Raw genomic sequence first — 43,208 nt, 5'->3', positions numbered from 1 at the left:
TCTTCGGGCTTTTTGTAGTCCGCCAGCAGCGCATCAATCAGGTCGCTGGGTAAGGGTTTCATTTCTACGGTCATCATTGCTCCATGCAAGACAGCAGTTTCCTGCCAAAAGACCGTTTACACAAAACTTCTTACACCCTCTCATCCAAGGTTACTACCGTTGGCGGTTTCGTCGATAAAGTCTTGAAGTTGCAGAGCGATGGCAAAGAGATCTTCTACCGCGGACACTCGAACAAGCGGCGGTACAAGCTTGAACCGTCCCTGTTCAGAAAGGACGAGCATGGAAACTACCTGTATCTACACAATGAACATGTGCTCTATCGAGAATTGCTCGTTTCCAACTCTGCGGACTTTACGAGTGACAGCTATACCTTGGACCGACTGGTTCGAATGCAGCACTATTCACTGCCAACTCGCCTCCTCGACATTACATCGAACCCGCTCATCGCGCTTTACTTTGCCTGCAAATCGAGCATTGGCAAACTAGAAGATGGAAGACATGTCGGAGAGGAAGAGGGTGAAGTCATCGTCTTCACTCTTGAACAGGCACAGATCAAGTATTTTGACTCCGACACAGCTAGCTGTGTAGCAAATTTGGCTCGACTTCCAAAATCGGAGAAAGATCAAATTGATCAGAGCATAAATGCTGTCACAGTATTCAATGAACAGCCAGCGATCAAGCGCCTTATTCACTTCGTTCGTGAAGAAAAGTCATTCTTCGAGCCCCGTGTTCAACCTGAACATCTGCGCACGATCGTTTGCGTAAAGGGCAAGCGAAGTAATAACCGAATTTCTTCCCAGTCCGGTGCCTTCTTATTATTTGGGCTGGATGCTGTGTTGGATGAAAAAGGTACGCCAGAGATTGGGTTGAGCAGAATATCGGTTACTAGCAAAGCGACCATTCTCGAGCAACTGGATTTGTTAAATATTAACGAGAGTACGGTCTTTCCGTATATTGAAAATTCGGCAAAGTACGTTGCAAATAAGTATTCGTTTAAGGGATAAACGAGGGGAAGAATTTCTTGACAGAGAAGCCTTCGTTTCGCGAACAGGTTGTCCAAGAATAACGCTCGCAACCCCATTACAGTAGAAATCTGGTCTCAGGCTATTCGATAGGAAAAATCTTAGCTTCTCCTACTTACCGGTCATCGGCGTAGCTCTAAAATTAGAACAAATCACTGGGGTAAGTTTTGGGTCAAGTCTTTGGGTTTTTGATCGCGGTTGAAAAATACCAAGATGTGGGCATCAATGCTGTCCGCTTCGCGGAGAACGATGCAACCGGCCTGCGGGATGCACTCGAGTTGCATGGTCTGAATATGGCCAACACCGTCCTGCTGCTCAGCGCGCAAGCAACAAAGAATCGCATCGAATCGGAGATTCGGCGAGTCTGCAAGACGGTGCGAGATGGGGACACGTTGTACTTCTTCTACGCGGGTCACGGGTTCTCCAATAACAGCAAGAACTACATCACCTGTCACGACACGGTCCTAAAGGATCTGGCGCCTACTAGCATAGAACTGCAAGGCCTTTTCACGGAGCTCGCGAGGTCAGCGTGCCGGAAGATCATCCTGTTCCTCGACTCCTGCCACAGCGGTCTTGAAATCGACGACAGAATGCGCAGCATCTTGTCGGATTTGAGTGACGATGACTTTCGCAATTTCTGCCAGAGTGCCGAGCATCATCAAGCCTTCTCTGCATGCAAGCCCGACGAGCAGTCTCGCTCTGCCCTCTATCTGAAGCACGGCATTTGGACATACCACTTACTTGAAGCGTTAAACGGTCGCGACAAGGCTGCGCTTGAGCGTGGGAAGTTCCTGACGGCGTCCTCCTTGCAGACATACTTGAGCAGCACGGTGCCAAAAAGTACACATCTTCAGCCAGGTGATGTACAAACGCCAATGGCGTGGGGCAACCAGACACACGAGTTCATTGTTGCCGACTTCACGAAAATCCTCGCCGATCGGGACGCTGCCGCGCGCATTGGGCTGGGACAATTCAAAGGCATTTCGATGCGAGGCAGCGTCATCGAATGGATCAATAAATTATCGGGATTCAATAGACACCACAGAGTCCCCGATGCGGTGAACGACAGAACGCGCGGGTTTGTTCGCTCGGTTGCTTCCGATGAGATTCAGCGGCGCGTGGAGAAACTCGCTGACGTCCTCAAGGCATCCTTTCACTACAAGCGCAAAGACTTGCAGGTCAACACTGACGGCTCAATTGAAACGCCGGACTTCGCAATCGAGGTAGAGGTAGACATTGACCCCGACGACACCGCGAAGTGCATCATCTCCACGTCGGTTTCGGACTTCAAGGACCCAGCGATCGTTGCCTCGGAAGAATTTGCCGCAGTTTTCGACAATGAGTTTGACCGAATCTGCTTCTCGGTGTCCGGAAAAATCGACGTCGAGGCAGTTATCGATATGGTCGAAGACGATCCTCGCGGTCTGGGGATTGACTACCCATCGGCGGCCAACTCATGCACTATCACGGCACCTGGAATGATGCCGGAGATCAAGGTCTCTTCGGAGCAAGTGATCGTTCAGTTTCGTTCCACTCAAGTAGTGCAAGCTCTCTTGAGCGGCGGTCAATCGTTCACTACGCTGGCTTCGCACAACGGCGGCTCACTCGGGATGGCTCTTCGGCTCCTCGACTGAGGAGGCCACGGTCACGTGCAGCGAGGGGATTTGGAGGCTTGAGGCCTCCCGCCCCGTAGCGATCATATGATTCCGGCTCCCGGCATGACGGTCCGCTCCTGGTCGGTTGAGGGTGTAGCGACCATCGGGATCAGCACCACATTGCCGGCCATCGGCTGCTGATGTCTATGTCGGCTTTAGAGAAGACAGTTCGGAAGACTCTATGTCAGGAACCAGTCTCATGCCGTCCTAGGTCACCGCGTAGCCATCGACAGGGCGATCGGCATCATCACCCCGACAACTCCACCGGTACAGCCTCTGCATTCCGCACCGCAAGTTTGAACGCCGGCGCAACGGTCACACTGTGGGCTTTGCCGCGAGAATCTTTATCAAGGTCGCCTGAGATTCAGTGAGCGGCATTTCACCCACCGCTGTGCGCCTCAAAGCCTCGTATGGCTCCACCCCGTGCGCCAGATGATGGGCAAGTTCATCGACCACAAGTCGGGCAAGTTGGCAGTACATGGCCGATGTAACAGCGTCGATTTTGTGTTCCGGCAAGTTAGCTAGTCGGTCGGCTATCCAGCCCAAACCCTCTGAAACCTTCTGCAGTTCGTCCACGTTCATTCTTCAATGCTCCTTTGTGCAGTCTTGACAGTGGGCTGAGTTTTGGCGGGAAGGGTGCCGATATGTTGGACGTATCAAATGTCCCAAGTCGTGCCGCACTGGCCGCAGTGATGCTGAGTAACAACTGCCGTAGTTTCGCTGGTTGTGTCCGTCTTTAAGATGCCGCCAACCTTACCCGTTGACGTAACAACCCTTGTTTCTTGCTTGGCTCTGACTAAACCCTTAGTCTGACAGTGCGGGCAAATTAAGTGCTCATTTACCGCTCCGAAGAAGTAAGTAGCGCGTTCGGCAGGACTCATTGCCTCGATCTTCTCCCGCATATTCGACGCATACATAAGTATGGCCACAACTATTAGGACGAAGATGCCCCCAACAGTCACGATGAAACCCATGCACTCCTCCTTGATTGTTTTTGGGCGACTGTACCTTACTACGGTATAGCCAGCGGTACGCGTCACTATACGAACAAACCGGGTACGCCTTTTTGAATGCAGGCTTCGCACATTCAAAGTGGCCTCTTGGACAACACCGTCAGCACCGCTTCACAGTACCGTACCGCGAGCTTGAACGCTAACGACTCAGCTCCCGATTTCGTCGAATTTTGGCCCCGACGACGAAGCCCCGCCGCGCTCACGTTGCCATAGAACGCCCCACGCTCCCATGTCCGGTTTCGCTGTAACGCCGCACGCACCGCTGCCAGACGTCGCGCCTCGCTATCCGGGTTCTTGAGGCAGGCCATATCATTTGGCTTCTAGCGTCGTCCCTGCCGCAGGGGCTGGTGGTGCCGTTGTCGGGGTGCTGGCGCTGTCCCTCAACACCTTGAGCGCCGACAGTGTGGCCAGCGCCGACCGTTGCGCTTTCAACGCCGCTGTCAGGTAGCGGTCCGCAATCTCACTCGCCCGGGGTTTGTCTGACTTCAGAGCTTCGTGCGCCTCTCTCGAAAATCGGTGCCAAAGGGCCTCCAGTATGACGTAATGCCTCGCCAACTCGTCAGCGGATGCCCGGTCCCCTGCAAGGCCAGCCCCCAACTGTGCCAAAGCCGCAAGTCGTTCGCGCTGTCGGTCAAGCGGTACATTGCTTGCCCTAATATGCTCAGACAAGACGCACGAATATTGGTCAGGTGTCCATGCCTCACGGGATGCCATATCCGCAATGCTGGCGCTGCCGGTTAGGTCTACTGTCGCTGGCTTTTCCAAGTCACTATCTCTCAAAATAATTTCTCCGGTTTGGCAGGACCCCAGGACCCCTAGGACCCCTTTTTCTCATGTAGTTGGCATTTCACACGTGTGTGTGTATTTACCCGTTACCGCGCACACACAAAATAAAAAACCAATAAGACGCACAGTGGGGTCCTAGGGGGTCCTAGGGGGTCCTGCTCAGGCGCAGGCCTTGGCTCGTTCCAGCTTCCAGCGTTCAACCTTTGGTGCAGTCCCCGCGCCCAAGAACCAGAGTTTTTTACCGCCCACCTTGCGGTTGACCAGGCCCGCCGCACGCAGACTGTCCGCAAGCCTGCCCAGGCTTGCCTGATCCCCTTCAACGGTTCGCATATCCCCGACCTGCTTGGCAATCTGCTTTATGGGCATCCCCATGAGCAGCCCCGGGTAGACAAGCCCGTCCGAGATCAGGAAGTCCACGATCTCGTCATGAAATGCGCCGTCCTCTCGTCTGGCCTCGCGCCCGCCGACCCACTGGTGGTAGGCCGCGCCGTCTGACTCTGCGATATACCACTTGCGCCCACCACGGTGCAAACAGACCGCCTCGCCCCACAGTTGCCGCGCCACCGCCGCGAGCGCAGCCTGATCAATCGGGTCTTGTTCAGTGGCCCGGGTTCGCACCGACCAGAACCTGCGAAGCAGGGCCCCGGATGGGTCTGCCAGATACTCGCTCCGGTTGGTGGTCGCCACAAACACGATGCGCCGGGCGTACTCACGCGGGTAGACCTCATAGGCCCGTCTGTGTGTGTCACTCTGTCGGGTGATGGCCGCTTTCAGAGCCTCCACGTCCGCAGCACGTCTTATGCCAGCCAGTTCTGCAATCTCGACTATCCAGCGGCCAACGGTGGCTTCCACAAGCGAAGCGGTGTTGCTTATGTCATGCACGCCATCAGTGAAAAGGTCTGGAGCTACCGCGTCTGCAAGAACCTTAAACATCGTGGATTTGCCTCCGCCGCCGCTGCCCTCAACGGCCAGCACTGTGTCATGCTTACAGCCAGGCGACAGGGCACGCGCCACCGCGCCCACCATGAAGCACACACCCGCCGCGCTCACAAAATCCGCGCACCCGGTCGCGTCCACCCTTGCGTAGGTCGTAAGCCATGAGTGAAGCCGGGGCGTCTTGTCCCACGCCTTCCCCAGTTCCTGTAGCTTTGATGCCAGAGGATCAAAGGCAGCGTCCCGGCCAGCAGCATCTATGCCCCGAGCTACGTCTTTGTGGTCCAGCTTCAAACCGCATGTCTGGGATAGCCACATCTGAAGCCTCGTTAAGTCATCGTCGGTTATGGCGCCAGGCTGATCGCTTGCGCCGGAATCGAAAGTCTTCCAGGACTTGAGCCGTACAGTTTTTTGTGAAAGCTCGTTGAATGCGACCATCCCCGATAACGCCGGGTCATGCCGGAATAAAACCACCACGTTGCCCACCTCAGCACTGAGCTGGCCTGACTTGCTGCGCGTCAGCGTGTCGCTACTGGCCGCGATGGCATCCGCCACAGTTTGCGACAACGCCACCGGCACACGCCCGGCCCCAGTACCCGCGCCCCAAGACTTAGGCGGGTCAGCAAGCACAGCGCGCGCTGCACGCAACACTGTCCCCGACTGATAGTCGCTGCGTCCGAATTTTTCACGATCGCTTGCGGGTGCCCCACTCCAGACTTCAAGGACTGCTTCAGGATTGCCAGCACCACGTCTGATGGCTTCACAGCAAACCGCATAGTCGGCTTGAGACCTGTCACCTTTGCCGTTCCAGGCATCTGCCAGTTTGCTGCGGGGCTGCGATGAAACCTTGCCGGTGATTTCTTCAACGATGACGGCGCTGTCCTTGTCGGGGCTTCCCCGCAATTTCTCCAACTGGTCGAAGACTGCGTCGATACCCTGAACCTTGGCGTTGACAGGGTTTGAACCACCCCCCGCAGCCTTCACCGCCCGGACCATACTCAGAACCCAGTCGATACCGTCCTGCGCGGCCGATACCCGGCAGGCTGAACCCGAAAGCACGGCACCTGTGCATCTCACCCACTTGTGGGGCTGGTGGTGATAGACCTCAAACTTGACCGCCTCGCCATCTGGCCATGCACCGACTTTGACGGGGCCGATGATTTTCACTTCAGGGTCAGCCCAGGGCACTACTCCAAGAGCAAAGATGCGTAACCCGGTCCCCGACGGGGAGACCTCAACATAAGCCCCCTTGAATAACTCGACTGCCTGAGCGCCCAGCCAATGAAATTCACCTGCACGAATCACGTGGTCAAGGTCGAGGCATACGAGATCATGAGGTGCGTCCGAAAGCAGCACCCCGATACCGCCACCCTTAGGAATGTTGCCCAGCGCATCGGCCAGGCTCCCCGCTGTCTTGGGATCATCTACCGCCCCCATGTGCCCTGTACGTGGATTGATAGGCGCCTTGCCTTTGCGACCCACGGGGCCGACTTTGGGGCTCCAGTTAAACCAAAGCGGCACAAGCTGTGCCAAGTGCTCCAGGTTAGTCTGTTGCTCTGGCGTGATCACGCCGGGTACGTTCGGGAAGTCAGTTAGCGCATGCGCACCACCTCCCACGGGATCTACTTTATTCATAAAATACGTCATCCGTTGTTCTTGTTGTTTTGGATGTGGAACCCGTCACGGCTGGCACGCCATGGCGGGTTTTCTTCTTGGAGATGCGCTCAGTTCTAAGCGTATCTCCTTGCAGGGCCTAGGCCCCTGCAACCTCCCGTGATCAAGCCGCCGACAACGCCGTCGCGAGTCTGGAAATCTCGCTCAGAACTCGGCGCATCTGCATGCGGCTATCCACGTCCTGAAGCTGCTCACGCAGGGCTCCAAGTTTCCTCTGGTTCCTTGCGACGCCCCTCATAAGTCGAATGAGTAGTTCGTTCAACAGGAGGTAATCTGCCAGTGTGGCCGGTCTCTTGAGGTCCCCAAAACCAACCCTGCCCGGGTCCAGAAAACCTTCACGCTGATACGGGTCACCGCCCGTATATTTCGCAGGCGCTGGCATGCAAAGATCGTCAAGGATGCGGGCCGCAAGGAACCCCAGTTCCTCGGATTCGTCAAATGAAAATTTGCCCTTCCATGAAAGCGGTTGCCGACTGTTATGCAGGTCTACAAACCGCCGCCAGGCTTCCCAAAGGTCTGCGGTGACGTCGTCTGTGGCTTTGTAGGTCGCGCAGCCCTTTGGCGTTGTTCCTGGTTTCTTGTTCATGCCGAGACCCCCTCAGCGACAACCTTTTCAAGCTGGGCACGGGACCACCGCACTGTGCGCCCAACCTTGATGGCGGGGGGCGGTAGGATACCTTTGCGTACCCAGTCGCGCGCTGTCTGGGGGTGAAGGCCCATGTACAGGGCAACTTCTGGCATAGCAAAGGTCTCAGGACGAATCACCATTGCCAATCGGACAGCCTCCACTAATGCCCGGCCGTCGATTACCTGCGTCGGGTTTTCTGATGTAGACGAAGTTTTCATGTTGTTGTTTTTCTCAAGTCGTCGGCGGAGCCCCCGCCCTAGGTGCCTCTAGAGTTTTTCTAAAGTCAGGCCGCATACTAGGGAGGCGCTCGCTAAAAAGTAAATCCCCGGGTATTAGACTGGACCCAAGCACCCTCCAGACCACCAAAAATGAAGCCCCGTCATGTTTCCATGACGGGGCTTAATGTGGACTCCAAAGGGTAGGGTAAGGCGCCCTGAAACGGCCCATAAGGGCAACAGTGGGGCAAAGCGCCCTGGGGTTTTGCGACGCAGGCCCTACGGGCTGCGCCGTCTTCTTATCTTTGGCCTGCCCGCATAGGCACAACTACGGCCGCATAAGGCTGGCGCACTCGGTCCAGATGCCCTGACCACCACTTCATAAGTTCCCGCCGCTGGTCCATGTAGAGATTTTGGTCGTAAGCCCCGCGCACCTTGTCGGCGTGGACGTGGGCTAGGCTGAATTCGATCGCCTCGGTCCGATTCGCCCCACGGTAGGGCCACAGGTCATGCGCCGCCGTGCTGAACACCTTGCGCAGACCGTGGCCTACCAGTTCCCCATGCCAGCCCGTAGCCTTTAACAAATCGTTGACCGCGTTCTCACTGCAAAGGCGACCCTTGTAGTTGCCCTCCAGCCGAACGAATACAAAGCCGTCCTTCACACCCTGCAGGCCCGTACCGGCCTGACCCTGCCAGCCCTGTATGTCACGCAACAACTTTGCAGCCTGCTTGCTCAGTGGCACTGACCACGCCTTACGCTGTTTCATGCGACCGGCTGGTATGTGAAGCAAGGGTTTATCAGTGTCGAGGCCTTCTACCTCCGACCACTGCAGCTCCCTGATTTCCCGGGTACGCGCCCCGGTCAACGTCAGCATGCGCAGTAAGTGTGCCGTGACAGGATAGGGCAGGGCCGCATCCACACTGTGCAGGACCTTGCTAAATTCCGGTAGCTTGTCAGCCTTGAACGCCCTACGTCCGACCTGTTGGGGCTTGCTCAGTCCCTTGCGCGCGCGCGTCACTACATTGCTGCCCTCAAACCACCCCTGTGAAGCGGCATAGTCAAGGGACTTTTCCAAATCAGCACTACTGCGTCTGAATGTCTCAGCCCTGTCTTTCGCGCCTAACTTGGTGAAGCTGTCGGCGACGTCAGCAACCGTCAAAGATGCGACGGCAATGTCGCCGATATGGTCTAGATATTCCTCCAAGCGGCGCAACCGCTGTGCCGCGTATTTGGGACTAGTCAGCTTGCCTTTGGTGGCTTCGTGCCACTGCTCGACAGCCCCGCGCACAGTGCGCAATCCAAGCGCTTCCAGCGCGGCATCTTCAATGGCCTGTTTCTTCTCAGTGGCGCGCCTAGCCTTGACCGGTTGGACGCCACGGTCAATCTCTGCCAGCTTCACCTTTGCAGACCTGACGGCCTGTGACAGCGTAACGCCCCCCGTGCCACGTTCGCCCTGTGGAAAGTACCTGCCAAGACCCAGCGACTGCTTTTTGCCACCGTGGGTATACCTGATCACCCACGAAGCCCTAGCGGGCTCTGTGCCCGGTCTACGGGCCTCAAGAAACAGCCTATCACCAGCATGTAGGCGACCGGCCTTCTTGCCTGCGGGCACCTCCTTAACGAACTGATCCAACTCGGCGACCGTAATTGCCATGAAGCCTCCTAGGCATCGAAGTGGGTACGTTACCCCTTCATTACCTCCCATGTTACAGGCTCTTAAACGCTAACGTCAACTCATTTAAACGTGCCTAAACACCCAATCTTCCGAAATTCTCCAATGAAAATAAACGAAATAGGATTAAAGATGTAAGTCACTTCACTCTGCCATCATCCACTCTTCGGCGGACACCCTCTCCGCCAAAATAAAGCCCTACTCGCTACATAAAACATAGCGACTAGGGCTTTTTCTTTTACGTCACCATATCAACACGCCCCGCACCCCGCCGGCTGGAGAGTGAGCGCCGCTAACTAGCTGCTGCGCTTGTGCACCGACGCAAATGGGTCCGGTATGTCTGCGTCTTTGCCGGGTATGGCATCCTGCTTCTGCAGACCACTCAATGACGGAGTGGCGGGTGGCAGCTGACTATCCTGAAATGAGACCGATTCTTCCCACAAGTCCCAATCGGAGTTCTCGTTGCCTTCGACGACTTCAGGAGTTGGCAAGGGCCTAGGGACACGTCGCCGCTCACCCAAATGCAAAGATGGTTCTTTGAGTGCTGGCGTTGTCGCCGTTGTAGCGGCTGTGGCGTCAGATCGTTTGAAAAAATTGACCATCGCGGCACCTCGGATTTTTGTTCTGGACAGCCAACAGGATGAGCGCCATTTTGTTCGGACTTCGCGGGCAAGTCTAGCCGCCTAATCGGGATTCACGGGGAATCTCCGCGGCGGCCCTCACTCAAAACGTCCATAAAATCACACAAATCCCGGACATTTTCGGCCCTTCCCGCCCAACTTTTCAAGCGCCATGTCTGTGACGCCATCAGGAGCAACCCTCGGCAGAAGACTCATGGCCTTTTTTGATTTTCCTGCGGCTGGGTCAAGACCTGAAGTGCCTTTTCTGACCACTCGATCCATGAGGATTCAAACATGATGCCGGCCGTCAGCACCAGATGTTGCAGTTGCGCTTCCCGCGACTCGATGGGCGCCGGAAAATCATGCGCCTCCAGTTCGCGGTACAGCGACAGTTTCTGGCGATGGATGGCCAGCCGGCGCTCGATGTCTTCCTTGAGCGCGGTCGGGCCGACCACGGCCTCGGCCCGCAGCTTCAGCATCAGCTCTTCGCGCAAGGGTTTGGGGTCCTGCGGTTCGGCGGTCCAGCGTTTGAGTTCTTTGCGTCCTGCGGGCAGCACTCGGTACACTTTTTTCCGCCCTCGGCCCGTCTCTGGCGGCAGTGACTCCACCCATGCTGCGCTTTCCAGGCGGCCGAGTTCACGGTAGATCTGCTGGTGCGTCGCATGCCAGAAGAAGCCGATGGATCGGTCGAAACGACGCGCCAGTTCAAGCCCGGAACAGGGTTGCTCCAGCAAGGCGGTCAATAGCGCATGGGGCAGCGACATCCTGGCAATTTCCAGTCAACCTGCTTTGCTGCCTTTGAAGGCGGGCAGATGCTGCCCCAGTCGCTTGCCCATCTCCTGACCCAGCGCCTGCAGGCCGTTCAGTGGGCGAATCATGACTTCGAACTCGACAATCTTTCCCTGCTCATCGAAACGAATCAGATCGATGCCCTTGAGCTGCTTGTCACCGACGTTGGCACTGAACTCGAGCACCACGCTGAGCCCATCGCCGCTTGCGAGTTCACGGTGGTAGGCGAAGTTTTCGAACACGCCCAGGACCGTATTCAGAATCAATGCCACCGCCTGTGCCGACTGGTAGGGCGGAAAGGCCATGGGCGAGCGAAACACGGCGTCGGCGTGCAGGATGGTCGGCAGGTCCTTGAGATCGTGCGCGGCGACCATGCGGTGCCATGTCGCCAGTGACTCGGCTGCGGCCGGGTGCAAGTGGGCAAGGGGTGTACTCATGCTGCTTCCTTTCGAATGTCTTAGATGGTCGCTGCCAGGCGAACGCCCTGGTCAATGGCACGCTTGGCATCCAGTTCCGCGGCCACATCGGCACCACCGATCAGGTGCACGGTGCAACCGGCGTTCTGCAGGTCGGCATACAGATCACGCTGCGGCTCCTGCCCGGCGCACAGCACCACGTTGTCCACCGGCATCAATTTTTCCTGCCCGTCGATGGTGACATGCAGACCGGCGTCGTCGATTTTGCGGTAGGTCACACTGGACACCATGTTGACGTGTCGCGCCTTCAGCGAGGTGCGGTGAATCCAGCCCGTCGTCTTGCCCAGGCCGTCGCCCACCTTGCTTTTCTTGCGCTGCAGCAGATGAACCTGACGCGGCGAATCTTCGGCCTGCGCAGGACGCAGGCCACCGGGCGCGCGGTAGCCCGGATCGATGCCCCATTCGGCGTAAAACTTTTCCGGATTCACGCTGGCACTCTCGCCGCTTTGGGTCAGGAACTCGGCCACATCGAAGCCGATACCGCCAGCGCCGATCAGCGCCACAGTCTTGCCAACCGGTCGACCATCACGCAACACATCCAGATAACCCAGCACCTTGGGATGATTGACGCCTTCGATGTCCGGCACCCGCGGCTTGACGCCTGTGGCCAGCACGATCTCGTCAAAGCCGCCCTGCGCCAGCTCCTGCGCGCCGACCCGCGTGTTCAGCCGCAGCTTCACACCACGCAAGTCAATCTGTTTGCGGAAATAGCGCAGGGTCTCATAGAACTCCTCTTTGCCCGGCACTTTTTTCGCGATGTTGAACTGGCCACCGATCTCCGCATCGGCGTCAAACAGCGTCACATCATGACCGCGTTCGGCAGCGGTCACTGCGAAGCTCATCCCGGCCGGGCCGGCGCCAACGACGGCGAGACGCTTCGGTTGTGGGGTGGGCAAGGCGACCAGCTCGGTTTCGTGACAGGCCCGCGGGTTGACCAGGCAGGACGTGATCTTGCCGGCAAACGTATGGTCCAGACAGGCCTGGTTGCAGCCGATGCAAGTGTTGATCTCGTCGGCACGGCCCTCGGCGGCCTTGCGGATGAAGAAGGGATCGGCCAGCAAGGGCCGGGCCATGGACACCATGTCGCAATAACCGTCTGCCAGTAGCTGCTCGGCCACCTCGGGCGTGTTGATGCGGTTGGTGGCCACCAGTGGCACCGTGACATGGCCCTTGAGGCGTTGCGTGACCCAGGCGTAGGCGGCGCGCGGCACCTTGGTGGCGATGGTCGGGATGCGTGCTTCGTGCCAGCCTATCCCGGTGTTGATGATGGTGGCACCTGCGGCCTCAATGGCCTGGGCCAACTGGATGACCTCTTCCAGCGATGAGCCGCCCTCGACCAGATCGAGCATGGACAGGCGATAAATGATGATGAAACGCTCACCCACCCGCTCGCGCGTGCGACGCACGATTTCCACCGGAAAGCGGATGCGCTTGGCGTAGGCACCGCCCCAGGCGTCGTCGCGCTGGTTGGTGCGGCTGGCAATGAATTCGTTGATGAGGTAACCCTCGGACCCCATGATCTCGACCCCGTCATAGCCTGCGAACTGTGCCAGTGCCGCGCAGCGCACGAAGTCGCCGATGGTCTCTTCCACCTCTTGGGTGGACAGCGCTTGCGGCACAAAGGGGTTGATCGGGGCCTTGAGCGCACTTGGCGCCACCAGCTCAGGTTGGTATGAATAGCGCCCAAAGTGCAGGATCTGCATGGCGATCTTGCCGCCCTCGGCGTGGACCGCCCGGGTCACAACCTGATGCTGTGCGGCTTGGGCCTCCGTCATCAGGGTCGCCCCCCCGGTCATGGGACGGCCACGCTCATTGGGTGCAATGCCGCCGGTGACGATCAGGCCGACACCACCCCTTACCCGCTCGGCATAAAAGGCTGCCATGCGTTCGAAGCCGTTTTTGGCTTCTTCCAGACCGACGTGCATGGAGCCCATCAGCACACGATTTGGAAGAGAGGTGAAACCCAGCTCAAGCGGCTTCAACAGATGGGGATAAGGATTCATCGGAAATTTCCCTTTTATGCAATCAGTTGCATAAATATAAATCAGATCCCTTCTTATTGCAACTGGTTGCATCAATACGCACTACCGGGCTTGCCCAAGTACCAACCGGGCCCGACGGTCACTGCCCAAAAAGCCTGACGCGATTGCCGCCGCTTACCTTGGCAAGGTACATGGCGGCATCGGCGCTCTTGGAGAGGGTCAACTCGTCGCTGCCATGTTCTGGATACACAGCCACACCGATGCTGGCTGAAATTACCAGGCTCCCGCCGTCGAGGTCAAAGGGCTGATTCAGCGCGGTGCAGATCTTTCCCGCAACCAGCAGCGCATCCTGATCCCCCTCGACATGGGTCAGTAGCACGACGAACTCATCACCGCCCAAACGGCCTACCGTATCGACGTTTCGCACGCAGGCCTGCATCTGTTTCGCAACAGCACTCAGCAGCAAATCACCCACATGATGACCACAGGTATCGTTGATCGCCTTGAACCCGTCGAGATCGACAAACAGCAAGGCCAGACGCGTCTGATCGCGCCGCGCCTGCGAGACCGCCTGGCGCAGCCGGTCGTCAAACAGGGCGCGGTTGGGCAACCCTGTCAGCGAATCATGCTGCGCCAGATGGGTGAGGGTTTGTCGGCTCTCGTTCAACTCGCGCATATTCGCCACGATGGTGTTCTGCATGTCGTTCAGGCTGCTGGCGAGAAGTCCGATTTCGTCCTTGCGGGCCGATGGCAACTCAATGATCACCTGTTCCTTTGAAAACATACTCATCGCTCCGACCATATTCCGCAAGGAGCCGGTCACTGCGCGCGAAACTAGCCACGCGAGAAGCACGGCCATCACGCTCAGTGCAAGAATCATCTGCACCGTGGTCCAGCCCAATTGACTGGTCTCCCGAACGACATTTTCGAGTGGCTGTGACAGGCCGAGAATCACAAACTTCTTTTCGACTGATCCACCATACGGGAGCCGCACAAAGGCGGCCACGAGGCCGCTGGTGGCCTGTTGCACCCCTTCGATACTTGTCACGACACTGGCGCTTTTTCCATCGATCAAGGCTGCAACGGGCTGAAAAAACTCCTGAATGAAAATTCTGCGTCCCTTGTCAAACCCGAAGGCCTCGGCAGGGTCGGGGTGAATCAGGTAGTCGCCCCAATGGTTGCTCAAGTACAGCTGGTAGGCGTTGGGCAGATCAGATTTCAGGCGGGCAAACAGTCCGTTTAGATCGAGGTTGATCACGACCAGCCCCCGCACTTTGCCGTCGCCGGCAAGCACGGGTGTGGCGACCCGTACCGTCGGCTTGTGCAGCCCGGAATGTGCGCCCTCCTCGTGGTTGAGCGTGATGTCCGACAAATAGACCTGCCCCCGCCCCAACTGCAATGTGTTGAAGACATAGGCGTAATGGGCTTTTTCCTGCAGATCGCCAGCCGGGACGCGTGCCAGTTTGTCGCCATCACGATCGACGCGAACCAGTTCCAGGCCGTGGTCGTCCGCACCAATCAATCGAATCTGAAAATACTGGGGATTCACTGCCATTAACGCCGTGAAGGTATCGGCCAGCAGCTTCTTGTCATTGCCTGCGGCGAGGCTTGCCAGAAGCAAGGTATCACCGGCAACCTCGTCGATACTCGCCTGAAAGTTGCGACCCAGCACCTGTGTAGCCGTCAGCAGATCGCGTTGCGCCGCGGTCAGCAACGCGGCACGGCCGCTGGCGTAGGCGTAGTAACCCACGGTCCCCATCGCCACCAGACTGAAGCTGGCCAGCAAAAGCCCCAATTTGAAGGCGATACCGAAACGCATGCGCTAGAACCGCCCCGGCAAATCGCCGGAGATGATACGACCCCACAATGCCGCCCTGCGCTTGTCATCTTCTACAGGCTCCAGCCAGATGATCTTGTCAGTCTCCCGGGTGGTGGTGTCGGCTTCTATCGTGTTCGACAGGCCCTGGCGCCGGGTCAACTCGCTGCTCACTTTGTTGTCCAGCATGTAGTTGATCCAGCGTTCCGCCAAGTTTTTGTTTTTCGCGCCGCGTGTCACGGCCCAGCAGTCGAGCCAGGCCAGAGCGCCCTCAACCGGAATGGCATAACCAACATCCACACCGGCGTCACGCAGCAGCTTGAGTTGCTGCTTCCCGTAATTGGCAAACATCAATGCGACAGAATGACGGCGAAAGAGTTCGACCGACTCTTCCGGCAATGTATAGAAGGTCAGCACATTGCGGCGTAACGCAATCAGGTGATTCGCAACACGCTTGAAATTCTTGTCCTCAATCCGGAAGGGCTCACCAGCGAGCACCAGCGAGGCAATGGAGAAGTTGTGACTGCTGGTGTCAAAGGCAAGAACGCTTCCCCGGTACTTCGGATCCCACATCGCAGCCAGCGATGTGGGCGCCTCCTTGAACTGCTTGCGATCAAAGATCAGGCCCATTTCCGAATAGGTGTAGGGGACAGCGTAGACGTCGCCCAGGCGAGTGATGCCGGGAATGCTTTCCGAGTTCCGGAATCGGGGCAACTGGTTCGCGGTATTCGGAATGTTGGAGAGCTGCAGCGGCACGACCAGTTTCTGATCGATGTAATGCTGCATTTCCGCCGTGTTGGCGGCGAAAACATCGAAGTCGCCACCCCGGTTTGCGCTGATCTTTTCCCGCAGGACGTCATCAGAACCTACAAAGCTGACGACGACCCGCACATCGAATTTTTTTTCAAACGCCTGAACCAGATCACTGTCCGCGTAGCCGGGCCATGTCAGCACGCGCAGCGTTTCCACCGCCCGGCCTGGCAGACTCAATGTCAGACCGACAATGAACAGCAGCGCTAGACGGAGAATCATGGCAAGCTACATATCCATGTCATTCATGGCGGTGGCACCAATGATTTTTTGCCCGCCCAGGAAGGGTCGCAAGGCCTGCGGGACGGTGACCGACCCATCAGCGTTCTGATAATTCTCCAGCACCGCCACCAGTGTGCGCCCCACCGCCAGACCCGAGCCGTTGAGGGTGTGCACCAGTTCGTTCTTGCCCTGCGCGTTCTTGAAGCGGGCCTGCAGGCGGCGCGCCTGGAACGCCTCGCAGTTGGACACCGAACTGATCTCCCGGAAGGTGTTTTGTGCCGGCAACCAGACTTCCAGGTCGTAGGTCTTGCTGGCGCCAAAACCCATATCACCGGTGCACAAAGACATCACCCGGTAAGGCAGACCCAGCTTTTGCAGAATGGCCTCCGCGTGACCGACCATTTCTTCCAGCGTTTCATAACTCTTGTCGGGATGCACGATTTGCACCATCTCGACCTTGTCGAACTGGTGCTGGCGGATCAGCCCGCGTGTGTCGCGCCCGGCACTGCCGGCCTCGGAGCGGAAACAAGGCGTGTGCGCCGTGAGCATGATGGGCAAGTCCGCCTCCGCCACGACTTCATCGCGCACGAAGTTGGTCAGGGGAACTTCGCTTGTGGGAATCAGATACAGCGCCGCATTGTCCGGTGCCGCTTCCCCTTCTTGCCCACCCTTTTTGGCGGCAAACAGATCGCCCTCGAACTTGGGCAACTGACCGGTGCCGCGAAGGCTGTCGCCGTTCACGATGTAAGGGGTGTAGCACTCGGTGTAGCCGTGCTCTTCGGTCTGTACATCCAGCATGAACTGCGCCAGTGCGCGGTGCAGGCGGGCAATCGGGCCCTTCATCACCGTGAATCGAGCGCCCGTTAATTTGACGCCCATCTCGAAATCCAGCCCCAGCGGCGTACCCAGATCCACATGGTCCCTGACCGGGAAATCAAACGCCTTGGGCGTGCCCCAGCTACGCACCACCACATTGCCATGTTCATCAGCGCCGACCGGAACGCTTTCGTGCGGCAGATTTGGCACGGCCAGCAGCAAAGTCTGCATTTCCAGCTGGATCTGGTCCAGGCGCATCGCAGATGTTTCCAGTTCTGACTTGAGGCCAGCGACTTCAGCCATGACAGCGTCAACTTCGGCGACACCAGCCGGACCTTTGGCCTTGAGCATGCCGATCTGCTTGCTTGCGGTGTTGCGTTTGCTTTGCAGCTCTTCGGTGCGCATCTGAATGGTCTTGCGCTCAGCCTCCAGCGTTCGAAAGGCAGCCACATTGAGGAACGCTTGCGGTGTCTTGCGGGTCTCAAGACGGGCAATGACCGAGTCGAGGTCTTTTCGGAGAAGGGTGATGTCTAGCATGGTGCAATTGTATTTTTTTAGAGTTTCAGTCCCTTGGGCAACGGAAACTTGACCGTTTCCTCGATGCCGTCCATCTTGCGCACCGACACGGCACCCAGCGCCTTGATGCGTTCAATCACCTGGCGCACCAGAATCTCGGGGGCCGATGCCCCAGCCGTCAAACCAACACGCTGGCGGCCCTCAAACCAATGCGCCTGCAACTCGTCGGCGTTGTCCACCATGTAACTCTCGCAGCCCAGCTTGCGCGCCAGCTCGGCCAGACGGTTGCTATTGGAACTGGTCGGACTGCCCACCACGATCATCACGTCCACCTGCGGGCTCATGATTTTCACTGCGTCCTGCCGGTTTTGCGTGGCGTAGCAAATATCCTGTTGCTTGGGTTGCCGCGCATTCGGAAAACGCGCCTTGATGGCGGCCGCAATGTCGGCCGCGTCGTCGACACTGAGCGTGGTCTGTGTCACCACGGCCAGCTTCAAGGTTTGCGCTGGCTGCACACGCGCGACGTCGGCCACCTCTTCCACCAGATGAATGCCCCCGTCCAGCTGGCCCATGGTGCCCTCCACCTCGGGATGCCCCTTGTGGCCGATCATGATGAACTCATAGCCTTCCTTGTGCAGCTTGGCGACTTCCACGTGCACCTTGGTCACGAGCGGGCAAGTGGCGTCAAATATCCGGAACCCGCGGGCCGCGGCCTCCGCCTGCACGGCACGGCTCACGCCATGAGCCGAAAAAATGAGCGTCGCGCCCACCGGCACCTCATCCAGCGATTCAATAAAGATGGCGCCCTTGGCCTTGAGGTCATTCACCACATAGGTGTTGTGCACAATTTCATGCCGCACGTAGATCGGCGCGCCAAACTTGTGCAGCGCCCGCTCCACGATCTCGATGGCCCGATCCACCCCGGCGCAAAATCCGCGTGGCTCAGCCAGAAGGATTTCCTGGGGTGCCGTGGTGATGGAGGCTGCGTTCACAGGATGCCGATCACATGCACTTCGAACGTCACCGGCTGGCCGGCCAGGGGATGGTTGAAATCAAACAGCACAGCCTCCCCCTTCTCGTCACTTCTCAACTGCTGCACCGAGCCGGCAAACTGGCCCTGGCCGTCCGGCGTCGGGAACTGCACCACGTCACCCACCTGGTACTGCTCGCTGGGGTCGCCCATGTCCAGAAGCTCACTGCGCGCCAGCCATTGCAGCATGTCGGGGTTGCGCTGGCCAAAGGCCACACCCGGCGCCAGCTCAAAAGTGGCACGACTGCCCTCCGCCAGGCCGAGCAAGTGGGCTTCAACCGCAGGCGACAGTTCGCCGGTGCCCAGCGTCAGCGTGGCTGGTTTGCTGGCAAAGGTGCTGATCACATCACCGGCGGGCCCGGCCATTCGGTAATGCAGCGTAAGGAATGAACCCGGTTGAACACAGGCAGGGGTGGAGGTCATGAAGATCCCGGATAAGAGATTGGAAAGCCGAAAAAGGACAAGGCGTTTTGGCGAATAAACTGAACCCTATTCTAAAAGACTGCCCCATGCCGCTCAAAGACCTCCCGCCCGACGCCCGCCCCAGGGAAAAGCTGCTGGCGCGCGGCCCTGGCGCCCTGAGCGACGCCGAACTGTTGGCGTTGCTGCTGCGCACCGGCATCAAGGGCAAGGGCGTACTCCAGATGGCCCGGGAGCTGCTGGAGCTGAAGAAGTCCACCGACGACAACAACGATGGGTTTGACGGCATTGCCGGCCTGCTGCACGCCACGTCCGACGACCTCAAACGCATCAAGGGCCTGGGGCCAGCCAAACGCGCCGAGATCGTGGCGGTGCTGGAGCTGTCACGCCGCGCGCTGGCCCAGCAACTGAAAGAACGCACCGTCTTTGCCACCCCCCACGCCGTCAAGCACTACCTGCAACTGCATCTGGCGGCCAAACCGCATGAGGTGTTTGCGGTGCTGTTCCTGGACGTGCAGAACCGTTTGCTGGCGATGGAAGAGCTGTTTCGCGGCACGCTGACGCAAACCAGCGTCTATCCGCGTGAAGTGGTGCTGCGCGCCCTGCACCACCAGGCCAGCGCCGTGGTGCTGGCCCACAACCACCCCAGCGGCACGGTACAGCCCTCGCGGGCCGACGAGACGCTGACTCAGACCTTGAAGACGACGTTGGCGCTGATTGATGTGCGGGTGCTGGACCATGTGATCGTGGCCCCGGGCGAAGCACTGTCCATGGCTGAGCGGGGCTTGCTGTGAGCGGCAAGCCGGTCAAGGTGAGCAGCCTGGCAGACCTGAAACTGGTCAAGCGCGAGATTGAGGCGCAGGCACAGGCCCAGGCGCAACGCGCTGCCGAACTGGCGCGGGCCAAGCAGCAGGCCGCCAGTGAGAAAGATCTGTTTGTGCGGGCCGCCGGCGCGGTCCAGCCCTTGCCGGACAAGCGCCGGGTGCTACTGAAAAAAGCGCCCGCCGCGCCTCGACCGATGCAGTTTGAGCAGGATGAAAAGGCCGTACTGATCGAGGCCATCAGCGACGAGTTTGACGTCGGCACGCTGCTCGACACCGACGATCTCCTGAGTTTTCGGCGTCCCGGCATCGGCCCCGATGTCACCCGCAAACTGCGCCGGGGGGACTGGTCGATCCAGCGTCAGCTCGACCTGCACGGCCTGCGCCGTGACGAAGCGCGCGAACATCTCAGCTTCTTCATCCGCGACGCATTCAAACAGGGCATTCGCTGTGTGCGCGTGGTGCACGGCAAGGGCCTGGGGTCGCCGGGCAAAGCGCCGGTGCTCAAGAGCCGGGTGCACAGCTGGCTGGTACAAAAGCAGGAGGTGCTGGCCTTTGTGCAGGCCAAGCCGGCCGACGGCGGCGCCGGGGCGCTGGTGGTGTTGCTCATGGCGTCGCGGGGCTGAGCCTGTGCGCGGGTCTCACGCCGGCGGGCTCGAATGCTGCTCAACCGGCTTAGGCTCCTGACCAATTTATACGAAATTGACTGCTAGCCCCCGTCCATATTGCCTTAGTAGCTACTAAATATATAGCAGCCTACTGCGCCGCCCGGCGCAATGTCTCCACCACGGGGCGCCGTAACACTTCACGCAGGCCCCACCAGCCCGCGGCCAGCGCCAGCAGCGCGCCGCTCAAAGCGCCGAACACGGGTACCCACAGCGAGACGGTCCACTCGAAGTCAAACACATACTTGGCCAGCGCCCACCCCACCAGCGTGGCGACGATGGAGGCCAGAAAGCCGGCGAGCAGGCCCACGCCCATCAGTTCGGCACGCTGAACCTGACGCAGCAGACTGCTCTGGGCCCCCACCGCCCGCATGATGGCAAACTCCCGGGCCCGCTCTTCACGCGTCGCCGTGACAGCAGCGAACAACACCACCAGCCCCGCCGCCAGCGTGAAGCCAAACAGGAATTCCACCGCGCCAATGACCTGGTCCAGCACGCGCTGAATTTGCGTGATGGTGCTCGTCATGTCCACATTGGTGATATTGGGGAAACTGCGCACCAGCGCATTGTCAAAACCGGGGGTGCCGGGCGCCTTGAACGCGCTCATGTAGGTCGTTGGCACATCGGGCAGGGCATTCACGGGATACATGACAAAGAAATTGGCCCGCATCGAGCCCCAGTCCACCTTGCGCAAGGACGTTATTTTCGACTCGGTCTGCACCCCGCCGATGTCGAAGCTCAAGGTGTCGCCCAGCTTGAGATTGAGCGTTTTGGCAATGCCCTCTTCCACGCTGATGGCGCCCTGCTCTTCCTCGGTCCAGCGGCCCGCCACCACTTCGTTTTGAGCGGGCTGCCGGGCACTGTGCGACAGATTGAACTCCCGGTCGACCAGCCGCTTGGCCCGGTCGTCCACATAGTCATCCGGCGTGACCGTCTTCCCGTTGACCGCCACCAGCCGGCCACGGATCATGGGGTACCAGTCAAACTTGCTCACGCCGCCGTCGCGCAAGGCCTTCACAAACGCATCGCCCTGCTCCGGCATGACGTTGATCACAAAGCGGTTGGGCGCATCCGGCGGCGTGGCTTTGCGCCAGCTGCTGATGAGATCAGTGCGCAGCAGCACCAGCAGGACCAGCGCCAGCAAGCCCACCGCCAGGGCGCTGACCTGCACCACGGCGTAGGCCGGGCGCGCCGAAATCTGCCGGGTCGCCAGCACCAGCCAGCGCGGCGCGGTGCTCTCACTCACGCTCCAGCGCAGCACCCTCACAGCCAGCCAGCTCAGGGCGGCAAACACCACCACGGCAGCCGCAAAGCCGCCAACCGCAATCAGGCCCAGCTTCACATCGCTGCTCGCCGCCAGCAGCAGGGTGGCAAAACCGGCGACGCCCAGCCCCAGCACGCCCAGCGAAGCCGGTTTGAGGTTGCCCACATCGCGGCGTATCACCCGCAGCGGCGGCACCTGGGCCAACTGCAGCACGGGCGGCAGGCCAAAGGCCAGCAGCAGCGTCAGCCCCATCCCCATGCCAAAGATGACCGGCCAGATGCCGGCAGCCGGGAGTGCCGCATCCACCAGACCGGCCAGCAGCAGCACAAAGACATAGTGCACCGCATAGCCTGCGGCCACCCCCAGGCCGCTGGCCAGCAGGCCAATGATGGTGAACTCGAAGGCATAGCTGGAGGCAATGGTGCGCTGGCTCAAACCCAGCACCCGCAACATGGCGCAGTCATCCAGATGGTTGGCGGCAAACCCGCGTGCCGCCAGCGCCACGGCCACGGCACTCAGGAGCGCCGAGAGCAAGGCAATGAGATTGAGAAACTTCTCCGCCCGGTCCAGCGTTTGCCCGAGTTCCGGGCGCCCACCCTGCAGCGACTCCACCCGTACGCCGCGCACCTGCGGGCTCTTCACCTCCTCCAGCGCCCACTTCACAAAGGAGGCGACACCTGCGTCATCACCGGCAACCGCCATGCGGTAAGTCAAGCGGCTGGCCGGCTGAATCAGTCTGGTCGCCTCCACATCCACACGATTGATCATGACGCGTGGCGCAAAATTCATGAACCCGGCGCCGCGATCCGGCTCATTCACAATGATTTTTGCAATGCGCAGGCTGGCATCGCCCAACAGCAAGGTGTCTCCCATCTGAACGCCCAGGGCATCCAGCAAGGGCGCATCGACCCAGGCCTCGCCGGATGCGGGAATAGCGCGGGTCACCGTGTCCGGTCCACCGGGCTGGCTCGTCACCCTCAGGCTGCCACGCAACGGATAACCGGGCTCGACGACCTTCAGGGCCACCAGCTTGGTGCCGGCGCCCTTGGCATCACTGGCACGGCCCATGGTGGGAAAGCCCAGCGTCTCCACCACCTCCAGACCCAGGGCGCGGGCCTTGGCCGCAAACGCGGCCGGTGTCGCGTTGTCACTGGAAATGACGGCGTCGCCCCCGAGCAGTTGCCGCGCATCGCGCTGCAAGCCGCCTTTGAGCCGGTCGGCAAAAAAACCAACCGCCGTCAGGGCGGCCACTGCCAGCGTCACCGCCACGATGAGGAGGCGCAGTTCACCGGAGCGCAGGTCGCGCCACAAAGAGCGCCAGCCGAGGCGCCAAAAAGAGATATTCATGGCGCTACCTTAGCGCACTCGGCGTTTGGGTGCTGCACGCGCCTTGTATTGGCCCACGACCTGGACTTGATAGCGGCCACTGCGGCCGCAGGTCAACGACCGGGCGCTAGGCGGTAGTCTGCAGCCGCGCGCCTGCAAGCTCAGGTTGCAGCCGCAGGCGGTCGGCGCCGCTGAAACAAAGAAAACGCTTGTTGGTGGCCCGCCCAATGGTGCACAAACCCAGGCGCTGCGCCACCTCATGGCCCATCTGGGTGATGCCGCTGCGCGACACCACAATGGGAACGCCCATTTGAGCCGACTTGATCACCATCTCGCTGGTCAGGCGACCCGTGGTGTAGAACACTTTGTCCGCGCCACCCATCGCCTGGGCCTCCTGGAGCCACATCCATCCGGCAATGGTGTCAATGGCATTGTGGCGACCCACATCCTCCACAAACACCAGCATCTCCTCGCCGCGAAACAGGGCGCATCCATGCACGGAGCCAGACGACTTGTAAGTGCTTTCCTGCAGCCGGATGGCATTGACAATGCCGTAGAGTTGCCGCTGGCTCAGTGTCGCGGCTGGCAATACGAGCTTGTCCACTTCAGCCATCAGGTCGCCGAACACGCTGCCCTGTCCACAACCGGTTGTGACCACCCGCCTGGACGTGCGTGCTTCGATATCGGAAATGCCCTCTCGGGTCTTCACCGCCGCCGCGCCAACATCCCAGTCCACTGTGATGGATTCGACTTCCTCCACTGATTGCACCAGACGCTGGTTGCGCAGAAAACCCAGCACCAGCAGTTCAGGATGCGCCCCCAGAGTCATCAGGGTCACCAGTTCGCGCTTGTCGACATAGACCGTCAGCGCCCGCTCGGCAGGAATTGATGTCTCGTGCAGCTCGCCGTACTCGTTGACAGCATCAACTTCGCAGGTCAGCGGTGCATTCGCTTGAGTGAGAAAAGGCAGGGACATGAAAAAGAGACTACAACAAAAAAAGCCGCCACCTCGGGTGCCGGCTTTTCAAAACAACGACCTTGTCAGGGCTTCTTGGCAGGGGCAATGGCCGCGGCCGGCGTTGTGCTGCTGGGTGGGCTGGTCGCGGTCGGCGCTGCCGAATGGGCCCCCGCCGCCTCAAGCGGCTTGGTGGCCACCACTGGCACATAGGAAAAAGCGCCCGGATCGGCACAAGCTGGCATTGCGGTGGCCGGCTTGACATCCTTGTTGGCGGCTTTGGCCGTCTTGTAGTAGTGGGCGGCTGCCCGGTCCTGCGCCTTGCAGCTCAGGTAGGCATCAACCTTGCCGCTCCACGCGGCCTTGGCGGCAGCCTCGGCCGCCTTCGCTTTGGCTTCGTCACTCGGGGGTGGCAGCTTGGCCATCGCCAGTGCCGAGGCAGTAATCAATAGACTCGCAACCATCAGCTTTTTCATACGACTTATCCTCGATTTATACCTGTACGGTCTGGCTGGGCGGCAGCGGCTGGCTGCGCTGGGCAGGAATTTGGCCAGACTTCACGTCGTCATACCAGTATTCATGATGTTCTTTGGCCCAGGTCTCATCCACATAGCCGGTCTTCATGGCTTTGTAGGCCCCATCCATGCCGATGGTACCCATGTAAATGTGGCCTATAAACATGGCCATCATCAGGACAGTAGCCACCGCATGCACCATGTGCGTCACCTGCATGGTGCCGCGCTCGTACACCAGCCCGGGAACCAGCTTGTCCAGCACCAGGCCAGAGCCAACCACAATCAGCCCGAGGAAAAACACGCCGCCCCAGAACACGACTTTTTCACCCGCATTGAAGCGGTGCGAAGCCACTTCCCGGCCAGAGAACAGACCACCACCATGGGCCAGCCAGGTGACGTCTTCCTTGCGCGGCAGGTTGTCCTTGATGAAGGTACCAATCACCACCAGCAAGGACACGGCAAATACGGGCCCAGCGAAATTGTGGGCATTTTTGAGCAGATAGGCCAACCAGCCAAACAGCGTGCTGCCAAAAACGGGATGCAGGAAAAACTTGCCGAATGCCATCACCAGCCCGGAAATGGCAAGGATGCTGAAGGCGATGGCGTTGGCCCAATGCGCCGAACGCTCAAAGGGCGTGAAGCGCTCAATCTGCCGCCCGGTTTCGGCGCCGTGCAGCGGGAGGCTGCCCTTGCGCCAGTAAAACAGGGCAATGGCACCGACCACAATCAGCAACAAGGCGCCGCCGTAAGGAATGATCCAGTTGTTGCGCACTTGACGCCACGCCTCGCCCGCATTGGTCAGGCGAGAGCCGGGGTACTGCACGAAAGGCTGAATCAGGTTGCCTGCCTCGGGTGCTTCACTCTTGGGCAGACTGCTGTAGCCTGTGACGCCTGCGCCGACCTGGCGCCACATCGGTGCGTTGTTGCCCGGCTGCACCCTGGCACGCTCGGCGTTGGTTTGCGTCGCGTAGCCCGGTTCAGCGCTGGCATCCGGTTTCACTTCAAAAATATTCTGACTTTTGATGGCTCCCGCGTCAGCGGGCGCTGGCGCCGAAACCGGCGCCGCGGGGGCCGGCGCCTGGCTTTGCGCCATGGCACCACCGCCAAGCAGGGCCAGCAACAGGGCGGCAGAAAGGGCTTTTTTCATGGGGCCTCCTGTCAGTTCATCCGGCCGTAGTCATTCTGTCCCTGTTGGGTGCGGGCCTTCAGCTGCGACTCCCAGCCGGCCTTGTCGCCCTGCTTCCAGCCGCCCACCGCATAAGCCTTGCCAGTACCCTCATAGGGCGCTGCATCCTGCTTGCCCGCGCCAAGCGTTTGCGGCTTCTCGCCGCAAGCCGACAGTAACGCTGCCAGCGCGATCATCCATAACACGTGCTTCATGACTTCGCTCCTTCGGGGGCGACAACACCCGGCTGCCCGGCCTGCTTGGAACCGTAAGCCGTGCCCCAGCCCCAGACTTCGGCGCCTTTGCCACGCTTGAGCACGCGGTTACGGAAGATGTCTGCAACCACATCGCCGTCGCCGGCGATCAAGGCCTTGGTGGAGCACATTTCCGCACAGACCGGCAGCTTGCCTTCAGCCAGGCGGTTGCGGCCATATTTTTCAAACTCCGCCTGGCTGCCGTTGGCCTCGGGGCCGCCGGCACAGAAGGTGCACTTGTCCATCTTGCCGCGCACACCGAACGTCCCTTGCGACGGAAACTGGGGCGCGCCAAAGGGGCAGGCGTAAGAGCAGTAGCCGCAGCCGATGCACACATCCTTGTCGTGCAACACCACACCCTCGTCGGTGCGGTAAAAGCAGTTGACCGGACAGACCGCCATGCACGGCGCATCGCTGCAATGCATGCAGGCGACTGAAATGGATTTTTCGCCCGGCACACCATCATTCAGGGTAACCACGCGCCGGCGGTTGACACCCCAGGGCACCTCATGTTCGTTCTTGCAGGCCGTGACACAGCCGTTGCACTCAATGCAACGCTCGGCGTCACAGACAAATTTCATACGTGCCATATTCTTATCTCCTGATCATCGGTTGAGCCTGCGCTTACGCTCGCTCGACATTGCAGATGGTGGTCTTGGTCTCTTGCATCATGGTCACGCTGTCGTAGCCATACGTCGTGGCGGTGTTCACAGCTTCGCCGCGCACGATTGGCGCAGCCCCGGACGGGTAGTGGGCCAGCATGTCGGCACCCTGCCAGCGGCCCGAGAAGTGAAAGGGCATCCACACCGTATCGGGTCCCACCCGCTCGGTCACCAGTGCCTGAACATTCAGGCGTGCACCGGTAGGCGTGGACAACCAGGCCCGGTCGCCATTGCGGATACCGCGCTCAGCGGCCAGCTTGGGATTGATCTCGACAAAGGACTCCTGCTGCAACTCCGCCAGCCAGGGGTTGGAGCGCGTCTCCTCGCCACCACCCTCGTACTCGACCAGGCGACCCGAGGACATGATCAGCGGGAACTTCTCATGAACCTTGTCCGCAATATTTTTATCCTGAACTGTCTTGAACAGCGTGGGCAAGCGCCAGAACGCCTTCTTGTCGTCATGAGTCGGGTATTTGGCCACCAACTCGGGGTGGATACCATAAAGCGGTTCCCGATGTTGCGGGATGGCGTCCGGGAAGTTCCACACCACGGCGCGCGCTTTGGCGTTGCCAAACGGATGGCAGCCATGCACCTGCAGCACCACACGCTGGATACCGCCGGACAGATCGGTCTTCCAGTTCTTGCCCTCGGCTGCCGTCTTCTCGACGTCCGTGAGGTCATCCCACCAACCCAGCTTCTTCATCAGCACGTGATCAAACTCGGGGTAGCCGGTCGTGATGTCCGCACCCACGGAATGGGAGCCGTCCTCGGACAGCAGATTCTGACCTTCACGCTCCACCCCGAAATTGGCGCGGAAGTTGCCACCACCCTCCATCACATGTTTGGACGTGTCATACAAATTCGGCGAGCCGGGATGCTTGAGCGAAGGGTTGCCGTAACAGGGCCAAGGCAAGCCGAAGTAGTCACCGGTGAAGTCATACCCGGTTTCCTTGTCCTTGCCGCCCTTGGCCTTGAGTGTCTTCACATCGAACAGATGCATGTTGCGCATGTGGGCCTTCAGGCGCTCCGGGCTCTGGCCGGTATAGCCAATGGTCCAGACCCCGGCGTTGATCTCGCGCAGGATGTCCTCTGGCACGGGCTCATCCATGCCCTTGACCTTTTGCATCTTGTAGTTCTTGGACAGTTCCTTGCCAAAGCCCAATTTGTCGGCAAACTGCTGCATGATCATGTGATCGCTACGGCTTTCCCACAAGGGTTCAATCACTTTTTCACGCCATTGAATGGAGCGGTTGGACGCTGTGACCGAGCCACTCGTTTCAAACTGGGTAGCAGCCGGCAACAAGTACACGGCGCGGTTCGGGTTAAGGTCTTCAGCGCGGCCCGGCATCGCCGCCATGGCCGCCGTCGCCGACGGGTAGGGGTCCACCACGACCAACAGATCAAGCTTGTCCATGGCCCGCTTCATCTCCAGACCACGGGTCTGCGAGTTGGGCGCATGACCCCAGTAAAAGACGCCGCGCAGATTGGAGTCCTGGTCAATCAGTTCGTTCTTCTCCAGTACGCCATCAATCCAGCGCGACACGGTGATGCCGGGCTTGCTCATCATGGCGGGGGACGCGAACTGCTTTTTGATCCACTCAAAATCGACACCCCACACCTTGGCGAAGTGTTTCCAGGAACCTTCCACGATGCCGTAGTAACCGGGCAGCGAATCAGGATTGGGGCCGACGTCGGTGGCACCCTGCACATTGTCGTGTCCACGGAAGATATTGGTGCCGCCGCCGGACTTGCCGACATTGCCCAGCGCCAATTGCACGATGCAGGATGCGCGCACCATGGCGTTGCCAATGCTGTGCTGCGTTTGCCCCATACACCACACCAGGGTGCTGGGCCGGTTGTCGCTCATCATCTTGGCAACCCGGAATACCTGGTCTTCCTTGACGCCACAGGCCTCCTCCACCTTGTCGGGCGTCCACTTGGCCATCACTTCGGCCTTCACTTTTTCCATGCCATAGACGCGGTCGTTGATGTACTGCTTGTCTTCCCATCCGTTCTTGAAGATGTGATACAGCACGCCAAACAGGAAGGGAATGTCCGAGCCCGAGCGGATGCGCACAAACTCATCGGCCTTGGCCGCGGTGCGGGTAAAGCGAGGGTCGACCACGATCATCTTGGTGCCGCTCTCCTTGGCATGCAGCATGTGCAACATGCTCACCGGATGCGCCTCCGCTGCATTGGAGCCGATGTACAACGCGCACTTGCTGTTCTGCATGTCGTTGTACGAATTGGTCATGGCCCCGTAACCCCAGGTGTTGGCTACACCCGCCACCGTGGTGGAGTGACAGATACGGGCCTGGTGATCGCAGTTATTGGTGCCCCAGAAGCTGACGAACTTGCGCAGCAGGTAGGCCTGCTCATTGTTGTGTTTGGAGGATCCCACAAAGTAGACACTGTCCGGGCCGCTGGCCTTCTTCAGCTCCAGCATTCGCGCAGTGATTTCGGTCAGCGCGGTGTCCCAACTGATGCGCTCGTACTTGCCATTCACCAGCTTCATCGGATAGCGCAGACGGAACTCACCATGCCCGTGCTCGCGCAGTGCCGCTCCTTTGGCGCAATGGGCACCAAGGTTGATGGGGGAATCAAACACCGGCTCCTGGCGCACCCACACGCCGTTTTCCACCACAGCGTCCACCGCACAACCGACGGAACAATGGGTACAGACAGTGCGTTTGATCTCGATCTTTCCCTCCCCCACCGCGGCGGCACCTTGTGCCGCGCCGGCCTTCTTGACCAGCGTCAGCTGGGACGCTGCAAGCCCGACGCCAACCCCCAGACCAGAGCGACGCAAAAACGCCCGCCGGTCCATGGTGGGCAACGCCTGGGACAAGCCCCGGCGCAGACTGTGGACGAAAGGTGAACGGGCTGAGTTATCGGATGGACCCGATTTTTTTGTCAACAACATGGAACTCTCCAAAATCGGCGTGAGTCGGTTTGATAGGTAAATCAGACGAGCGTCGTCTTGTAATACTGTTTGACGTGTGCACTCAGGTGGTAGCCACCGCCTTTTTCAGGCGTCGCTTTCGGCGGCTGGTCTGCAACCGTTGCAACACCCTGGACTGACGGCATCAGACTGGCAACGGCGGCGATGGCACCCACCGTACTGGCGCCGGCGAACAGCGTGCGCCGCGACAACTTGCTCGTGGATTGACTCATGGCATGTCTCCTCAAATGTCCCACCTAGGAACTGAACTGCATATCAAAACTCGAGTCAATATACCGATGCCTGACTCTTTCAGCAAGTAGAAAGAAACCCTCGGAACACCTGGACCTGGTGAACCCCACCATTCGCCACTCACCCAACGAACGGCATCGCGCGGGCGTCCGTGCTGTGTGCAGAAAGCATGCCAGACACTACGTCCATGCCATGCGCCATACAAATCAACGAGTTCTCGCTTTGTTGCCCTGCAGCATTGCTTTCTGGCGCGACAACTTGTCAAGCCCTTTGCGACAAGTTGTCGCATTGGAAATCCTGCTGTCTTCGGCGCAGGAACAGGTCCCTGTCGAAGACCCCTGTTGCTGATGCGCTGAAAAACATTTGTCCAAGTCAATCCGCAGGATGTCCCGATAGAATTTGGACTCCCTAGATTGACTACTTTGACTCAAGCCCCCCCTTCCCCAGCGAATGACAAAGCCGCAGAAGGCTGGCCTTTCTGGTCCATCCTGATCGTGGATGACGAGCCAGGGATGCGGAACTTCCTCGTCAAGACACTGGTCCCGCGCTGTCATTCCGTGACGAGCGCCGGCAGCGCGGAAGAAGGCGCCGAAATTCTGCGCGACCACCACGTCGACCTGATCATCCTGGATATCTCGCTGCCCGGCCGCAATGGGGTGAGCTGGCTCAAGGAGCTGCGCGAACAGGGGTTTACGGGCCAGGTCATCCTGATCACCGCCTTTGCCGACCTGGACACCGCCATCGAGGCGCTGCGCGCGGGCGCGTCCGACTTCATTCTGAAACCCTTCCGGGTGCCGCAGATCCTCAATGCCGTCAAACACTGCCATGAGAATTCCCGCCTGGCGCGGGAAAACTATGTGCTCAAACACACCCTGTCCGCAAGGCAGGATACCGGCAGTCGCCTGGTAGGCCACTCGGCTGTCATGCGCCAGCTGTCGCAGTCGCTGGAGCGGGTCGCTGCGGTCAACAGCACCGTGCTGCTGCAGGGCGAATCGGGCACCGGCAAGGAGCTGGTCGCCCACATGCTGCATCACTCAAGTCCGCGCGCCCAGGGGCCGTTTGTGCCAGTCAACTGTGCCTCCATGTCGCCCGAGCTGATCGAAAGCGAGCTCTTCGGTCACGCCAAGGGCGCCTTTACCGGCGCGATCAAGGCGCGCGATGGACTGTTTTATTACGCCCAGGGCGGCACCCTGTTCCTGGACGAAGTGGCTGATCTGCCTCTGCCCTTGCAGGCCACCCTGCTGCGCGCTCTGGAAGACCTCAAGATCCGGCCCGTTGGCAGCGAGAAGCTGCTGCCGGTGAACGTACGCATCATTGCCGCCACCAACCGCTCCCTGGTGGAAGAAGTGGCCGCCGGACGCTTCCGCAAAGACCTGTACTACCGGCTGCAGGTGGTGGAAATCACGCTGCCGCCCCTGCGCGAACACAAGGAAGACATTGCCGACCTGGTGCGCCATTTCATGGCTCAGCTGGCCCCCGTGTTGGGCGTGGCGCCGCTGGACATCACGCCTGCCGAGATGGACTACCTGATGCAATACGACTGGCCCGGCAATGCCAGGGAGCTGCGCAACCTGATCGAGCGTTCCCTGATCCTGGGCACGTTGAATGTATCGGCCCTGTATGCGCAGGGCCACCGGGCGTCACCCACGCCATCCGCTCCCCACCAGGAGCGCAGGACCACCGACCTGCAGACACTGGAGAGACTGCATATCTGCACCATCCTCGACTCGGTCCAGGGCGACAAAACACGGGCCGCCCAACTGCTGGGCATTTCGCGGCGCACGCTGGAGCGGCGCTGCGCCGAATGGGCCGTGACGTGAAGCCAGGGGTTCCGACGCTTGCGACCCTGTTGGCCTTGCTGACGCCACGCTGGATCAGTCACTCCATCCGCAACAAGCTGCTGGCCATGGCACTGCTGCCTTTGCTGGTGGTGCTGCCACTGCTGGTGGGCGCGCTCGTCATCTGGGGCAATGCGGCCTATGACCGGCTGCTGATCACCAAGGTACGCAGCGACCTGGCCGTGGCGCGCGGCTACTTCGGGCAGGTTCTGGGGGAGGTCGGGTCCGGCACACTCGCCGTTTCGGCGTCGCACACGCTGCATCTGGCGCTGGCTCAACAAGACTTGCAGGGCCTGCAAGCCCTGCTGGCCAGGGAACGGAGCCGACTGGGTTTTGACTTCATCAATCTCTACAGCCCGCAAGGCATCCTCCTGACGGCCGACTGGACTCCGCCGAATCAGCCTGCCCCCGCTGCCGACGCGCTCCTGACGGGAGGCGCAGCGGCCAGAGCGAGCGTTGATCAAGCGGCAACCGGGCACGCCAGCCTGGCCCTGCTCAGTGCCGCCGACCTGCTGGGCCTGGCGCCCCACCTTGCGCAGCGCATACACATCCCGCTGATTGCCACGCGCGGCGCAGCGCCGGTCCATCGCAGCGTCGAAGACCGTGCCCTGGTCATGCTCTCGACCACCCCCGTACTGGGCTTGCACGGTGAAACACTGGCACTTGTGCGTGGTGGCGTGCTGCTCAACCAGAACCTGCACCTCATCGACCATATCAACCGCATCGTGTACCCCGACGGCTCACTCCCGTTTGGCAGTCACGGCACGGCCACGCTGTTCATGGATGACGTCCGCATTACCACCAATGTGCGCCTGTTCCAGGACCGGCGCGCCATCGGCACCCGCGTCTCGCAGGCCGTGCGCGATGCGGTGCTCCAGCGCGGCGACACCTGGCTGGATCGGGCCTTTGTGGTGAACGACTGGTATGTATCGGCCTACGAACCCCTGACGGACGCAGCAGGCCGGCGCGTTGGCATGCTCTATGTGGGCTATCTGGAAGAGCCGTTCCGCCTGGTGAAGTACAACATGCTGGGCCTCATCGGTGGCATCTTCCTGTTCGTGATGGTGCTCGCCGCCCTGTTCTCGGTACGCTGGGCGCGCAGCATCTTCAAACCCGTGGAACAGATGAACCGCACCATGCAGCACGTGGAAGAAGGCGACACCGGCGCACGTGTCGGGGCTGTCGAGGCACGCGACGAGATTGGTGTGCTGTCCAACCACCTGGACCAATTGCTCAATGTGATTGACGACAAAACGCAGGCGCTGCAGCGCTGGGCGGGCGAACTCGATGCGAAGGTGATAGAGCGCACCCGCGAACTGGCCCAGAGCACCGCTTCTCTGCAGCAGGCCCAGCAGCAACTCGTCAAGTCCGAAAAGCTCGCGGCCATCGGCCAGTTGACCGCCAGTGTGGCGCATGAGATCAACAACCCGATTGCTGTCATGCAGGGCAATCTGGACCTGATGCGCGAAACGCTGGGCGAACATGCCAGACCGGTGGCCGCCGAACTCCGGCTGATGGACCAGCAGGTGGAGCGGATGCGCCTGATCGTCACCCAGTTGCTGCAGTACGCCAGGCCCACGGAATACGCCGGTTACGTCGAGACCGTGGATGTCAACCGCACCCTCGACGACTCACTGGTGCTGGTGGGACATCTGCTGGCACACACCGGGATCGAGGTGGTGCGCCAGCTGCGGGCCACCACCATGGTGGGCATCAACGCCCAGGAGCTGCAACAGGTCGTGATCAATCTGCTGATCAATGCCATCCAGGCCATGCCCGAAGGCGGCACCCTGCTGCTGCGCACCCGAGACGAGGTCGATGCGCAGGGCTGCCCGGGTGTCGTCATTGAGGTCTGCGACACCGGTGCCGGACTGAGCCCGCAAGTGCATGAACAACTGTTCCGCCCTTTCTTCACCACCAAGAATGATGGCAACGGGCTGGGCCTGTGGATCAGCGTGGGGCTGGTTGAGCGCTATGGCGGCAGCGTCAGTGGCGCCAACCGGCGCGAACGCGGGGAAGACTCGCCGGGCGCAGTCTTCAGCGTCTGGCTGCTGAGCGAACCGCAATCGCCTGAAGATCAGGAAGGCGAAACCGGCGTTTCCACCTGAGTTGGCAAACGCTCCGGCGCCGGTTCAGGCCAGCATGTCAAAACCCTGGGCTTCCACGCCCATGAAGGCCCGGGTGAGCTCGGCGAGCGCGGCATAGAAACGGGCCTTCGGATGCTTCTGCAGGTCATCGCACATCATCATCACCCAGGGCTGCATGTGATTTGCAAAGAACTCGCGCTGACGGGTGAGATTGGCCACGGCCACATCGTCACCCGCAATCAGGTAGCGCATCACTTCGCACAGGTAGGCAAAGTGGTCTTCTGTCTCGGACATGCCCTCATCGCGCGCCAGACCCAGTTGAGCCAGCTCGGTGCGCAGCCTGGCCAGCGGCTTTTCGTTCAGAAAGCCACTCAGGAAATGAGAGCCGTAAAGGTAGACCTCGGGCTTGCCCATGCCGCCAAACAACGTGTTGTATTCGCTTTGAATGGCCTGATCCGTCATCTCGCGGGCGACGCCCACCAGGGCGCGCCAGGGTTCTTCCAGAAAGGCGCCGGCCGCCGGGGCCTCAGTCGCTGCAGCGCGTAGCTGCGCTATCAATTCAGTAGCTGGTGACGCATAGTACAAGAGGGCTAGCAGCCCATAAAGCTCTGAACGGGCGGTTTCTTCGTCAAGGGCGCTGGTCAGCGCGGCGTTGGGCGCAGGCATCATGGTCAGAGGTCCGTAATTTTTGTTTCGTTCTCGGCCGAGTAGATATCGATCACCCGGCAGTCCCCGCACATTTTCAGGCGTTCCAGCGCCGCGCCCTGGAACATGCTGTGACCGCTGAGTTTGCCCAGCATGGCTTCAATGGCCTTGAGCGTGCCAAAGGGCTTGCTGCAGCGCACACAGGCATAAGGCTTCATCTCGTTGATCACGACCGCTTCTCTGCGCTGGGGTGTCAGGTTCAGTTGCGGAACCAGGGTGAGTGCCTTCTCCGGGCAGGTCGTGACGCACAGGCCACACTGCACACAGTTCTTCTCGATGAACTTGAGCTGGGGTGACTCCTGGTTGTCCTGCAGGGCACTGGCGGGACAGGCGTTGATGCAACTCAGGCACAGAGTGCAAGCGTCCTTGTCAAGCTTGAGGGCGCCCAGCGGCGAGCAGTAGGCGGGCAAGGCAATGACCTCCGCTTTGACCGGGGCGTGCTCGATCAGATGGTCCAGCGCCAGTTCCAGCGTGGCCCGCTTGTCGGACTGCACCGCAAAACTGGCGCTGCGGCTGACGCATTGGGCAGGAGCGGCCTGCAGATCGCCATCGAGCGCCGCCAGATCGCGGGCATCCCGGGCATGCAGCACACGGAAATGCTCGCCCTGGTAACCCAGCCCCGCCAGAATGGCTTGCGCCACCGCCATCTGGCTGCGAATCGCCTCATGGTATTGCGGCGCTTCTTCGTCGGTCATCAACACCCAGACCTGCGAGGCGCCATAGGCCACCGCCGTCAGCCAGACCTCCAGGCCGAGCGAAGAGGTATGCCACAGTGCCATGGGCATCACGCGGGCCGGCACGCCATGGGTACCACCCCGGGTGCCACGGTCAAGTTGCGCGGCACGCCCCAGATCACCCAACAGACGCGCGCCACCCTCCTGGCTGTGCAGCAACAGCGCGGCGTTTTTTCCACCGCTGCGGGCATAGGTGCTGAGCAGGGTCTTGATCTTGACGCCCTGCTCACTGGCGCGCGGATAGGCATAGGTCAGGGCACCGCTGGGGCAGACCGTGGTGCAGGTGCCGCACCCCACACACAGATTGGGATTGACCTTGATTTGCTGACGATCGCGCTCGCTGCTGATGGCGGATGCCGAACAGACGTCGATACAGGCATGGCAACCGGTTTTGTCATTGCGGCTGTGGGCGCAGAGCTTTTGTTTGTAGACAAAGAACTTGGGCTTTTCAAACTCGCCGACCAAGGCACGCAAATGCATCAGGGGCTTGGCGTCATGGCCGTCCCAGCGCAGGTAGCCCTGGGGCAAGGCGTGCTGACTGAACGCCGGTGTGGCCCGCAAGTCAAGGACCAGATCAAACGTCTCACTTGACGTCTCGGGCTGGCGCCTGAAATCAATGGCGCCCGCGACTTTGCACACGGTGACACACGCCCGGTGCGATTTGCACAGATCGGCGTCAATCTGATAATCAAATCCAATGGCATCTTCCGGGCAGGCCGCGAGACAGGCGTTGCAGCGCGTGCACAGGTCCAGATCGATCGGGTTGTTGCGCAGCCACTTGAGCTCGAAGGCACCTAGCCAGCCCGCCAGCGACTGAATCTGGCCGCCCAGCACCGGATGACGCCGCTCCTGCATGGCACCGAGATCGCCCGCACCTTGCGTGAACAGCGTGATGTCGAGGTCATCACCCAACAGGTCGGCGGCACGCTCGGCAGCGCCCAATGGCCCAATGATCAGCAAGCGCCCTGCACTCTTGTAAGTGACCGTGGCGACTGGCTCGGGTTCGGGCAGATGGGCTGCCGCCAGCAGCGCCGCGATTTTGGGGCTGGCAAGGGCCGCACCTTTGCTCCAGCCCCCGGTCTCACGGATATTCACAAACCGGATGGGAGAGACCGCGCCGGCGGACTGTTCGGCCAATTCGGCGAACAAGCGCTTTTCCTGGGTGCAAGCCACCACCACGTCCTCGCCCGACTGGAGGGCCTTGATGAAGGCGCCCGCCTCGCGGCGGCACAAGGTGGAGTGAAGCGTCAGGTTTTCATTCAGTGCCGCGCCCAGGCTCTTGGGGTCCAGCGGCATGGTTTGGTTGCAGTCGCAAATCAGTGTGGTCATGTGCTATGCCCCGCGCTTGGGGCGTGTTGTCTGTAAGGTGATCGGTGCCAGTTGGTGGCGGCTGCATGGACTGTGCCACGGAATGATCAACAGGGGTATTGGCATCATCCCGTACCAGGTCTTCTGTCTCGTTTTTCGCCTCTTCGTCAAACAGCTTGAGAAACTTGGCGCTTGCCATTTGACGCAGCATCGATGCGGGCAAGGGGTCTGGTTTGGAATAGTCGTCAATGTAGATGTCCAGGCGATCCATCACGTTGTAGTGAGGATCGGTAAACAGCTTCTTCATCGCGGCGTTGCGCACCTCCGGCGCAACATCACGCGCCACAAAGGGAGCGAAATTGGACTGGGGCGTGAGTTCTTTCACGTCCTCCATGGTCGGTGGTGGTGCGGCAGGTGCCTGCGCTGCCAGCGCGGCTTCAGTCTCTTCTGCTGTCGCCACCTGCGGTGGCGCCACCGCAGGCGCAGGCTTGGCGACCGGTTCAGGTTCGTCCAGCGCCTTGCCCTCACGCACCGCCTGCTTGCGCTGCGACCAGCGGCCCAGAAAACTGTCAGCCATGGCCGCCCCCTGACTTCTTTTCGGTCGTGATGGACACCGGATTGCCAAAGCGGTCGGTCAGGGAGCGAAAGCTCTCCGGCCGCTTGCGCCGTTTCGGTTCGATCACATGGTGCTCATCCACAAAAGCCTGCAGCCATGCGACGACCGGCGCCGGCGCCGGGACCTGCTCCACGGTTTCCTGCGCATCCAGCCAGCGGCCTGCATCGTGGTAGCTCAGGCTCACCATCACGGGATTGGGCTTGGGCTCATCGGCAGTGGCGGACTCTTCTTCCATGCGCCACAACACAAACCAGCAAGGCGCCTGGGTCGTGACATTGAGGTAGTAACCTTCCCCATCGTCTTTGAACAATTCGACCGGGTAGCCCGGATACAGCCAGCGCTCTTCGCTATCATTTTTGTAGAGAAGACGCGGTGCGGTGCCAAAACCGTCCTCGTGCGCCACCACGTCCGCCAGCATCCAGCGCCAGGGTTGCCAGCGGCTCGCCGGGCCGGTGACGCGTTCGCGCCGCATCACCACGGCCACTTCAATCGTCGGGCGTTGAGTCATATCGTTGGGTTTCCGGTTTGGCGGATGGGCTCAATGCACACCGCGCAGTATTTGAATTCGGGTATTTTGCCGATGGGGTCGAGTGCCGGGTTGGTCAGCAGATTGGCCGCCGCCTCACGGTAGGCAAACGGCATGAACACCGTGCCGTCAGGCGTGCCGTCATCGCGGCGCAAACACACCTTCACCGCGCCCCGGCGCGAGCGCAGAGCAACCAGGTCCCCGGCCTGGATGCCGAGGCGCTCCAGCTCGCGCCCGTTAACCGAGGCCGTGGCCACCGGCTCCAGCGCGTCCAGCACCTTTGATCGCCGCGTCATGCTGCCGGTGTGCCAGTGCTCCAGCTGGCGACCCGTGATCAGCACCAGTGGGTAAGCCTCGTCCGGCTTTTCGTCGGCCAGCCTCAATGTCGTGGGTACCAGATGCGCACGGCCGTCGCTGGTGGGGAAATGGTCGGTGAACACGGTGGGCTGACCCGGGTCATCGGCACTCAGACAGGGGTAGGTCACACTGCCCTGCACCTGCAGACGCTCCCAGGTGATGCCGCCAATGGCCGCGTGCATGGCCTGCCGCATTTCTTCGTAGACCGCCGCCACACCGTCATGTTCACCTGCGTAATTCCAGTCCAGGCCCATTCGTTTGGCGATCTGCTGGATGATCCAGAGATCGGGCCGGGCGTCCCCCGGCGGGTCAATCGCCTGGCGGCCCAGCTGCACCATGCGGTCGGTGTTGCTCACCGAACCGGTTTTCTCCGGCCAGGCGGTGGCGGGCAGCACCACATCCGCCAGCCACGCGGTCTCGGTCATGAAGATATCCTGCACCACCAGGTGCGAGAGCGACGACAAGGCGCGGCGCGTATGGTTCAGGTCGGGGTCGCTCATGGCCGGGTTCTCACCCATGATGTACATGCCGCGCACCTTGTGCGGATCACTCTCGGGGGCCAGCACCTTGCGCATGATTTCCACCACGGTGTAACCCGGCTGGTCGTCGAGCTTCGTATTCCAGAAATCCTCAAACCATTGATGGGCCGCCGGATCGGTCACGCGCTGGTAGTTGGGAAACATCATGGGGATCAGACCCGCATCGCTGGCACCCTGCACATTGTTCTGTCCGCGCAAAGGATGCAGGCCGGAGCCCGGTTTGCCGATCTGGCCCGCCACCATGCACAGGGCAATCAGGCTGCGCACGTTGTCGGTACCGTGCACATGCTGGCTGATGCCCATGCCCCAGAAGATCATGGCGGCCTTGGCCGTGGCATAGGCGCGCGCCACTTCGCGGATGGTGGCCGCCGGTACGCCACACACCGGCGCCATCGCCTCGGGGCTGAACCCCTGCACACCGTCGCGCACCGCCTCAAAATTGGAAACCCGGGTCGCGATGAACGCGGGGTCGGTCAGACCCTCTTCAATGATGGTGTGGATCATGGCGTTGATCAGCGCCACGTCGGTGTCGGCCTTGAATTGCAGGCTGCGCCATGCATGCTTGCCCAGGTCGGTGCCGCGCGGGTCCGCCGTCACGATCTTCAAGCCGCGTTTGACCGCATTTTTTATCCAGGTAGCGGCCACCGGATGGTTGCCTGATGGGTTGCAGCCGATCACCAAGACCAGCTCGGCGTGGTCCACATCATTCACCTGGTTGCTCACCGAGCCAGAGCCGACGCCTTCGAGCAGCGCGGCCACGCTGGAGGCGTGACACAGGCGCGTGCAGTGGTCCACATTGTTGGAGCCGAAGCCGGTGCGCACCAGTTTCTGGAACAGGTAGGCTTCTTCGTTGCTGCCTTTGGCCGAACCAAAGCCGGCCAGGGATTTCACGCCAAACCTGTCGCGCAGCTGTTTGAGCTGGCCACCGGCCAGGTCCAGCGCCTCGTCCCAGCTGGCTTCCCGGAACACGCTGGCCCAATCCGCCGGGTCGCGCGACACCATGGTGTCCTTGGGAACATCGGCACGCCGAATCAGGGGTTTCGTGAGCCGGTGCGGGTGGTGCGCATAGTCAAAACCAAACCGGCCCTTGACGCACAGCCGGCTCTGGTTGGCCGGGCCATCGCGCCCGTCGACGCCGACAATTCTGTTGTCCCTGACCTTGTAGCTCACCAGACAGCCGACGCCGCAGAACGGGCACACCGAGTCCACGGTTTTGTCGACACGCTGCGATCCGATCAGGGTCTTGGGCATCAAGGCGCCCGTGGGACAGGCCTGCACACACTCGCCACAGGCCACGCAGGTGCTGTCACCCATCGCATCGTTCAGGTCAAACACGATCTCGCTGTGCGCGCCGCGCCGCGCATAGCCAATCACGTCATTCACCTGCACCTCACGGCAGGCGCGCACGCAGCGGGTGCATTGAATGCAGGCATCCAGGTTGACCACCATCGCAGGATGCGATTCGTCATGCCAGCCCGGATGCGACACGGCGGTCTTGGGCTGGGCACGACGCAGTGCTTTGAGTTCGGGTCGCACCGTGACGTTCAGGCGTGCCGACCAGTCACTCAGTTTACCGTGCTGGCCGACAGACTCGGGCCGCACGGCGCTGCCGGCCCCGGCGTCATCTTTGTCGTTGTCGTTCCACTTGTAGCCGGTATCAGGCATGTCCGACAGCAGCATCTCCAGCACCATCTTTTGGCTCTTGAGGGCGCGCTCGCTTTGGCTCCGCACGTCCATGCCGCTCGTGACGTTGCGGCAGCAGCTGGGCGCCAGGGTGCGCTCGCCTTCGATTTCCACGACACAGACGCGGCAGTTGCCGTCGGCACGCAGACCGTCCTTGAAACACAGGTGCGGGATGTCGACGCCGTGACGCTGCGCGGCTTTCAGAATGCTTTCGCCTTCTCTCGCCTGAACGGAGGCGCCATTGAGCTTGAAATCAACCAGGCTCATTGCGCCCCCCAATCTCATGCGCAAAATACTGCTGCACGCAGCGCACCGGATTCGGCGCCGCCTGCCCCAGGCCGCAAATGGAGGCATCCGCCATGACGGTGTTCAGGTCTTCCAGCGTGGCGTTGTCCCAGACCGGCGCTTCCATCAGTTGTGCGGCTTTGGTGGTGCCGACGCGGCAGGGGGTGCACTGGCCGCAACTCTCGGCCGCAAAAAAACGCATGGCATTGAGGGCGGCGTCACGCGCCCGGTCATGCTGGCTCAACACCACGATGGCGGCTGAGCCGATGAAGCAGCCATGGGGCTGCAGCGTGTCGAAGTCGAGCGGAAGCTGGTTCAAGCTGGCGGGGAGAATGCCACCCGATGCGCCACCGGGCAGGTAGGCATAAAGCGCATGGCCCTCCAGCATGCCGCCGCAATGCTCATCGATCAACTCCTGCACGGTGATGCCGGCCGGGGCCAGCTTGACGCCCGGCTGCTTGACCCGTCCACTGACGCTGAATGAGCGCAAGCCGTGGCGGCCATGACGACCGAAGTCACTGAACCACTGTGGGCCTTTTTCAACGATGTCGCGCACCCAGTACAGCGTCTCGAAGTTGTGTTCCAGCGTCGGTTTGCCAAACAAACCCACCTGCGCAACATAGGGTGGACGCAGGCGGGGCTCGCCCCTCCTGCCTTCGATGCTCTCGATCATGGCGGACTCTTCACCGCAGACATAGGCCCCGGCACCCCGGCGCAACTCGATGTGGGGCAGCGGACAGGGCGGATCGGACTGCAGCGCCTCGATCTCGTTCAGCAGCATCTTGCGCGCGTCGTGGTATTCGTCGCGCAAGTAGATGTAGCAGGCCTCGGTACCCGTGACCTGGGCCGCAATCAGCATGCCTTCCAGAAAGCGGTGCGGGTCCCGCTCCAGGTAAGTGCGGTCCTTGAAGGTGCCCGGCTCACCTTCGTCGATGTTGATGGCCATCACACGGGGGGCCGGTTGATCGCGCAGGATGCGCCATTTGCGTCCGGCGGGGAAACCCGCACCACCCAGACCCCGCAGGCCAGAGTCTTCCATCGCCCGGATCACTGCTTCGGCCGGTTCTTCACCATTCACGACTGCAGCGGCCAGCGCGTAGCCGCCTTGTTGCCGGTACGCCTGAAACGCTATGAAATCAGTAGCTACCTGCGCTTTATTGACGGGGGCTGCAGCCTCATTTGACTCATATTCAACCGCCTCCAGCACGACAGGCACGGTAGCCTGTGGCAGCGCTGTCTGGCCCACCAGCACGGCGGGCGCCTGCTCACACCGGCCCAGACAGGGCGCCGCGATCACGCGAACCGTATCGCCCAACAAACCGGTCAGGCGGGTCATCAGCTCAGCCGACCCGGCCATCGCGCAACTCAGGCTGTCGCACACCCGCACGGTCAACGCGGCGGGGGTCTGGTCATCGCGCAACACCTCGAAGTGGTGGTAGAACGTGGCCACCTCATAGACCTCGGCCAGCGGCAGTTTCATGTCGCCGGCCAGCGCCACCAGGTGGCGCTCGAACAGCCCCCGGTAATGGTCATTGAGCTGGTGCAGGTGCTCGATCAGCAGATCCCGGCGATGCCCGCCCGGCCGCGGCGTGCCGATCTGGGTACGCACCTCCTGCAGCGATATATCGTCGGGCTGCCGCCCTTTGAGCTGCGACACCCGGCGCGCTGATCTGCGCAACTGATCAGGCGTCGCCAGGACCACCGTCGTCACCGGTGCTGCATTGGGCAAAATGACAGGCTGCATGGTGAACAAGCTTACCAAGTCACCAAATAATGGCAAGCCCCGTTCAGGTGTCTTTGGATATCTTGATCGACGGAAACTTGGAAGAAAAATCCTTGTTCTTGGCTGCGATGGACACCGCCACCTTGCGCGCCACCGCCTTGTAGATGCCCGCCACCTCGCTGTCGGGGTCGGACACGACGGTGGGTTTGCCACTGTCAGCCTGCACCCGGATCTGCATGTTGAGCGGCAAGGCGCCCAGGTAGTCCATGCCGTATTCAGCGGCCATCTTGCGGCCGCCATCGGCGCCAAAGATGTGCTCCACATGCCCGCAGTTGCTGCACACGTGCACCGCCATGTTTTCCACAATGCCCAGAATCGGCACGCCGACTTTCTCGAACATCTTGATGCCTTTCTTGGCGTCGAGCAGGGCGATGTCCTGCGGCGTCGTAACGATCACCGCACCGGTCATGGGCACGCGCTGGCTGAGCGTCAACTGGATGTCGCCGGTGCCGGGGGGCATATCGACAATCAAGTAATCCAGATCGCGCCAGTTGGTTTGCCGCAGCAGCTGCTCCAGCGCTTGCGTCGCCATCGGACCACGCCAGATCATGGCTTCGTCTTGCGCCACCAAAAAACCGATCGACATGACCTGCACGCCATAGTTCTCCAGCGGGTCCATGGTCTGACCGTCTTCACTCTCGGGGCGGCCCTCAATGCCCATCATCATCGGAATGCTGGGGCCGTAGATGTCAGCATCAAGCAGGCCGACACTGGCGCCCTCGGCGGCCAGCGCCAGGGCCAGGTTGACCGCCGTGGTGCTCTTGCCGACACCGCCCTTGCCGGAGGCCACTGCCACAATGTTTTTGACCTTGGGCAGCAACTGGACGCCGC

36 protein-coding genes are annotated in these 43,208 nt (G+C 60.5%); 7 read left to right on the top strand and 29 right to left on the bottom strand.

What is annotated here, in order from left to right; all coding sequences use genetic code 11:
* The first annotated feature begins 83 nt into the window (after positions 1-83).
* Together Q7T10_RS04195 and Q7T10_RS04190 are read left to right on the top strand one after the other, a co-directional pair.
* Positions 84-1,004: an FRG domain-containing protein gene (locus tag Q7T10_RS04195; protein ID WP_304746249.1), complete on the top strand. Its 921-nt coding sequence runs from the start codon at positions 84-86 to the stop codon at positions 1,002-1,004.
* A 185-nt stretch (positions 1,005-1,189) separates the two neighbouring features.
* Positions 1,190-2,656, top strand: a complete 1,467-nt coding sequence (locus tag Q7T10_RS04190) for a caspase family protein (protein WP_304746247.1) — start codon at positions 1,190-1,192, stop codon at positions 2,654-2,656.
* Between the two features lie 336 nt (positions 2,657-2,992).
* Here the strand turns inward: Q7T10_RS04190 and Q7T10_RS04185 are convergent, their stop codons facing one another.
* Both Q7T10_RS04185 and Q7T10_RS04180 read right to left on the bottom strand, forming a co-directional pair.
* Positions 2,993-3,259: a hypothetical protein gene (locus Q7T10_RS04185; RefSeq protein ID WP_304746245.1), complete on the bottom strand. Its 267-nt coding sequence runs from the start codon at positions 3,257-3,259 to the stop codon at positions 2,993-2,995.
* A gap of 74 nt (positions 3,260-3,333) precedes the next feature.
* Positions 3,334-3,651 carry a hypothetical protein gene (locus Q7T10_RS04180; protein WP_304746243.1) on the bottom strand — a complete coding sequence of 106 codons (318 nt, stop codon included), beginning with the start codon at positions 3,649-3,651 and terminating at the stop codon, positions 3,334-3,336.
* A gap of 352 nt (positions 3,652-4,003) precedes the next feature.
* Here Q7T10_RS04180 and Q7T10_RS04175 point away from each other — a divergent pair, with 352 nt between their 5' ends.
* Complete coding sequence (locus tag Q7T10_RS04175) at positions 4,004-4,138, top strand: hypothetical protein (protein ID WP_304746241.1); 135 nt, start codon at positions 4,004-4,006, stop codon at positions 4,136-4,138.
* Between the two features lie 497 nt (positions 4,139-4,635).
* Here Q7T10_RS04175 and Q7T10_RS04170 read toward each other — a convergent pair whose 3' ends face one another.
* The 12 genes from Q7T10_RS04170 to Q7T10_RS04120 form a co-directional block, all read right to left on the bottom strand.
* Positions 4,636-7,056: a VapE domain-containing protein gene (locus Q7T10_RS04170; protein WP_304746239.1), complete on the bottom strand. Its 2,421-nt coding sequence runs from the start codon at positions 7,054-7,056 to the stop codon at positions 4,636-4,638.
* Between the two features lie 130 nt (positions 7,057-7,186).
* A complete protein-coding gene (locus tag Q7T10_RS04165; protein WP_304746237.1) occupies positions 7,187-7,669 on the bottom strand; it encodes a hypothetical protein in 483 nt (160 codons plus the stop codon).
* Complete coding sequence (locus tag Q7T10_RS20780; protein WP_370653727.1) at positions 7,666-7,824, bottom strand: helix-turn-helix transcriptional regulator; 159 nt, start codon at positions 7,822-7,824, stop codon at positions 7,666-7,668. The genes Q7T10_RS04165 and Q7T10_RS20780 overlap by 4 nt, the downstream gene beginning before the upstream one ends.
* Positions 7,825-8,225: 401 nt before the next feature.
* The gene (locus Q7T10_RS04160) at positions 8,226-9,581 is read right to left on the bottom strand and encodes a site-specific integrase (RefSeq protein WP_304746235.1); all 1,356 of its coding nucleotides are present in this window, start codon (positions 9,579-9,581) and stop codon (positions 8,226-8,228) included.
* An 850-nt stretch (positions 9,582-10,431) separates the two neighbouring features.
* Positions 10,432-10,983: a PadR family transcriptional regulator gene (locus Q7T10_RS04155; protein WP_304746233.1), complete on the bottom strand. Its 552-nt coding sequence runs from the start codon at positions 10,981-10,983 to the stop codon at positions 10,432-10,434.
* A 15-nt stretch (positions 10,984-10,998) separates the two neighbouring features.
* Positions 10,999-11,445: a nuclear transport factor 2 family protein gene (locus Q7T10_RS04150; RefSeq protein WP_304746231.1), complete on the bottom strand. Its 447-nt coding sequence runs from the start codon at positions 11,443-11,445 to the stop codon at positions 10,999-11,001.
* Between the two features lie 20 nt (positions 11,446-11,465).
* Positions 11,466-13,487, bottom strand: coding sequence for an NADPH-dependent 2,4-dienoyl-CoA reductase (locus Q7T10_RS04145; protein ID WP_304746229.1), 2,022 nt, complete (start codon positions 13,485-13,487; stop codon positions 11,466-11,468).
* A 118-nt stretch (positions 13,488-13,605) separates the two neighbouring features.
* Positions 13,606-15,285: a GGDEF domain-containing protein gene (locus Q7T10_RS04140; RefSeq protein WP_304746227.1), complete on the bottom strand. Its 1,680-nt coding sequence runs from the start codon at positions 15,283-15,285 to the stop codon at positions 13,606-13,608.
* Between the two features lie 3 nt (positions 15,286-15,288).
* The gene (locus Q7T10_RS04135; protein ID WP_304746225.1) at positions 15,289-16,314 is read right to left on the bottom strand and encodes an extracellular solute-binding protein; all 1,026 of its coding nucleotides are present in this window, start codon (positions 16,312-16,314) and stop codon (positions 15,289-15,291) included.
* 6 nt (positions 16,315-16,320) lie between these two features.
* Complete coding sequence (serS, locus tag Q7T10_RS04130) at positions 16,321-17,667, bottom strand: serine--tRNA ligase (RefSeq protein ID WP_304746223.1); 1,347 nt, start codon at positions 17,665-17,667, stop codon at positions 16,321-16,323.
* A gap of 17 nt (positions 17,668-17,684) precedes the next feature.
* Positions 17,685-18,623, bottom strand: a complete 939-nt coding sequence (ispH, locus tag Q7T10_RS04125) for a 4-hydroxy-3-methylbut-2-enyl diphosphate reductase (protein ID WP_304746255.1) — start codon at positions 18,621-18,623, stop codon at positions 17,685-17,687.
* 11 nt (positions 18,624-18,634) lie between these two features.
* Positions 18,635-19,099 (bottom strand): peptidylprolyl isomerase, encoded by a 465-nt coding sequence (locus Q7T10_RS04120; protein ID WP_304746221.1) that lies wholly within the window; start codon positions 19,097-19,099, stop codon positions 18,635-18,637.
* Positions 19,100-19,185: 86 nt separating this feature from the next.
* On the opposite strand from Q7T10_RS04120, the gene radC reads away from it, so the two are divergent.
* Both radC and Q7T10_RS04110 read left to right on the top strand, forming a co-directional pair.
* Positions 19,186-19,890, top strand: coding sequence for a DNA repair protein RadC (gene radC, locus Q7T10_RS04115; RefSeq protein WP_304746219.1), 705 nt, complete (start codon positions 19,186-19,188; stop codon positions 19,888-19,890).
* The gene (locus tag Q7T10_RS04110; RefSeq protein WP_304746217.1) at positions 19,887-20,543 is read left to right on the top strand and encodes a Smr/MutS family protein; all 657 of its coding nucleotides are present in this window, start codon (positions 19,887-19,889) and stop codon (positions 20,541-20,543) included. The genes radC and Q7T10_RS04110 overlap by 4 nt, the downstream gene beginning before the upstream one ends.
* A gap of 130 nt (positions 20,544-20,673) precedes the next feature.
* On the opposite strand, the gene Q7T10_RS04105 is transcribed toward Q7T10_RS04110, so the two are convergent.
* The 8 genes from Q7T10_RS04105 to Q7T10_RS04070 all read right to left on the bottom strand — a co-directional run bounded on the left by Q7T10_RS04105 (position 20,674) and on the right by Q7T10_RS04070 (position 29,897).
* Positions 20,674-23,193, bottom strand: coding sequence for an ABC transporter permease (locus Q7T10_RS04105; protein WP_304746215.1), 2,520 nt, complete (start codon positions 23,191-23,193; stop codon positions 20,674-20,676).
* Between the two features lie 106 nt (positions 23,194-23,299).
* Positions 23,300-24,148 (bottom strand): formate dehydrogenase accessory sulfurtransferase FdhD, encoded by an 849-nt coding sequence (locus tag Q7T10_RS04100; RefSeq protein ID WP_304746212.1) that lies wholly within the window; start codon positions 24,146-24,148, stop codon positions 23,300-23,302.
* A gap of 65 nt (positions 24,149-24,213) precedes the next feature.
* A complete protein-coding gene (locus Q7T10_RS04095) occupies positions 24,214-24,603 on the bottom strand; it encodes a hypothetical protein (protein ID WP_304746210.1) in 390 nt (129 codons plus the stop codon).
* 16 nt (positions 24,604-24,619) lie between these two features.
* On the bottom strand, positions 24,620-25,789 hold the full coding sequence (locus Q7T10_RS04090; protein ID WP_304746208.1) for a formate dehydrogenase subunit gamma: 1,170 nt from the start codon (positions 25,787-25,789) through the stop codon (positions 24,620-24,622).
* Between the two features lie 11 nt (positions 25,790-25,800).
* On the bottom strand, positions 25,801-26,022 hold the full coding sequence (locus Q7T10_RS04085; RefSeq protein ID WP_304746206.1) for a hypothetical protein: 222 nt from the start codon (positions 26,020-26,022) through the stop codon (positions 25,801-25,803).
* Complete coding sequence (gene fdh3B / locus Q7T10_RS04080; RefSeq protein ID WP_304746204.1) at positions 26,019-26,651, bottom strand: formate dehydrogenase FDH3 subunit beta; 633 nt, start codon at positions 26,649-26,651, stop codon at positions 26,019-26,021. The genes Q7T10_RS04085 and fdh3B overlap by 4 nt, the downstream gene beginning before the upstream one ends.
* Positions 26,652-26,685: 34 nt before the next feature.
* Positions 26,686-29,646 (bottom strand): formate dehydrogenase subunit alpha, encoded by a 2,961-nt coding sequence (locus tag Q7T10_RS04075; protein WP_304746202.1) that lies wholly within the window; start codon positions 29,644-29,646, stop codon positions 26,686-26,688.
* A gap of 41 nt (positions 29,647-29,687) precedes the next feature.
* Entirely contained in the window at positions 29,688-29,897 is a 210-nt protein-coding gene (locus Q7T10_RS04070) for a formate dehydrogenase (protein ID WP_304746200.1), read from the bottom strand.
* Positions 29,898-30,329: 432 nt separating this feature from the next.
* Here Q7T10_RS04070 and Q7T10_RS04065 point away from each other — a divergent pair, with 432 nt between their 5' ends.
* Positions 30,330-31,736 carry a sigma-54-dependent transcriptional regulator gene (locus Q7T10_RS04065; protein ID WP_370653726.1) on the top strand — a complete coding sequence of 469 codons (1,407 nt, stop codon included), beginning with the start codon at positions 30,330-30,332 and terminating at the stop codon, positions 31,734-31,736.
* Entirely contained in the window at positions 31,733-33,862 is a 2,130-nt protein-coding gene (locus tag Q7T10_RS04060) for a cache domain-containing protein (protein ID WP_304746198.1), read from the top strand. Before Q7T10_RS04065 ends, Q7T10_RS04060 begins: the two co-directional genes overlap by 4 nt.
* Before the next feature lie 24 nt (positions 33,863-33,886).
* On the opposite strand, the gene Q7T10_RS04055 is transcribed toward Q7T10_RS04060, so the two are convergent.
* The 7 genes from Q7T10_RS04055 to apbC form a co-directional block, all read right to left on the bottom strand.
* Complete coding sequence (locus Q7T10_RS04055) at positions 33,887-34,507, bottom strand: molecular chaperone (RefSeq protein WP_304746251.1); 621 nt, start codon at positions 34,505-34,507, stop codon at positions 33,887-33,889.
* A 5-nt stretch (positions 34,508-34,512) separates the two neighbouring features.
* Positions 34,513-36,609, bottom strand: a complete 2,097-nt coding sequence (locus tag Q7T10_RS04050) for a 4Fe-4S binding protein (protein WP_304746196.1) — start codon at positions 36,607-36,609, stop codon at positions 34,513-34,515.
* On the bottom strand, positions 36,536-37,165 hold the full coding sequence (locus Q7T10_RS04045; protein ID WP_304746194.1) for a DUF3306 domain-containing protein: 630 nt from the start codon (positions 37,163-37,165) through the stop codon (positions 36,536-36,538). The genes Q7T10_RS04050 and Q7T10_RS04045 overlap by 74 nt, the downstream gene beginning before the upstream one ends.
* A complete protein-coding gene (locus Q7T10_RS04040) occupies positions 37,158-37,712 on the bottom strand; it encodes a DUF3305 domain-containing protein (protein WP_304746192.1) in 555 nt (184 codons plus the stop codon). The genes Q7T10_RS04045 and Q7T10_RS04040 overlap by 8 nt, the downstream gene beginning before the upstream one ends.
* Entirely contained in the window at positions 37,709-40,576 is a 2,868-nt protein-coding gene (fdhF, locus tag Q7T10_RS04035; protein ID WP_304746190.1) for a formate dehydrogenase subunit alpha, read from the bottom strand. The genes Q7T10_RS04040 and fdhF overlap by 4 nt, the downstream gene beginning before the upstream one ends.
* Positions 40,563-42,338 carry an NADH-ubiquinone oxidoreductase-F iron-sulfur binding region domain-containing protein gene (locus Q7T10_RS04030; RefSeq protein WP_304746188.1) on the bottom strand — a complete coding sequence of 592 codons (1,776 nt, stop codon included), beginning with the start codon at positions 42,336-42,338 and terminating at the stop codon, positions 40,563-40,565. The genes fdhF and Q7T10_RS04030 overlap by 14 nt, the downstream gene beginning before the upstream one ends.
* A 43-nt stretch (positions 42,339-42,381) precedes the next feature.
* A partial coding sequence (gene apbC, locus Q7T10_RS04025; protein ID WP_304746186.1) for an iron-sulfur cluster carrier protein ApbC occupies positions 42,382-43,208 on the bottom strand: 827 nt, incomplete at its 5' end.

This window comes from Rhodoferax sp. (assembly GCF_030646845.1).
GTDB lineage: Bacteria > Pseudomonadota > Gammaproteobacteria > Burkholderiales > Burkholderiaceae_C > Rhodoferax.
This window is presented reverse-complemented; position numbering and strand designations above follow the sequence as displayed.

Excerpts from the sequence above, each read along its gene's own strand:
- Q7T10_RS04195 (WP_304746249.1), top strand. The coding sequence starts at position 84 with ATGCAAGACAGCAGTTTCCTGCCAAAAGACCGTTTACACAAAACTTCT.
- Q7T10_RS04185 (WP_304746245.1), bottom strand. The coding sequence starts at position 3,259 with ATGAACGTGGACGAACTGCAGAAGGTTTCAGAGGGTTTGGGCTGGATA.
- Q7T10_RS04180 (WP_304746243.1), bottom strand. The coding sequence starts at position 3,651 with ATGGGTTTCATCGTGACTGTTGGGGGCATCTTCGTCCTAATAGTTGTG.
- Q7T10_RS04170 (WP_304746239.1), bottom strand. The coding sequence starts at position 7,056 with ATGACGTATTTTATGAATAAAGTAGATCCCGTGGGAGGTGGTGCGCAT.
- Q7T10_RS04165 (WP_304746237.1), bottom strand. The coding sequence starts at position 7,669 with ATGAACAAGAAACCAGGAACAACGCCAAAGGGCTGCGCGACCTACAAA.
- Q7T10_RS20780 (WP_370653727.1), bottom strand. The coding sequence starts at position 7,824 with ATGCCAGAAGTTGCCCTGTACATGGGCCTTCACCCCCAGACAGCGCGC.
- Q7T10_RS04160 (WP_304746235.1), bottom strand. The coding sequence starts at position 9,581 with ATGGCAATTACGGTCGCCGAGTTGGATCAGTTCGTTAAGGAGGTGCCC.
- Q7T10_RS04155 (WP_304746233.1), bottom strand. The coding sequence starts at position 10,983 with ATGTCGCTGCCCCATGCGCTATTGACCGCCTTGCTGGAGCAACCCTGT.
- Q7T10_RS04150 (WP_304746231.1), bottom strand. The coding sequence starts at position 11,445 with ATGAGTACACCCCTTGCCCACTTGCACCCGGCCGCAGCCGAGTCACTG.
- Q7T10_RS04145 (WP_304746229.1), bottom strand. The coding sequence starts at position 13,487 with ATGAATCCTTATCCCCATCTGTTGAAGCCGCTTGAGCTGGGTTTCACC.
- Q7T10_RS04140 (WP_304746227.1), bottom strand. The coding sequence starts at position 15,285 with ATGCGTTTCGGTATCGCCTTCAAATTGGGGCTTTTGCTGGCCAGCTTC.
- Q7T10_RS04135 (WP_304746225.1), bottom strand. The coding sequence starts at position 16,314 with ATGATTCTCCGTCTAGCGCTGCTGTTCATTGTCGGTCTGACATTGAGT.
- serS (WP_304746223.1), bottom strand. The coding sequence starts at position 17,667 with ATGCTAGACATCACCCTTCTCCGAAAAGACCTCGACTCGGTCATTGCC.
- Q7T10_RS04120 (WP_304746221.1), bottom strand. The coding sequence starts at position 19,099 with ATGACCTCCACCCCTGCCTGTGTTCAACCGGGTTCATTCCTTACGCTG.
- radC (WP_304746219.1), top strand. The coding sequence starts at position 19,186 with ATGCCGCTCAAAGACCTCCCGCCCGACGCCCGCCCCAGGGAAAAGCTG.
- Q7T10_RS04105 (WP_304746215.1), bottom strand. The coding sequence starts at position 23,193 with ATGAATATCTCTTTTTGGCGCCTCGGCTGGCGCTCTTTGTGGCGCGAC.
- Q7T10_RS04100 (WP_304746212.1), bottom strand. The coding sequence starts at position 24,148 with ATGTCCCTGCCTTTTCTCACTCAAGCGAATGCACCGCTGACCTGCGAA.
- Q7T10_RS04095 (WP_304746210.1), bottom strand. The coding sequence starts at position 24,603 with ATGAAAAAGCTGATGGTTGCGAGTCTATTGATTACTGCCTCGGCACTG.
- Q7T10_RS04090 (WP_304746208.1), bottom strand. The coding sequence starts at position 25,789 with ATGAAAAAAGCCCTTTCTGCCGCCCTGTTGCTGGCCCTGCTTGGCGGT.
- Q7T10_RS04085 (WP_304746206.1), bottom strand. The coding sequence starts at position 26,022 with ATGAAGCACGTGTTATGGATGATCGCGCTGGCAGCGTTACTGTCGGCT.
- fdh3B (WP_304746204.1), bottom strand. The coding sequence starts at position 26,651 with ATGGCACGTATGAAATTTGTCTGTGACGCCGAGCGTTGCATTGAGTGC.
- Q7T10_RS04075 (WP_304746202.1), bottom strand. The coding sequence starts at position 29,646 with ATGTTGTTGACAAAAAAATCGGGTCCATCCGATAACTCAGCCCGTTCA.
- Q7T10_RS04070 (WP_304746200.1), bottom strand. The coding sequence starts at position 29,897 with ATGAGTCAATCCACGAGCAAGTTGTCGCGGCGCACGCTGTTCGCCGGC.
- Q7T10_RS04055 (WP_304746251.1), bottom strand. The coding sequence starts at position 34,507 with ATGCCTGCGCCCAACGCCGCGCTGACCAGCGCCCTTGACGAAGAAACC.
- Q7T10_RS04050 (WP_304746196.1), bottom strand. The coding sequence starts at position 36,609 with ATGACCACACTGATTTGCGACTGCAACCAAACCATGCCGCTGGACCCC.
- Q7T10_RS04045 (WP_304746194.1), bottom strand. The coding sequence starts at position 37,165 with ATGGCTGACAGTTTTCTGGGCCGCTGGTCGCAGCGCAAGCAGGCGGTG.
- Q7T10_RS04040 (WP_304746192.1), bottom strand. The coding sequence starts at position 37,712 with ATGACTCAACGCCCGACGATTGAAGTGGCCGTGGTGATGCGGCGCGAA.
- fdhF (WP_304746190.1), bottom strand. The coding sequence starts at position 40,576 with ATGAGCCTGGTTGATTTCAAGCTCAATGGCGCCTCCGTTCAGGCGAGA.
- Q7T10_RS04030 (WP_304746188.1), bottom strand. The coding sequence starts at position 42,338 with ATGCAGCCTGTCATTTTGCCCAATGCAGCACCGGTGACGACGGTGGTC.